Source organism: Pseudomonas sp. 22515 (assembly GCF_052044625.1).
Classification (GTDB): Bacteria; Pseudomonadota; Gammaproteobacteria; order Pseudomonadales; family Pseudomonadaceae; genus Aquipseudomonas; species Aquipseudomonas alloputida.
Genome location: NZ_JBQENN010000012.1, coordinates 85,080 through 140,689, shown reverse-complemented (window position 1 = coordinate 140,689; position 55,610 = coordinate 85,080). Strand labels below are relative to the sequence as shown.

Genomic DNA, 55,610 nt, shown 5'->3' with positions numbered 1-55,610 from the left:
CGGCAGCCGGGCCATTTCTTCCGCCGAGGTGGTGACCGGGCCGCAGCAGTCGTGGCAGCCGGGCTCGCACTCGAAAGAGGGGATGAGTTCGCGCAGGAAGTGGATCTTGTGGCGGTTACAGGACATGACGGGATACAAGCTGACAAAAGTGATTGGATTATAGGCTTATTCGCGGGTTCACCCGCGAACGAGCATGAAGCCCTCGCTGGTTGCCCGGCCGCGATGGCACAGCTTATCCTCGTCCCCCCTCCATTTTTCAGGGCCGCCCCAATGATCCACAGCGCGCAGCACGCCGCCTCCTATTACGCCGCCAGCAGCGCGCCACACCCCGACCACGCCTACCTGCAAGGCGAACACAACGCCGACGTGTGCATCATCGGCGGCGGCTACTCCGGCCTGAACACCGCCATCGAGCTGGCCGAGCGTGGTTTCTCGGTCATCCTGCTGGAAGCGCGCAAACTTGGCTGGGGCGCCAGTGGGCGCAATGGCGGGCAACTGATCCGAGGGGTCGGTCATGGTCTGGAGCAGTTCCTCCCGGTCATCGGAGAAGAAGGCGTGCGCACCATGAAACTGATGGGCCTGGAGGCCGTACAGATCGTGCGCGAGCGGGTAGAAAAGCATGCCATCGCCTGCGACCTGGCCTGGGGCTACTGCGACCTGGCCAACAAACCCGCCGAGCTGCTGGGCTTTGCCCAAGACGCCGAGGAACTGCGCAGCCTGGGCTATGCACATGAGCTGCGGCTGGTCGGCAAGAACGATATCCACAGCGTGGTCGGTGCCGATTGCTACGTGGGCGGGTTGGTCGACATGGGCTCCGGGCATCTGCATCCGCTCAATCTGGCACTGGGTGAAGCCGCCGCAGCCGCCCGCCTGGGCGTGAAGTTGTTCGAGCAATCCGAAGTCACCCGCATCGACTACGGCACTGAAGTGCAGGTGCATACTGCCCAAGGCCGGGTACGCGCCAAGACCCTGGTACTGTGCTGCAACGCCTACCACAACGACCTCAATCGCGAGCTGGGCGGCAAGGTGCTGCCGGCCGGCAGCTACATCATCGCCACCGAGCCGCTGGGCGAAGAACGCGCACGCGCCTTGCTGCCGCAGAATATGGCGGTGTGTGACCAGCGCGTGGCGCTGGACTACTACCGCCTGTCCGCCGACCACCGCCTGCTGTTTGGCGGTGCCTGCCACTATTCAGGCCGCGACCCGAAGGACATCGCCGCCTACATGCGGCCAAAGATGCTCAAGGTGTTCCCGCAGCTTGCCGACGTGCGCATCGACTACCAGTGGGGTGGCATGATCGGCATTGGTGCCAATCGCCTGCCGCAGGTTGGCCGCCTGGCCAGCCAGCCGAACGTGTATTACGCCCAGGCCTACTCGGGCCATGGGCTCAACGCCACCCACCTGGCCGCACGCCTGCTGGGTGAAGCCATCAGCGGCCAGGAAAGCGGGCGCTTCGACCTTTTCAACAAGGTGCCGCACATCACCTTCCCTGGCGGCAAGCACCTGCGCTCGCCACTGCTGGCGCTGGGGATGCTGTGGCATCGCCTGAAAGAGCTGGCCTGAAAGTCCCCATCCTTGTGGCAACTGTCTTGCTTAAAATCTATTAGCTGACTAGCCCCCTTGTGGGAGCGGGCGTGCCCGCGAACACGGGCGAAGNCATGCCCGCTCCCACAGGGTCGGTGCAAGTTTCAAGTCTGGGGCACAACAGGCCCTCCAGCGACCACCGTGTCAGTCCTTCCAGAAGGGTTTCTGCCCTTCGATCCGGGCCTGCTCCCAGCTCAGCCCAACATCGCGCAACTCGTCATCGGTCAGCTGCAGCAACGCCCTGCGGGTATGCCAGCGATGCAGCATCAGCCCCCAACGCCCCAAACCCTCTGGCGCGTTGAACACCTTGGCCTGCTGCCCGGCTTCCAGTTCCTTGGCCAACAGTTGCAAGCGCACATCGCTCATGCCACCCATCACCGCATCCTCCCGTTCAGTGGTTACCGTGGAGAAAGCATGCGCGTCGGCACCCTCGACAATACAGATCCAATACAGCCTTAATATTCCCATACAGAATTGGCCGCTGGCCGACTGAATGCTGTATTTTCAGCCCAACTGTACCGGTCGCTATGCCAATGCAGCGCAGGAGTATGCCGTGACCCTCTACCTGAATCTCGCCGAAATACTCGGCGCCCGCATCGAGCAGGGCCTCTATCGCCCTGGCCAGCGCCTGCCGTCTGTACGCGCACTGAGTGAGGAGCACGGGGTCAGCCTGAGCACCGTGCAGCAGGCCTATCGCATGCTCGAAGACAGCGGCATGGTCTCGCCGCGGCCCAAGTCCGGCTACTTCGTCAGCGACCAACGGCAGTTGCCGGCACTGCCCGCAGTCAGCCGCCCGGCCCAGCGCCCGGTGGACATCTCGCAGTGGGAACAGGTGCTGGAGCTGGTGCGCAGTACGCCGCGCCATGATGTGGTGCAACTCGGCCGCGGCATGCCCGACATCGACAGCCCTACCCTGAAGCCGCTGCTGCGCAGCCTTGCCCAGTTGAGCCGGCGCCAGGACATGCCTGGCCTGTACTACGACAACATCCATGGTAACCTGGCCCTGCGCGAACAGGTGGCCCGGCTGATGCTCGACTCCGGCTGCCGCCTGGGGCCGGCCGACCTGGTGATCACCACCGGCTGCCATGAGGCGCTGTCATGCAGCATCCGCGCGGTCTGCGAGCCAGGCGACATCGTCGCGGTCGACTCGCCCAGCTTCCACGGCGCCATGCAAACCCTCAAAGGCTTGGGCATGAAAGCGCTGGAAATCCCCACCGACCCGGTCACCGGCATCAGCCTGGAGGCGCTGGAACTGGCCCTGGAGCAGTGGCCGATCAAGCTCATCCAGATCACACCCAGCTGCAACAACCCGCTGGGTTACATCATGCCCGAGGCACGCAAGAAGGCCCTGCTGAGCCTCGCCCAACGCTATGACGTGGCAATTCTGGAAGACGATGTGTACGGCGACCTGGCCTATACCTACCCACGCCCACGCACCCTGAAGTCGTTCGACGACGATGGCCGCGTGCTGCTCTGCAGTTCGTTCTCCAAAACCCTGGCGCCCGGCCTGCGGATCGGCTGGGTGGCGCCCGGGCGCTACCTGGAGCGCGTGCTGCACATGAAATACATCAGCACCGGCAGCACCGCCAGCCAGCCTCAGCTGGCCATCGCTGATTTCATCGCCGCCGGGCACTACCAGCCCCATGTACGGCGCATGCGCAGCCAGTACCAGCGTGGCCGCGACCTGATGAGCGACTGGGTGACCCGCTACTTCCCGGCGGGCACCCGGGTCAGCCGGCCCCAGGGCGGCTTCATGCTGTGGGTGGAATTACCCGAACATCTCGATACGCTTCGGCTGAACCGCGCTTTACTGGAGCAGGGCGTGCAGGTTGCCGTGGGCAGCATCTTTTCGGCCTCGGGCAAGTTCCGCCACTGCCTGCGCATGAACTTCGCCGCCAGGCCAACGCCGCAAATCGAAGCCTCCGTGCGTAAGGTAGGTGAAACCGCCCTTCGTCTACTGGATGACGAAAGCGCCGACGCGTAACTTTGCGCCGCCCGTCACGGTCAAACCCCTAAAGCCCTTGCTGCACAGGACGGTCCACCCTTGAGACTCCAGCGAGCCTTGCCTCTGCTGCTGGTGTTGTTGCTCGGCCTTGCCGGTTGCACAAGCATCAGCGCGCCCCGCGAAACCAGTCAGGCGTTGCCTGCCCACGACTCGGCCTTTGGCCGCTCGGTGCTGCGCCAAGCCGCGCCCTATGGCGGCCGCTCGGGCTTTCGCCTGCTGCCCAACAGCAACGAGGCATTTCGCGCCCGCGCCGAACTGATACGCAACGCCCAGGCGAGCATCGACCTGCAGTACTACATCGTCCACGACGGCCTCAGTACCCGCGCCCTTGTGCATGAACTGCTGCGCGCTGCCGACCGTGGCGTGCGCGTGCGCATCCTGCTCGACGACACCACCAGCGACGGCCTGGACACCGTCATGGGCACCCTTAATGCCCACCCGAACATCCAGATTCGAGTGTTCAACCCACTGCATCTGGGGCGCAGTACCGGCGTTACGCGCGCCGTGGGCCGGCTGTTCAACTTGTCGCGCCAGCACCGGCGCATGCACAACAAGCTGTTCCTGGTGGACAACAGCATGGCCATCGTCGGCGGGCGCAACTTGGGCGACGAGTATTTCGATGCCGAGCCCAACCTCAACTTCACCGACATCGACCTGCTGGGCGTGGGCCCGGTAGCCGAGCAGTTGGGGCACAGCTTCGACCAATACTGGAACAGCGCCCTCAGCCGGCCGATCACCGACTTCCTCTGGCATGACCCGGATGCCAACGACCTGCGGGCCAGCCGCCAGCGCCTGGAAGTGTCGCTGGCCAAAGCCAGGACCCAGCGCAAGGCCCTGTACGACCGCTTGATGGCCTACCAGTCGCAGCCGCGCCTGGATGTGTGGCGCAACGAGCTGATCTGGGCTCACGCCCAGGCGCTATGGGATGCGCCCAGCAAGGTGTTGGCCGAAGACGAACCGGACCCGCAATTACTGCTGAGCCAGCAACTGGCACCGGACCTGGCTAACGTGCACCGCGAGTTGGTCCTGGCATCGGCCTACTTTGTACCGGGCGAACCGGGGCTGCTGTACCTGACCGGCCGCGCCGACGCTGGCGTTTCGGTGAAGCTGCTGACCAACTCGCTGGAAGCCACCGACGTGCCGGCAGTGCATGGAGGCTATGCACCCTATCGTCGTGCCTTGCTTGAGCACGGGGTGCAGCTTTACGAGCTTCGCCGCCAGCCAGGCGACCCCAGCGCGGGGCGACTGAGTTTCCGTGGCAGCTCGGATTCGAGCCTGCACACCAAGGCGATCGTGTTCGACCGGCGCAAGACCTTCATCGGCTCGTTCAACTTCGACCCGCGCTCAGTATTGTGGAACACCGAGGTCGGGGTAATGGTGGACAGCCCAGAGCTGGCCGAATACACCCGCGAGCTGGCCCAGCAGGGTATGGCGCCTGCGCTGAGCTATCAGGTGAAACTGATAGGTAACAAGCTGGTATGGGCGACCGAGGACAATGGCCAACGGCACGTGCTGACGTCTGAGCCGGGTGGGGTCTGGCGGCGGCTCAATGCCTGGATCAGCAAGGCGGTTGGCTTGGAGAAGATGCTGTAGCTGCGATTCCGGGGGCCTTGCGGCCCCCAACAATCATCAGGCAGAAACCGGCTCAAAGGCTCCGCGCCGCCGGGTCAATACCACCAACCCCGCAGCCCCGGCCGCCATCAGGAACAGCAACGCATGCCCGCTGATCCACTGGCTCCCCGCCCCCGCCAACAATGGCCCGAGCAAACAGCCAATACCCCACAGCTGAGCCACGTGGGCATTGGCCCGTACCAACTCATCATCGCGGTAGCGCTCACCGATCAGCACCAGCGACAAGGTGAACAGGCCGCCGGCACTGGCGCCGAACAACACCCACAATGGCCAGATAACCGGTGTGTGCAACAGCAGCGGGATCGCCAGGCTGGACACCAGCAGGGTCACCGCACAGCCAGTAAACAAGGTACGTCGCGACATATGGTCGGCCAGCGCGCCGATGGGCAACTGCAGCACCGCATCACCCACCACCACGGTACTCACCATGAACAAGGCGATTTCGGTGCTGAAACCCTGCTGCAGGCAATACACCGGCAGCAACGTGAGGATCATCGCCTCGAACGAGGCGAACAGGGCAATGGCCCAGGCAATTACCGGCAAGCGTCGGCAGAAAGCGAACAGGTCGCCAAAGGTGACACTGCAGGCTTCCGTGCTCGGCGCCCCACCACGCCCCAGCAGAACCAGCGGCGCGGCCAGCAGCAGGCCGGTCGCCGCCCAGAAGCCGAAGTCGTCATCAGAGCCGAGGAAACCCAGCACCAACGGCCCGGCCAACTGGCTCAGGGCGTAGCTGCTGCCATACAGCGCCACCAACCGGCCACGCCACTGTTCGACCACCAGTTGGTTGATCCAGCTTTCGCCAAGGATGAACACCACGGTCAGGGACATGCCGATCATCAGCCGCAGCAGCAGCCATAACGGGTAACTGGGCAGCAGCGCGAGCAGGCCAATCGACAGCGCCCCGCCCCACAGGCACAGGCGCATCGCCGACGGTACGCCAACCCACCCTGCCAGGCGGCTGGCCAGGCTGGCGCCGGCCAGTACGCCCAACGCCGGCATTGCCGCCATCACGCCGATGGCGAAGCTGCCGTAGCCCCAGGCCTCCAGGCGCAGGGACACCAGCGGCATGCTCACGCCGAGCGCCAGCCCGACACTGAGCACCGATGCCAGTACGGCGAAGTAGGTACCCCAACGCATTGCAGCCTCCCAGCCAATATTTCCAGGGGCCCATTTGCGGGCAAGCCCGCTCCTGCATCGGTCGCGAAGACCTGCAGGAGCGGGCTTGCCCGCGAAAAGGACCTACCGGGTTACAGCTTGATCCAGGTCGCCTTCAGCTCGGTGTACTTCTCCAGTGCGTGCAGCGACTTGTCACGGCCGTTGCCCGACTGTTTGAAGCCACCGAACGGCGCGGTCATGTCGCCACCATCGTACTGGTTGACCCAGACGCTGCCCGCACGCACGGCACGGGCGGTTTTGTGGGCCTTGGAAATGTCCGAGGTCCAGATACCCGCTGCCAGGCCATACGGGGTGTCGTTGGCAATGGCCACGGCTTCTTCGGCGGTGTCGAAGGCAATCACCGACAGCACCGGGCCGAAGATTTCTTCCTGGGCAATGCGCATGGCATTAGTCACGCCGTCGAAGATGGTCGGCTCGACGTAGGTGCCGCCGGTCTCTTCCAGGGTGCGCTTGCCGCCGGCCAGCAGCTTGGCGCCGTCCTTGTGGCCAGCCTCGATGTACGACAGTACGGTGTTCATCTGCTGGGTATCGACCAAGGCACCGACAGTGGTCTGCGGGTCCAGCGGGTTGCCTGGCTTCCAGCCTTTCAGGGCTTCTACCACCATCGGCAGGAACTTGTCCTTGATCGAACGCTCGACCAGCAGTCGGGAACCTGCAGTGCACACTTCGCCCTGGTTGAAGGCGATGGCGCTGGCGGCGGCTTCGGCGGCAGCTTGCAGGTCCGGGGCGTCGGCAAAGACGATGTTCGGGCTCTTGCCACCGGCTTCCAGCCAGATGCGCTTCATGTTCGACTCGCCCGCGTAAACCATCAGCTGCTTGGCGATCTTGGTCGAACCGGTGAACACCAGGGTATCGACGTCCATGTGCAGGGCCAGTGCCTTGCCCACGGTGTGGCCATAGCCTGGCAGCACGTTCAGCACGCCAGCCGGGATACCGGCTTCGATCGCCAGTTGGGCGATGCGGATGGCAGTCAGCGGCGATTTTTCGGACGGCTTGAGCACGACCGAGTTACCGGTGGCCAACGCCGGGCCGAGCTTCCAGCAGGCCATCAGCAGCGGGAAGTTCCAAGGTACGATGGCACCGACCACACCTACCGGCTCGCGGGTAACCAGGCCAAGCTGATCATGCGGGGTCGGGGCAACTTCGTCGTAGACCTTGTCGATGGCTTCGGCAGTCCAGTGGATGGCTTGGGCCGCACCTGGGATGTCGATACTGGAGGAGTCGCCAATCGGCTTGCCCATGTCCAGCGTTTCCAGCAGCGCCAGCTCTTCGACGTTCTTGCGCAGCAGGTCGGCGAAACGGATCAGCTTGGCCTTGCGCTTGGCCGGGGCCAGCTGCGACCACACGCCGGAGTTGAAGGTGGCACGGGCGTTTTCAACAGCGCGGTTGGCATCGGCCAGGTCGCAGCTGGCAACCTTGGCCAGGAAGCGTCCGTCGACCGGGCTCAGGCACTCGAAGGTTTCACCGGATGCGGCATCGGTGTATTCGCCGTTGATGAAGGCACGGCCTTCGATCTTCAGTTGCTGGGCACGTTGTTCCCAGTCCGCACGGGTCAGGGTGGTCATACGAAACTCCTCCTCTTGTTTAGGTGCAACGCCGCACTGAGGACTCACAGGCGTTGTCAGAATTCTGGCCGGGCGCCAAGCGCACACTGGCAAGCGATACCCTAAACCAGCCGGTGTAAACTATCAATATATTTGACACGAGAGGCTCAAAAGCCTACTGATGTTCATTTTATTAAACAACAACAGGAGCCGAACCATGAGTATCGATAGCATCATCGACTTCGCGCAGGTCCTCACCGAAGCCGAACGCTACCGCCCGGCTGCAGAGAAAGTTCTCAAGGGCGAACCGGACCAGGCGGTCTACAACCATTATTCCAGCCCGTGTGGGCAGTTTGCCGCTGGCGTATGGGAAGGTGAGGTGGGCCAGTGGACAGTGAACTACACGGAGCACGAATACTGCGAGATCGTCCAGGGCGTTTCGGTGCTGCGCGATCAGGACGGCGGGGCTAAAACCCTGCGTGCCGGCGATCGGTTTGTCATCCCCGCCGGCTTCAAAGGCACTTGGGAGGTGCTGGAGCCGTGCCGCAAGATCTATGTGATGTTCGAGCAGAAATAATTATGTAGCGCAGGGATTTTGCAGGCATGCGTGAGGATGACCCTGCCCGTTTCGGGCCATTCAGCCTCACAAGGAAAATCAGCATGACCAACGAAGAAGTTCTGCAAACCCTCGCTCACCTGGTCGGCACCCGCTACGTGCCGGAGCTGAAAGGCACCATTTGCGCCCTCACCGGGCGCACTCGCGTGGTTGGCCCCAACGAGATGTCCACCCGCGACTACGACGCCGCGCGCATCCAGATCAAGGCCGACGCCGACCTGATGATCCAGAGTTTCGCCTTCAACTGACCCTGCTGCAGCCCAAAAAAAACCCGCGTCCTTTCGGATGCGGGTTTTTTTTCAGGTCGCCGATCAATTACTTGATCTTGGCTTCCTTGTACACCACGTGCTTGCGAACAACCGGATCATATTTCTTGATCTCGATTTTGTCCGGGGTGGTGCGCTTGTTCTTGTCGGTGGTGTAGAAGTGGCCGGTACCGGCACTCGAAACCAGACGGATCAATTCACGCATGATGCTCTCCCTTAAACCTTGGCGCCAGCTTTACGGATGTCAACCAGAACGGCGTCGATGCCGCGCTTGTCGATGATACGCATGCCTTTGGCGGAAACGCGCAGACGCACGAAACGCTTCTCGGATTCAACCCAGAAACGGTGGTGCTGCAGGTTCGGCAGGAAACGACGACGGGTTTTGTTGTTTGCGTGGGAAATGTTGTTCCCGGTTACTGGACCCTTACCAGTAACTTGACAGACTCTCGACATGACTCAGCCCTCTAAAACCACATGCCCAACCCGGCATGGGTTGGCCGCTTAATCTCTCAGTCTTTGGCGCCTGGGCGCCGTGATTCTGGAGGCCTTATCGACCGGATCCGCTGATGCGACAGGCCGAGCCCCTAGAAAAGAGCGCTGCTTTATACCAGAAAGACTTGGCTGCAACAACAGTAGATGCACATTACCGCTAGCCAGAACGCGCCGGGCCAGCATAGCGGCAGGCCCCGCCAGTCGTCGACCGCTCGTCGCAAGATTTGCAAAAAAGGGTGTGGTCATTTGCCGGCGGGCGCACTAGGGTAGGCCTTTTACAGACTGCACTGGCAGATGGGCCACTGACAGCCAAGGAGCCACCATGCGTGCCGCCGCACTTTCCTTATTGTTCACCTCCCTGTTCGCCGCCGGCGTTGCCCAGGCCGCTCCGCTGAGCGTTTGCAGCGAGGCCAGCCCCGAAGGTTTCGACGTGGTGCAGTACAATTCGCTCACCACCACCAACGCCACCGCCGACGTGCTGATGAACCGCCTGGTGGAGTTCGATGCGGCGCAAGGCAAGGTGGTGCCGAGCCTGGCGACCAGCTGGACGGTATCGGCCGACGGCCTGGTGTATGACTTCACCCTGCGCGATGACGTCAAGTTTCACAGCACCCCCTACTTCAAGCCAAGCCGCAAGCTGAATGCCGACGACGTGCTGTTCAGCTTCCAGCGCATGCTCTACCCGGCCCATGCCTGGCACAAGACTGCGCCGGGCGGCTACCCGCATGCCCAATCGCTGCAGCTGGGCAGCCTGATCAAAGCGATCGAGGCACCGTCGCCGAACACCGTGCGCTTCACCCTCAGCCACCCGGACGCCACCTTCCTGGCCACCCTGAGCATGGGCTTCGCCTCGATCTACTCCGCCGAATACGCCGACAAGCTGCTCAAGGCAGGTACGCCGGAGAAGCTCAACAACCAACCGATCGGCACCGGGCCGTTCGTGTTCCAGCGTTTCCAGAAAGACGCCGTGGTGCGCTACCGCGCCAACCCGGACTACTTCGCCGGCAAGCCGGCGGTCGACCCGCTGATCTTCGCCATCACCACCGATGCCAACGTGCGCCTGCAGAAGCTCAAGCGTGGCGAGTGCCAGGTTGCCCTGTCGCCCAAGCCGTTGGACATTGCCGAAGCGGGCAAGGACGGTAACCTCAAGGTGGCCACCACCCCGGCATTCATGACTGCCTTCGTCGCCATCAACAGCCAGCACCCGCCGCTGGACAAGCCGGAAGTGCGCCAGGCGATCAACCTGGCCTTCGACAGGCAGGCCTACCTCAAGGCCGTGTTCGAAGACTCTGCGGTGGCTGCCAACGGCCCCTACCCCCCTAACACCTGGAGCTACGCCAAGGACCTGCCCGGCTACCCGCTGGACCTGAAGAAAGCCAAAGCCCTGCTGGCCAAGGCCGGGCTGGCCGAAGGCTTCAGTACCACCATCTGGACCCGGCCCTCGGGTAGCCTGCTCAACCCCAACCCCAGCCTTGGCGCGCAGATGCTGCAAGCCGACCTGGCGAAGATTGGCGTGAAAGCGGAGATCCGCGTGATCGAGTGGGGCGAACTGATACGCCGCGCCAAGGCCGGCGAGCATGACTTGCTGTTCATGGGCTGGGCGGGCGACAACGGCGACCCGGACAACTTCCTCAGCCCGCAGTTTTCCTGTGCGGCGGTAGAGTCAGGGACCAACTTCGCACGCTTCTGCGACAGCCGCCTCGACCAGCTGATCAGCGCCGGGCGCACCACCAATGACCAGAGCGTGCGCAGCCGGCTGTACCAACAGGCGCAGACACTGATCCAGCAGCAGGCGCTGTGGGTGCCACTGGCGCACCCGACGGCGGCGACCTTGCTGCGCCAAGGCGTCGAGGGGTACCAGGTGAGCCCGTTCGGGCGGCTGGATTTCAGCAAGGTGACGGTGACCAAGTAAGCCTGTACCGGCCTCTTCGCGGGTTTACCCGCGAAAGGGCCCGTACTGACCCTATAAGGCTCTCAGTAGTCCCTCAGGCCACAATCCACCCATGCTCGACCATCGACAACGGCTCCCCATCACCAATGATGATGTGATCCAGCACCCGCACATCAATCAACGCCAGCCCCCGCTTCAACGACAGGGTCAAATGCACATCGTCCTGACTCGGTTCACTGATCCCTGAAGGATGGTTGTGGCACAGGATCAATGCCGCAGCGTTGTGCACCAACGCCCGCCGCACCACCTCTCGCGGATAGACACTCGCCCGATCTATCGTGCCCCTGAACAGGATCTCGAATGCCAGTGGCCGGTGCTTGGTATCGAGAAACAGACACCCGAACACCTCGCTGGCCTCATGCCTGAGCATGGCTTTCAAGTAGCGTCGCACCGCTGCCGGGCTGTCCATGGCAGACTCCCGCTCAATCGACGTTGCAAGGTGCCTGCGGCCGATCTCAAGCAGTGCCTGCAGCTGGCTGTACCTCACCGGGCCCAACCCGAGCTCGCCGACGAAGGCCTCGCGGTCGGCCTCCAGCAACCGGCGCAAGCTGCCGAACTTCACCAACAAGCCTCGCGATAGCTCCACGACATTGCGCCCACGTATGCCTGAGCCGAGAAAAACGGCCAGCAGCTCCGTATCTGTCAGGCTCCCTGCCCCGCGCTGCAACAACTTCTCCCTAGGCCGTTCTTCCGCCGGCCACTCCCTGATGTTCATTCCGCCCCTGCCTTTGCTGCGGCCCATTTCGGCCCTGTGTTAATCTATTTCGCCTCGTACATGCGACGTTCCGCCGCAGGCATTTTCAAACGTCGCCGCCCGCTCTCACTGGAAAAAGGCAAGCCTATGCAGCGGCTGTATCGCAAGCGCATCGTTCTCGGCGTGGGTGGCGGCATTGCCGCCTACAAAAGCGCCGAGCTGATTCGCCGTCTCCTCGAGCACGGCGCGCAGGTGCGCGTCGTCATGACACGGGGTGGTGCCGAATTCATCACCCCGCTGACCCTGCAGGCGCTGTCGGGCCACCCCGTGCACATGGACCTGCTCGACCCGGCCGCCGAAGCAGCCATGGGCCATATCGAACTGGCCAAGTGGGCGGATCTGGTGTTGATCGCCCCTGCCACCGCCGACCTCATGGCACGCATGGCCCAAGGCATGGCAGACGACCTGCTGACCACGCTGGTGCTGGCCACTGACGCCACCGTCGCCGTGGCGCCGGCGATGAACCAGGCCATGTGGCGCGACCCGGCCACCCAGGCCAACCTCGAGCTGCTCAAGAGCCGTGGCATTCAGGTGTTCGGCCCGGCATCCGGCAGCCAGGCCTGTGGCGACGTCGGCCTGGGGCGCATGCTGGAAGCCACCGACCTGGCCTGGTGCGCCGCGGAAAGCTTCAAGCGCCAGGCACTGACCGGCAAGCACGTGCTGATCACCGCCGGGCCGACCCAGGAAAACATCGACCCGGTGCGCTACATCACCAATCATAGCTCCGGCAAGATGGGCTTCGCCCTGGCCGAAGCGGCCGCCGAAGCAGGGGCTCGGGTGACCCTCGTCACGGGCCCTGTGCACTTGCCAACCCCTGACCGGGTCAGCCGCATCGACGTCGTCAGCGCGCGAGACATGCTCGCGGCCTGTGAAGCGGCCATGCCGTGCGACCTGTTCATTGCCTCGGCAGCGGTTGCGGACTACCGCCCCGAAGTCGTTGCCACACAAAAACTGAAGAAAGATCCTACGACCGGCGACGGCATGCTGCTGCAGATGGTGCGTAATCCCGATATCCTTGCCACCATTGCTGGCCGCGCCGACCGCCCGTTCAGCGTCGGCTTTGCCGCCGAAACCGAGCACCTGCTCGATTACGCCACGCGCAAGCTCAAGGACAAGAACCTCGACCTGATCGTCGCCAATGATGTGGCCAACCCCAGCATCGGCTTCAACAGCGAAGAAAATGCCTTGACCGTGATCGACCGCCAGCAGCACCAGACCCTCTTCGCGCAGACCAGCAAGGGCAAGATTGCCCGGCAACTGGTCGCCTTCATCGCCGAACGGCTTAACCAGGTTCAATAAGTTACATGCACGCTCTTCAAGCCAAGATCCTCGACCCACGCCTGGGCAGCGAATTCCCGCTACCCGCGTACGCCACCCCCGGCTCCGCCGGCCTCGACCTGCGCGCCCTGCTCAAGGAAGACACCCTCCTCGAACCGGGCCAGACCATCCTGATTCCTACCGGCCTGTCGATCTACATCGGCGACCCGGGCCTGGCGGCAGTCATCCTGCCGCGCTCGGGCCTGGGCCATAAGCACGGCATCGTGCTGGGCAACCTGGTCGGCCTGATCGATTCGGACTACCAGGGCGAGCTGATGGTGTCGTGCTGGAACCGCGGCAACACGCCGTTCACCATCGCGGTTGGCGAGCGTATCGCCCAGCTGGTGCTGGTACCGGTGGTGCAGGCTCACTTCGACATCGTCGAAGCGTTCGACGAAAGCCAGCGTGGCGCTGGCGGCTTCGGCCACTCCGGCAGCCACTGAGCCGGCAAATGACCGTTCAGGCCAAGGATGGCGAACTCTCTGGCGAAACCACCGTCCAAGCGTTCAGTTTGCGCCTGCCCAGAAAGCCTTTGACTAATGGAGCTTCCAGAGATGAACGACATGGCCCACCTGGTCCCCGCCGCATTGCCCGACAGCATTTTCCGCGCATATGACATACGCGGCGTGGTCGGCAAGACCCTTCACGCCGAAACCGCCTACTGGATCGGCCGCGCCATCGGCGCGCAAAGCCTGGCCCAGGGCGAACCGCAGGTTTCGGTAGGGCGCGATGGCCGCCTGTCGGGCCCGATGCTGGTGGAACAGCTGATCAAGGGCCTGGTCGATGCGGGCTGCCACGTCAGCGACGTCGGCCTGGTGCCTACCCCGGCGCTGTACTACGCAGCCAACGTGCTGGCCGGCAAGTCCGGTGTGATGCTGACCGGCAGCCACAACCCTTCGGACTACAACGGTTTCAAGATCGTCATCGCCGGTGACACCTTGGCCAACGAACAGATCCAGGCCCTGCTGACCCGCCTGAAAACCAACGACCTGACCCTGGCCCAAGGCCGCGTGGAGAAGGTCGAGATCCTCGACCGCTACTTCCAGCAGATCGTCGGCGACGTAAAGCTGGCGAAAAAGCTCAAGGTGGTGGTGGACTGCGGCAACGGCGCCGCTGGCGTGGTTGCACCGCAATTGATCGAAGCCCTGGGCTGCGAAGTGATCCCGCTGTTCTGCGAGGTCGACGGCAACTTCCCCAACCACCACCCGGACCCGGGCAAGCCGGAGAACCTCGAAGACCTGATCGCCAAGGTCAAGGAAACCGGTGCCGATATCGGCCTGGCCTTCGACGGTGACGGCGACCGCGTCGGCGTGGTGACCAACACCGGCAGCATCGTCTACCCCGACCGCCTGCTGATGCTGTTTGCCCAGGACGTGCTGTCGCGCAACCCGGGCGCCGAGATCATCTTCGATGTCAAATGCACCCGCCGCCTGACCCCGCTGATCGAACAGCACGGTGGCAGCGCCTTGATGTGGAAAACCGGCCATTCGCTGATCAAGAAGAAGATGAAGCAGACCGGTTCGCTGCTGGCAGGCGAGATGAGCGGTCACATCTTCATCAAGGAACGTTGGTACGGTTTTGACGACGGTATCTACAGCGCCGCGCGCCTGTTGGAGATCCTCAGCAAGACCCAGCAGAGCGCCGAAAACCTGTTTGCCGCCTTCCCGAACGATATTTCCACGCCGGAAATCAATATTGATGTGACCGACGAGGGTAAATTCAGCATCATTGATGCACTGCAACGCGACGCCGACTGGGGCGAAGCCCACCTGACCACCATTGACGGTGTGCGGGTCGACTACGCCAATGGCTGGGGCCTGGTTCGCGCCTCCAACACCACCCCGGTGCTGGTGCTGCGCTTCGAGGCCGACAGCGACGCCGAGTTGCAACGTATCAAGGATGTTTTCCGCACCCAGTTGCTGCGGGTAGAGCCTGAGCTGCAACTGCCGTTCTGACCGACTATCTGTTCCTTACAGGAGCCCTGCATGACCCTCGATCGCGATGCCGCTTCCCATGTAGCCGAGGTTTTGTCCGAAGCACTGCCTTACATCCGCCGCTTTGTCGGCAAGACCCTGGTGATCAAGTACGGCGGCAACGCGATGGAGAGCGAGGAGCTCAAGACGGGCTTCGCCCGTGACATCGTGCTGATGAAGGCTGTGGGCATCAACCCGGTGGTGGTCCACGGCGGTGGCCCGCAGATCGGTGACCTGCTCAAGCGCCTGTCGATCGAAAGCCACTTCATCGACGGCATGCGCGTCACCGATTCGGCGACCATGGACGTTGTGGAGATGGTGCTGGGCGGCCAGGTCAACAAGGACATCGTCAACCTGATCAACCGCCACGGCGGCAGCGCCATCGGCCTGACCGGCAAGGACGCGGAGCTGATTCGCGCCCGCAAGCTAACTGTCAGCCGCCAGACGCCTGAGATGACCACTCCGGAAATCATCGACATCGGCCACGTGGGCGAAGTGGTGAGCGTGAACACCGACCTGTTGAACATGCTGGTGAAGGGCGACTTCATCCCTGTCATCGCGCCAATCGGCGTGGGTGCCAACGGCGAGTCGTACAACATCAACGCCGACCTGGTGGCGGGCAAGGTGGCCGAAGCGCTGAAGGCCGAGAAGCTGATGCTGCTGACCAACATCGCCGGCCTGATGGACAAACAGGGTCAGGTGCTGACTGGCCTGACCACCGAGCAGGTCAACGAACTGATCGCTGACGGCACCATTTATGGCGGCATGCTGCCGAAGATCAAGTGCGCGCTGGATGCGGTGCAGGGCGGCGTGAACAGCTCGCACATCATCGATGGCCGCGTGCCGAATGCAGTGCTGCTGGAGATCTTCACCGACAGCGGCGTGGGCACCCTGATTACCAACCGCAAGCCGCGCTGATTGATCGGTTAGCCTGCACTGGCCTCTTCGCGGGTAAACCCGCTCCTACAAAGGAAATCCCCATGTAGGATCGGGTTTACCCGCGAAAGGGCCAGATCAGGCGGCACAAAAAAAGGCGACCCTCTGAAGAAGGTCGCCTTTTTCATTCCTGGGCCAGGATCAGATCCCGTACTGCGCCCGGTAGGCCTCGACAGCCGGCAGATGCTGTTTCAGCTGTGGATCGTCAGCCAGGAACTCCAGCACCTGGGTCAGCGAAACAATGCTGACCACCGGGATACCGAAGTCGCGTTCCACTTCCTGGATCGCCGACAGTTCGCCATTGCCGCGCTCTTCACGGTTCAGCGCGATCAGTACACCAGCGGCCTTGGCCTGCTGGGCGTTGATGATCTGCATGACCTCACGAATGGCGGTACCGGCAGTAATCACGTCGTCGATGATCAGCACGTCACCGGCCAGCGGCGCGCCGACCAGGCTGCCACCTTCGCCATGGTCCTTGGCTTCCTTGCGGTTGAAGCACCATGGCACGTCCAGCTGATGCTGGTCGGCAAGGGCCACGGCGGTAGTCGCCGCCAAAGGGATACCCTTGTAGGCCGGGCCGAACAGCACATCGAACGGGATCTTGCTGTCGACGATGGCGGCGGCGTAGCAACGGCCCAGTTCAGCCAGGGCGGAACCGGTGTTGAACAGGCCGGCATTGAAGAAATACGGGCTGGTACGCCCCGATTTCAGGGTGAATTCACCGAAACGCAGTACCCCGCGATCGATGGCAAAACGGATAAAGTCGCGCTGATACGGCTGCATGAATAGTCCCGGACACCACGGATTTAGCTAAATGGGTTGAGCTCGGGTATCATACACGCACGAGATTTATGGGGCCATTTATGCGGATCATCAGTGTGAACGTAAATGGCATTCAGGCTGCGGCCGAGCGTGGTTTGCTCAGCTGGCTGCAAGCCCAGAATGCCGACGTCATCTGCCTTCAGGATACCCGCGCCTCGGCCTTTGAACTCGACGACCCAGCTTTCCAGCTCGATGGCTATTTCCTTTATGCCTGCGACGCGGAGGTGCCTGCCCAAGGTGGTGTGGCCCTTTACTCGCGCATGCAGCCCAAGGCAGTCATCACCGGCCTGGGCTTCGAGACAGCCGACCGCTACGGGCGTTACCTGCAAGCAGATTTCGACAAAGTCAGTATTGCCAGCCTGCTGCTGCCTTCGGGCATGAACGGCGACGAAGACTTGAACCAGAAGTTCAAGTTGATGGACGACTTCGCCAAGTACCTGGACAAGCAGCGTCGCAAGCGTCGCGAATACATCTACTGCGGCTCGTTCTACGTGGCGCAGCAGAAGCTCGACATCAAAAACTGGCGTGACAGCCAGCAGTCGCCAGGCTTCCTGGCGCCAGAACGCGCCTGGATGGATGCAATCACTGGCGAGATGGGGTATGTCGATGCCTTGCGCGAAGTCAGCCGTGAAGGCGACCAGTACAGCTGGTGGCCAGACAACGAGCAGGCCGAGATGCTCAACCTGGGCTACCGGTTCGACTACCAGATTCTCACCCCGGGCCTGCGCCGCTTCGTACGCAACGCTCGCCTGCCGCGTCAGCCACGCTTCTCCCAGCATGCGCCGCTGATCGTCGACTATGACTGGACGCTGACCATCTAAAAGGCCATTGGGGCTGCGTTGCAGCCCCAATGGCTATTTGATCGGCCGCCAGATCATCGGGTAGCGATAAGGCTTGCCCTCATTCGCCCGCACCGCCGCAATGATGATCAATATCATCACTGCCACCGTGAGCATGGCAAACAGCACCAGCCCGATAAACACGAACATCAGCAGAAAGCAGATGAACCCGGCAATGGTCACGCTGATTTGAAAGTTCAGCGCCTCTTTGCCCTGGGCGTCGATAAAAGGGTCTTGCTCGCGCTTGAGGTGCCATAGCACCAGCGGGCCCAGCAGGTGCCCGAGCGGCACTACCAGGCCCAACAGCGCGGAGAGGTGGCAGAACATCGCCCATTGCCGGATTTCGGCATTGGGCGGGGTGATCGACAGGTTCGAATCGCTCATGCCCCGCACCTCCGTGGCTGGCTTCAGTCAGCCAGTGCTGCCTGCTGCAGCTCGAAAATCTCGTTCATGCCCTTCTGCGCCAGAGCGAGCATGGCGTTGAAATCTTCCGGCTGGAACGGTGCGCCTTCGGCAGTACCCTGCACTTCGATGAAGCCACCAGCGCTGGTCATGACCACATTCAGGTCGGTTTCGGCTGCGGAGTCTTCCAGGTAGTCCAGATCAAGCACGGCTTCGCCCTGGTACATGCCTACCGACACGGCAGCGATCATGTGCTTGAGCGGGTTGCCGCCCTTGAGGCCGCCGCGCTTCTTGATCACTGCCAAAGCGTCGCACAAGGCAACCATGGCGCCGGTGATGGACGCGGTACGGGTACCGCCATCGGCCTGGATCACGTCGCAATCGACGTACAGGGTGATGTCACCGAGCTTGCTCATGTCCAGCGCGGCGCGCAGCGAACGGCCGATCAGGCGCTGGATTTCCAGGGTGCGGCCACCCTGCTTGCCACGGCTGGCCTCACGCTGGTTACGTTCGCCGGTGGAGCGCGGCAGCATGCCATACTCGGCGGTCAGCCAGCCTTGGCCCTGGCCTTTGAGGAAGCGCGGTACACCGTTTTCAACGCTGACCGTGCAGATGACTTTGGTGTCACCGAACTCGACCAGTACCGACCCTTCGGCGTGCTTGGTGTAGTTGCGGGTGATGCGGATCGAGCGGAGCTGATCGGCAACGCGACCACTTGGACGTTTCATCTGGGATACCTGTACTGGGACTTTGAATCTGCCGAGCATTATAGAGCCCGCAGCCCGGGGAAGACATGCCTATTGTCGCGCCCGGCACAGCCCGTCGCCTTTTCCTACCGCAGTAGCCACCCGTCGGTAACATAGGCGGATTGGGCGCCACGGCGACACTGCGCTACAATCCTGCGCCTTGCAGCCGAGAGGCTCCCACCGTTCATTCATCTACGCGAGGTACTCCCCATGGTGCACAGCATGACCGCTTTTGCTCGTGTCGAGCGCGCCGGCAGCCAAGGCACCCTGGTCTGGGAGCTGCGTTCGGTCAACCACCGTTACCTGGAGCCGCACCTGCGCCTGCCCGAGGCCCTGCGCGACCTCGAAGGCGGTGTACGTGAAGGCCTGCGCCAGGGCCTGTCACGCGGCAAGGTGGAATGCACCTTGCGCCTCAACGAAGACAGTAATGGCAAACCGCTGAAAGTGGACCATGAGCGCGCCAAGCAACTGGTTGCCGCCGCCGAAGAAGTGGCGGGCCTGATCAAGCAGCCTGCCCCCCTGAACCCGCTGGAAGTGCTGTCATGGCCAGGCGTGCTGGTGGCCGACACCAGCGACCCACAGGCACTGAACGCCGAAGCCATGGCGCTGTTCGACGAAGCGTTGGCCGAACTCAAGGCCGGGCGCCAGCGCGAAGGCCAGGAACTGGCGCGGCTGATCAACGAACGCCTGGACAACATGGCCAGCGAAGTCACGACCCTGCGCGCCCTGGTGCCGCAGATGCTGGCGGCGCAGCGGCAGAAGATTCTCGACCGCTTCGGCGACATGCAAGCCGAGCTGGACCCACAGCGCCTGGAGCAAGAGATGGTACTGCTGGCCCAGAAAAGCGACGTGGCAGAGGAGCTCGACCGCCTCAGCACCCACGTCACCGAAGTGCGCCGCGTGCTCAAGGGTGGCGGCGCCGCTGGCCGGCGCCTGGACTTCCTGATGCAGGAGCTCAACCGCGAGGCCAACACCCTTGGCTCCAAGGCCTTCGACCCACGCAGCACGCAAGCGGCGGTCAACCTGAAGGTACTGATCGAACAGATGCGTGAACAAGTACAGAACATCGAGTAAGGCCACCCCGACCATGAACCACAGCAGCGGCACCCTCTACATCGTTTCGGCCCCCTCGGGTGCCGGCAAGACCAGCCTGGTCACCGCCCTGACCAAAGACGACCAGCAGATTCGCGTCTCGGTCTCGCACACTACCCGCGCCATGCGCCCGGGCGAGCAGCACGGGGTGAACTATCACTTCGTCGTCCACGAGGAGTTCAAGACGCTGATCGCGCAAGGAGACTTTCTGGAGCATGCCGAAGTGTTCGGCAACTTCTACGGTACTTCGCGCAGCGCGCTGCAGCACACCCTGGACCAAGGCTACGACCTGATCCTGGAAATCGACTGGCAAGGTGCCCAGCAGGTGCGCAAGCTGATGCCAGAGGCGCTGTCGGTGTTCATCCTGCCTCCAAGTCAGGAGGCGCTTCGCCACCGCCTGGACGGACGCGGGCAGGACAGCGAAGAGATCATTGCCGGGCGCATGAAGGAAGCGGTCAGCGAGATGGTGCACTACGACGAGTATGACTACGTGATCATCAATGATGATTTCGACGCGGCGCTGGCAGACTTGAAAGCGGTGTTCCGCTCGAATCGGCTGCTGTTGAAGAAGCAGCAGCAGCGTCATGCGGCGCTGCTGAAGCAAATGATCGGCTAAAGATCGATGGGGGCTGCATTGCAGCCCTTCGCGGGCACGCCCGCTCCCACGGGTTAATCACTGCCTTGAGGCTTGTGCCGCACCTTTGGGAGCAACTGTCTTGCTCAATTTCTAAAAGCTGGCGCGATCCGAGTGGGAGCGGCCTTGTGTCGCGAAAGGGCCGCGAANATCCCGGGGCTGCTGTGCAGCCTTTTCGCGACACAAGGCCGCTCCCGCAAGGACTGCGCCAGGCTTTAGATGTGGACGGCGACTTTTAGGGCTTCCAGCGCCGGTTCGACCTTGATGCCCAGCACTGCCGCCAGTCCATTACCCGTGCCAGGTCCTGCTGCCCCACCATGACCATCTGCAGTTCATACCTGTAGGACACAACGTCGATCCTAGGGTTGATGGGTGGGTTTGCGGTGATGATGTTTCTCGATACCGCGCTGGGCTGAGGCTGAGCACCGGCCTGTGGGAGCGGGCGTGCCCGCGAAGGGCCGCAGAGCGGCCCCATTGGTTTATTCCTGCAGTGGCAAGGTAGCCTGCTGACGCAGGGTAGCCCCGAGGAAGTACGCCGGCGCACGCATGCGCGACAGCATCATCAGGCCGATACCAAGCACCGAGATGATCGCGGCAATCACGAACACCAGCCCCAGACCGCCCACATGCGAGCCGCTGCCAAAGTCCGGCGACGCACTGTCGATGGCGGTACGCACGAAGATCACCGACAAGATCACCCCACCCACCAGCGGGCACAGGCCGCGCATGATGAAGTGGCGCAGGCTGTCGAACAGGCTGCCGCGGAAATACCAGACGCAGGCAAACGCGGTCAGCGAATAGTAGAAGCAGATCATCATGCCCAATGCCGTGATGGTATCTGCCAGCACGTTCTCGCTCAGCGTACGCATGGTCACGTAGAACAGGCCTGCGGCCAGGCCGGCGCAGATGGTGGCATAGCGCGGCGTTTGCGAGCGCGGGCAGACGCTGGCGAACTTCTGCGGCACCGCGCCGTAATAACCCATGGCCAACAGGGTGCGCGCCGGCGCCACGAAGGTGGACTGCAGCGACGCCGCCGTACTGGCCAGCACAGCGATGGACATCAGGATCGCCAGCGGCCCCATGACCGGGCCGGCCAGGTGGGCAAAGACGTTCTCCTGGATGCGCGGGTTGTTCAGGCCCAGACCCGTTTCACTGATACCGGCAAACTGCAGGGTCGCGATGGCGGTGAACAGGTACAGGCCGAGAATCAACATCACGGTCCAGGTAGCGGCCTTGCCCGGCACCTCTTCGCTACCCACCGATTCTTCACTGACGGTCAAGCAAGTGTCCCAGCCCCAGAAGATGAAGATCGACAGTGACAGGCCAGCGGCAAAGGCCGAGAACGACTCGACACCGAACGGGTTGAACCAGGCGAAATCGAACGCCAGCGGTGGCGGCGCGGTGGTGCCGCCGAAAGCGGCGAAAGCAAAGCCGATCAACACCAGCAACTGCAGGGCCACCAAGCCGTACTGCACAGTCATTGTGGTGGCGATACCCCGACAGCAGATCCACACTGCCAAACCAATGAACACGCAACAGGTAACGATGTTGATCAACAGGTTGTCGGCCAACGCTGCCAGCTCATGCTTGCCGGTGATCTGGCCAAGGAACAGGTAGAAGAAGTCCACCGCCACACCTGCCAGGTTCGACAGCACGATCGTGGTGGCAACCACCAGTCCCCAGCCGCCGATCCAGCCGATCATCGGGCCGAATGCACGCGCCGACCAGGTAAACGAAGTCCCGCTGTCCGGCTCCGCCGAGTTCAGCTCGCGATAGCCCAGGGCAACCAGCAGCATCGGCAGGAAGCCCACGATGAACACGGCCGGCAGGTGGGCGCCCACCTCACGCACGGTCGGGCCAAGGGCCCCGGTCAGGGTATAGACCGGGGCGATGGTGGAAATGCCCAGCACCACGCTGGCCAGCAGGCCCAAGCGGCCCTTGGCCAGGCCTTTGCTGCGCTGAGTGTTGCCCGCGTCGGCCGCCACATCGGGTGGGCGGCCGGCTTCTGTGTAATTGCTCATGAGTATTTGCCGTAAATTTTGGAATTGTTTTAACAAGCCTTGGGTACAAGGCTCGCTTTCACTCATTGAAAGCTTGCTATCGGGGACGAGTCATCCGAGACCTTCGGCTGACGCCAGAATCATTCCTGCCGTGAGCCCTCCCGTGCTGCGTAGGCATTGCAGGCCTCGCGAAACGCCTGAAACAGACGCAGCGAAACCGGGTTTTCGTTGAAGCGCCACTCCGGGTGCCACTGCACCCCGAGCACAAAGCCCGGTGCCGCAGGCATGGACACCGCCTCGATCAGGCCATCCGGGGCCCGTGCCTCGACGCGCAGGCCTGGGGCCAGACGGTCGATGCCCTGGCTGTGCAGCGAATTGACCTCGAACTGCGCCGCCAGGCCCAGGCGCTCGAACAACCCGCCAGGCTCGATACTGACCGAGTGACGAGGGCTGTATTGCACCTCCAGGGGGGCATCCTCGGGTTCGCGGTGGTCAAGGTAGCCTGGCAGCTCCTGCACACGCTGGTGCAGGCTGCCGCCAAGGGCCACGTTCAGCTCCTGGTAGCCTCGGCAGATGCAGAATACGGGCACACCGACGGCAATGGCTGCCTGCAGCAGCGGCAGGGTCAGGCGATCACGCGCCAGATCATGCCGGGTACCCGCCACACTGGGGGCGCCATTGTAATGATGCGGCTCGATATTTGAAGGCGAGCCGGTAAAAACAATGCCGTGCAAGCGGGCCAGCAGCGCTTGCGTGTCGCTGCCGCCATCACGGGCCGGCAAGATCAGTGGCAAGCCGGCAAAGCCGGCGGCCTCGACATACTTGTCGCCGACCGTGTGCGAGGAGTTTTTCCCTACCTGCTGACGGCAGGCGCTGACACCGATCAAAGGGACCGCATTTGCGCTCATGGGCTTACACCGTGTGCAGGTACCAGTTGTACTCGAGGTCGGAAATCGACACTTCGAACTCGGCCAGTTCGCTTTCCTTGCAGGCCACGAAGATATCGATGTAGTCCGGGCTGATGTATTGGTTGAGGACTTCGCTGTCATCCAGCGCGCGCAGGGCATCGCGCAGGTTGTTCGGCAGGCTTTGCTCCAGCTGCTCGTAGGAGTTGCCTTCGATCGGCGCCTCGGGCTCGACCTTGTTGGTCAGGCCATGGTGAACGCCGGCAAGGATCGCCGCGAGCATCAGGTACGGGTTGGCATCGGCGCCGGCTACACGGTGCTCAAGGCGCACATTGTCGCTGCTGTCGGTGGGCACGCGTACGGCCACGGTGCGGTTGTCCAAGCCCCAGCTCGGCGCATTGGGCACGTAGAACTGCGCACCGAAGCGGCGGTAGGAGTTGATGTTGGGGCACAGGAAGGCCATCGACGCCGGCATGGTTTCCAGCACGCCACCAATGGCGTGGCGCAGCGTATCGCTTTGCAGCGGATCGTCACTGGCGAAGATGTTCTTGCCGGTTTTCTTGTCCAGCAATGAAATGTGCACATGCAGGCCGTTGCCTGCCTGGCCCGGGTAGGGCTTGGCCATGAAGGTGGTGTCCATTTCATGGTCGTAGGCGACGTTCTTGATCAGGCGCTTGAGCAGGATCGCATAGTCGCAGGCCTTCAGCGGATCCGCCACGTGGTGCAAGTTGACCTCGAACTGCGCTGGGGCGCTTTCCTTGACGATGGCGTCGGCAGGCAGGCCCTGTTCCTTGGCTGCTTCGAGCATGTCCTGCAAGCAGTCGGCGTACTCGTCGAGGTCGTCGATCAGGTACACCTGGGTCGACTGCGGGCGCTTGCCGGAGATCGGCGAGCGCGGCGGCTGCGGGCGGCCGTTGAGGTTGTCCTGGTCGATCAGGTAGAACTCCAGCTCGAACGCGGCGCAAATATCCAGGCCCAGGTCGTCGAACTTGCTCACCACCTGGCGCAGCACTTCACGCGGGTCGGCGAAGAACGGCTGGCCATCCAGCTCGTGCATGGTCATCAGCAGCTGGGCGGTGGGGCGCTTCTGCCACGGCTCGTCCGACAGCGTGCCGGGGATCGGGAAGCAGATACGGTCGGCGTCGCCGATGTCCAGGCCAAGGCCGGTGCTTTCGACAGTGGAACCGTTGATATCAAGGGCGAACAGCGATGCGGGCAGGTTGATGCCCTTCTCGTACACCTTGTGCAGGCTGGCCCGCTCGATGCGCTTGCCACGTACCACGCCATTCATGTCGGAGATCAGCAGGTCTACGTACTGCGTGTCCGGATGGGCCTGGAGGAAGTCATTCATCTCGCTGGAAGAACTGGCGCACGGGGTTACCGACGTCATGGTGTACATCCTTTGATGTGCTGCGGCGATGTGGGGATACGGCTGGCGCCTCACGGGCGACGATGGTTGCAGCTGTTGTTCTTTTCACTTTCCCATCGTGGGGACTGGTTACCCGACCGGGCGCATTGATTCCGGGGGGCCGTTTCACTATAAAATGGCCCAGACGCAACAGACATTGGCAATTTGGCAAGCAGAGCGTGCATCAATGCAATATCAGATAACCCACGCAGACCTCTCTCTGGTCCTGGCACTGGAACGTGGCCGCTCGCTGGCCAAAGCCGCCGAACTGCTCAAAGTCGACGTTTCGACCGTATTCCGCTCGATCCGCCGATTGGAGTCAGCGCTGGGCACTGCTTTGTTCGTCAAGAGCCGAAAGGGCTATCTGCCGACTGACACCGCACAGGCCTTGGCCGAGCAGGCCGAACGTGCCGAGCAGGCGCTGGAAGCGGCGCGCATTGCCATGACCAGTGGCGAGCAGGTGGTCAGCGGCACGGTGCGCCTGACCTGCACAGAGGCGGTGATGCACAGCCTGTTGCTGCCGGCGCTGGCCGAGTTCATGTCCAACTACCCGGCTTTGTCGCTGGAGATGGGCACCTCCAATACCTTCGCCAACCTCAGCCGGCGCGACGCCGACATCGCCCTGCGCCTGACCAACACACCTCCGGAGCACCTGGTTGGCCGCAACCTGGGTTCGACCTCCTATGTAGTCTGCGGCCAGCCACAGTGGCGCGAGCGCCTGAGCGAGTCCCCCGCCAGCGTGCCGTGGATCGCACCAGACGACTCGATGCAGGACCACCCTACGGTGGTCTGGCGCAACCAACAACACCCGGGCCTGAGCCCGCGCTACCAGTGCAGCAGCATGTCGACCATCGCCCAGTTGGTAATGGCCGGCCTGGGCGTGGCAGCACTGCCGGACTACATGGTGCATGCGCTGCCTGGGGTGGATGCTCTCAGCGGTCCCCTGCCCGGCTGCGACACTCAGCTGTGGTTGCTGACCCGGCCGGATTGCCGGGCGTTGCGCTCGGTGCAGACCTTGTTCGAAGAGCTGACCCCGCGGTTGCGTGACGCGATGCTCTGAGGTTATCGTCAAGCTCATGCACTGAGGGTGTCTGTTCCGGCCCTTTCGCGGGTAAACCCGCCGCGACAAGCTACGCGGTCCCTGTAGGAGCGGGTTCACCCGCGAAGAAGGCATCGCAGGGTTTGCAGGTACCGCCCGGCAAAACAGCGCTTCCCTATTGGCTGGTGAATTTTTATACTATCGAGTCCGCCTGCCCATTAATGGGCTGCACGCCCACCGCAATTGCTACTGAGGAAGACCATGGCCCGCGTAACTGTTGAAGACTGCCTGGAACACGTGGATAACCGCTTTGAGCTGGTCATGCTCTCGACCAAGCGCGCTCGCCAGCTGGCGACCGGCGGCAAAGAGCCACGCGTTGCGTGGGAAAACGACAAGCCAACCGTTGTTGCCCTGCGTGAAATTGCCGAAGGCATCGTCACCAACGAGTTCATCGCCGCTGAAGAGATCGTCACCGAGGATCCGGTGTTCGCCGCGTTCGAGGACGAGAACAACGAGGCTGTCTGATTGATGCCAGGTCGACGTCGTACGGCGCAAGGCCCTCTTCCTCGGCAGGAGGTGAACCCATGCCGGGTATAGAAGCCTTGGCCGAACGGCTGTCGACCTATCTTGGCCCCGAACAGGTCAACCTGGTTCGGCGTGCCTATTTCTACGCCGAACAGGCTCACGATGGGCAACGCCGCCGCAGTGGCGAGCCCTACGTGACCCACCCGCTGGCCGTGGCCAGCATCCTCGCCGACATGCACATGGACCATCAGAGCCTGATGGCGGCCATGCTGCACGATGTGATCGAAGACACCGGCATCGCCAAGGAAGCCCTCAGCCAGCAGTTTGGCGAGACCGTGGCCGAACTGGTCGATGGGGTCAGCAAGCTGACCCAGATGAATTTCGAGACCAAGGCCGAGGCACAGGCGGAAAACTTCCAGAAGATGGCCATGGCCATGGCCCGCGATATCCGCGTGATCCTGGTCAAGTTGGCCGACCGCCTGCACAACATGCGCACCCTGGAAGTGCTGTCTGGCGAAAAACGCCGGCGCATCGCCAAGGAAACCCTCGAGATCTACGCCCCCATCGCCAACCGCCTGGGGATGCACACCGTGCGCGTGGAGTTCGAAGACCTTGGCTTCAAGGCCATGCACCCGATGCGCTCGTCGCTGATTCATCGAGCAGTGAAGAGCGCACGCGGCAACCGCAAAGAAATCGTCGCCAAGATCGAGCACTCGCTGGCCAACTGCCTGTCCGCCGACGGCATCGAGGGCGAGGTCAGCGGTCGGCAGAAACACCTCTATGGCATCTACAAGAAGATGCGCGGCAAGCGCCGTGCCTTCAACGAGATCATGGACGTGTATGCCTTCCGCATCATTGTCGACAAGGTTGACACCTGCTACCGCGTGCTCGGCGCCGTGCACAACCTGTACAAGCCGCTGCCCGGACGCTTCAAGGATTACATCGCGATCCCCAAGGCCAATGGCTACCAGTCGTTGCACACGACCCTGTTCGGCATGCACGGCGTGCCCATCGAAATCCAGATCCGCACCCGCGAAATGGAAGAGATGGCCAACAACGGCATCGCCGCGCACTGGCTGTACAAGTCAAACGACGACGAGCAGCCCAAGGGCAGCCACGCGCGTGCCCGCCAGTGGGTCAAGGGTATCCTCGAACTGCAGCAACGTGCCGGCAACTCCCTGGAATTCATCGAGAGCGTGAAGATCGACCTGTTCCCGGACGAGGTCTACGTGTTCACGCCCAAAGGCCGGATCATGGAGTTGCCCAAAGGCTCCACGGCCGTCGACTTCGCCTACGCGGTGCACACCGACGTTGGCAACAGTTGCATCGCGTGCCGCATCAACCGCCGCCTGGCGCCGCTGTCCGAACCGCTGCAAAGCGGCTCGACAGTGGAAATCGTCAGCGCCCCGGGCGCTCGGCCCAACCCGGCCTGGCTCAACTTTGTGGTCTCAGGCAAGGCACGCACGAATATCCGCCACGCGCTCAAGCAACAGCGCCGTTCCGAATCCATCAGCCTGGGCGAGCGCCTGCTGAACAAGGTGCTCACTGGCTTTGACAGCAGCCTGGAGAAAATCCCCCAGGAACGCATCGAGTCTATTCTCGCCGAGTACCGCCTGGAGCTGATAGAAGACCTGCTCGAAGACATCGGCCTGGGCAACCGCATGGCCTACGTGGTCGCGCGCCGCCTGCTGTCGGCCGAAGGGGAACAGTTGCCGGCGCCAGAAGGCCCGCTGGCGATCCGCGGTACCGAAGGCCTGGTGCTGAGCTACGCCAAGTGCTGCACGCCGATCCCGGGTGACCCGATTGTCGGCCACCTGTCGGCCGGCAAAGGCATGGTCGTGCACCTGGAAAACTGCCGCAACATCAGTGAAATCCGCCACAACCCCGAAAAGTGCGTGCAACTCTCCTGGGCCAAGGACATCACTGGCGAGTTCAATGTCGAACTGCGTGTCGAACTGGAACACCAGCGGGGGCTGATCGCCCTGCTGGCCAGCAGCGTCAACGCCGCCGACGGCAACATTGAGAAGATCAGCATGGACGAACGCGACGGCCGTATCAGCGTGGTCCAACTGGTGGTCAGCGTGCACGACCGCGTGCACCTGGCGCGTGTGATCAAGAAGCTGCGTACCCTGACCGGTGTGGTCCGCATCACCCGCATGCGTACGTAGTCCGCCAACCGCAAGGAGTCATCATGAGCAAAACCGTCATCAACAGCGACAAGGCCCCTGCCGCCATCGGCACCTACTCGCAGGCGATCAAGGCCGGCAACACCGTGTACATGTCGGGCCAAATCCCTCTGGACCCGAAGACCATGGAACTGGTCGAAGGCTTCGAAGCCCAGACCGTGCAGGTGTTCGAGAACCTCAAGGCCGTGGCTGAAGCTGCTGGCGGTTCGTTCAAGGACATCGTGAAACTGAACATCTTCCTCACAGACCTGAGCCACTTCGCCAAGGTAAATGAGGTGATGGGCCGCTACTTCGAACAGCCCTACCCGGCCCGCGCCGCCATCGGCGTTGCCGCGCTGCCGAAAGGCGCCCAGGTCGAAATGGACGCCATCCTGGTCATCGAATGATGCCCTGGTGACGGGCCCTGCCCGTCACCCTCCTTCCTCTGCAAGGTTACCCCGTCATGCGTCAAGCACTGCCCTTCGCGCTGGCAGCCCTGCTACTGGGCGGCTGCACCAGCCACAAACCCGAAGATTTCAACGGCATCTGGATCAACCAGGAAGCCATCACTGCGGCGGTCAAAGCCGGCAGCCTGCGCCAGGCGCTGAATGAGCACGGCCCAGTGTTCGAGTGGAAGCTCGACGTGGCCAATCAGCAAGCTAGCTATAGCAATGGTTTCGAGGCCGCTGACGGCCAGCTGAGCGCCAATGAAAAGCAATGGCAGGCCCGTTTCCAAGGCGGCCAGACCGAGCAGCTTTCGCTCGATGGCGACGAGCTGCTGGCCGTCGACCAGAACGGCACCAAGCAAACCTTCGTGCGCGCCAAGACACCGGCGGCAGCCAATGCACCACTGGGCAGCAGCTTCGAGAAGGCGCTTTACCAGGCCTACCTGGGTGGTGACTGGAAGATCGTCGACGGCCAAGGCAAAGGTGCCAGTGTACGCTTCAGCGATACCGGCAACGTCACCGGCCTACCGGGGCCGGACCGCTTCGCCCTGTGCCTGGCAGGTGATTGCGCGACCATGGGTGGCAACAATGACAGCCTGTGGCTGGAGCGCAACCAGCGTGGCGCACCGTTCATCATCAAGCGCGATGGTGACAAGCTGGAGATTTTCCAGGCAGTGAACCGTGCCCAGCCGGATGAAATGCCAGAGCTGGCAGCGGGCAAGCGTCAATGGGCGCTGGAGCGCAGCTGAGATGATGCGCGGTTCCTGTAGGAGCGGGGTTACCCGCGAAGAAGACACCGCGGTGGATGGCACGGGCTTCGCCCGTGTTCGCGGGCAAGCCCGCTCCCACAGGGATCGCGCCAGCTTTTAGAAATTGAGCAAGACAGTTGCTCCCACAAGGCATCGCGCCACTTGCCAGCTAGGCTTTTCCTGCCAGGATCGCGGCGTAGCCTTCCTTGTAGCTCGGATACTCAGGCGCCCAGCCGAGCGCCCGCGCCCGGGCATTGCTGCAGCGCTTGCTGCCAGTACGCCGCACCCGCTGCTCATCGGACCATTCGGTAACCCCCATGTACGCCCGTAGCCAGGCCACCACATCGGCCAGCGGCGCCGGGTCGTCATCGACGCCAATGTAGCAGTCGTCCAGAGCCTTGCCATCAGCATCGGCCTGCAGCAGAAACGCCAGCAGGCTGGCGGCATCTTCGGCATGAATGCGATTGCCATACAGCGGTGGCTCCTCGGCAACGCGGTAACCCTGACGCACCTGGCTCAGCAACCACTCACGCCCTGGGCCATAGATACCGGTCAGGCGGACCACGCTCGCCGGGATCCCGCTGGCCAGTGCCAACCGTTCAGCCTCCAGCATCACACGCCCGGAATAGCCCTCAGGCTCGGTGGCAGCGCCCTCCTCTATCCACTCGCCGCCTTTCTGCGCATACACACTGCTGCTTGAGATGAACAGCAGCCGACGCGGGCGCTGGCCACGCTCGGCCAACCAGGCCAACACATGGCGCAAACCATCGACATAGGCTGCTTGGTAACCCGCCTCATCGTGCTGGCTGGCCGCCACGCAGTACACCAGGTAGTCCAGCGGGCCCTGTGGCCAGGACTGCGGTATCGACGGTTCGGCCAAATCTGCGGCAACCGGCTGAACCCCTGCGGGCAGCTGACCAACAGAACGGCGCAGGCCGCTCACCTGCCAGCCTTTAGCCAACATCTGCTTGGCCAGACGCCCACCCACATCACCACAACCCACCACCATCACGGAAAGGTCTGACATCTCTAAACTCCCTAGACCAATTGATCAGCCTGGCCACGCTACACGATGGGCGGCTAGACCATAGGCGAAAAAAGCTACAATATTACTTTTGTTAACAAGAATTACTTGCAATAATGGCCGCCAAATTGTTCTCGGCCTACATCGAGGCCTTGGAGAACGTTCACTTTTTCTTCATCAGGTCCGGCCAGCATGACACGTACTCAACCTTCCGCTTCGCCAACCCCGTCGCGCGCCTGGCGCGCCATCGCCGCGCTGACACTCAGCCTGGTGCTGGCCCCGGTGGCCATGGCCGATGAGCCAACCACCAACAGCGCCACACCTGCCGCTGCTACTGCCCCGGCCGCACCCGCTGCTGCCCCGGTCGATGCGCCGGCGCCTGGTGCCACTGCCACCAACCCGGCAGATACAACGGCCGCAGCAGACCCAAGCGTTCAAGCCCTGGTCGAAGACACCTCGCTGGGCATGGCCCATGACCTGTCCCCATGGGGCATGTACAAGAACGCCGACATCGTGGTGAAGATCGTCATGATCGGCCTGGCCATCGCCTCCATCATCACCTGGACCATCTGGATTGCCAAAGGCTTCGAGCTGATGGGCGCCAAGCGCCGCCTGCGGGGTGAAATCGCCCAGCTGAAGAAGTCCACCACCCTGAAGGAAGCCAGCGAGGTTTCCAACAAGGAAGGCACCCTGGCCCATACCCTGGTCCACGATGCCCTCGAAGAGATGCGCCTTTCGACTAACGCCCGCGAAAAAGAAGGCATCAAGGAGCGCGTCAGCTTCCGTCTGGAGCGCCTGGTGCATGCCAGCGGCCGTACCATGAGCAGCGGCACCGGCGTCCTCGCAACCATCGGCTCCACTGCGCCGTTCGTTGGCCTGTTCGGTACCGTATGGGGCATCATGAACAGCTTCATCGGCATCGCCAAGACCCAGACCACCAACCTGGCCGTCGTTGCCCCAGGTATCGCCGAAGCGCTGCTGGCCACTGCTCTGGGCCTGGTCGCGGCAATCCCGGCCGTGGTCATCTACAACGTCTTCGCCCGCTCCATTGCCGGTTACAAGGCGCAGGTGTCCGATGCCTCCGCCCAGGTACTGCTGCTGGTCAGCCGTGATCTGGACCACCAGGGTAGCGAGCGCGCCGCCCCGCACATGGTGAAAGTGGGGTAAGCCATGGGCCTGCATCTCAACGAAGGTGGCGACGACCTCGCCGAAAACCACGAAATCAACGTTACGCCGTTCATCGACGTGATGCTGGTGCTGCTGATCATCTTCATGGTCGCCGCCCCCTTGGCCACGGTCGACATCAAGGTCGACCTGCCGGCCTCCACCGCCAAACCGGCGCCAAGGCCGGAGAAACCGGTGTTCGTCAGCGTCAAGGCCGACCAGAAGCTGTATGTCGGCGACGATCAGGTTGCTGCACCCGACCAGCTTGGCCCGATGCTCGACGCCAAGACCAAGGGTGACAAGGAAACCACCATCTTCTTCCAGGCTGACAAAGGCGTGGATTACGGCGACCTGATGGAGGTGATGAACAACATGCGCGCGGCCGGCTACCTGAAAGTCGGTCTGGTAGGTCTCGAGACGGCAGCCAAGAAATGATGAAAACGCGCTCTAACATGGCGCGCTACGGTGGCAGCCTGGCGATCGTGCTGGGTGTGCACGTGGTCGCCGTGCTGCTGACGCTCAACTGGTCGGTACCACAGGCCATCGAACTGCCCCCGGCAGCGATGATGGTCGAACTGGCACCGTTGCCGGAGCCTGCGCCACCACCCCCCCCAAAGGCAGCTCCGCAGCCACCGGCACCGGTCGAGGAACCACCGTTGCCGAAGCTGGCAGAAGCGCCCAAGCCCAAGATCGCCATCCCCAAGCCGCCCAAGCCAAAGGCCAAGCCCCAGCCGCCCAAGCCCGAGAAAAAGCCTGAGCCGCCGAAGGAAGCACCACCTACCGAGCAAACGGTGGACGCACCGCCCAGCAACTCGCCACCGCAGAAGTCCGCGGCACCGGCACCGAGCATTGCGTCCAACAGCAACGCCCTGCCAACCTGGCAGAGCGACCTGCTGCGCCACCTTGCCAAGTACAAGCGTTACCCGGAAGACGCGCGCCGTCGTGGCCTGCAAGGCATGAACCGCCTGCGCTTCGTGGTCGACGCCGAAGGCAAGGTCGTGTCGTACTCGATGGCCGGTGGCTCGGGCAGTGCCGCACTGGACCGGGCGACCCTGGAAATGATCCGTCGGGCCGGCACGGTACCCAAGCCGCCGCCCGAGTTGCTGAACAATGGCACGATTGAAGTCGTGGCACCGTTCGTCTACTCACTGGACCGCCGCTAAGACTTTTGTTTCTGTCACAATTCGGCAAGTCTGATAACGTGCGTCTATCGATTGCAGCCGCTATGCTGGGCTCGCAACTTCATGGACGCACGTTATGACCCTCACAGAATTACGCTACATCGTCACACTCGCCCAGGAACAGCACTTCGGCCATGCCGCCGAGCGCTGTCACGTGAGCCAACCCACCCTGTCGGTCGGTGTGAAGAAGCTCGAGGACGAGCTTGGCGTTCTGATCTTCGAGCGCAGCAAAAGCGCAGTACGTCTGACCCCGGTCGGCGAAAACATCGTCGCCCAAGCGCAGAAGGTACTGGAGCAGGCCCAAGGCATTCGCGAGCTGGCCCAGGCCGGCAAAAATCAGCTGACCGCTCCGCTCAAGGTTGGCGCTATCTACACCGTCGGCCCCTACCTGTTCCCGCACCTGATCCCGCAGCTGCACCGCGTAGCGCCGCAAATGCCGCTGTACATCGAAGAAAACTTCACCCACGTACTGCGCGAAAAGCTGCGCAACGGCGAACTGGACGCGGTGATCATCGCCCTGCCGTTCAACGAAGCCGACGTGCTGACGCTACCGCTATACGACGAACCGTTCTGCGCCCTGATGCCTGCCGACCACCCATGGACGGCGAAGAAGACCATCGACACCGCCATGCTCAACGACAAGAGCCTGCTGCTGCTTGGTGAGGGCCACTGCTTCCGTGACCAGGTACTGGAAGCCTGCCCTACCCTGAACAAAGGGGGTGAAGGCTCAAGGCACACCACGGTCGAGTCCAGCTCGCTGGAAACCATCCGTCACATGGTGGCTTCCGGCCTTGGCGTATCGATCCTGCCGCTGTCGGCAGTGCACAGCCATCACTATGCCCCCGGCGTCATCGAAGTGCGCCCGCTGACGGCACCGGCACCGTTCCGCACGGTCGCCATCGCCTGGCGCGCCAGCTTCCCGCGGCCAAAGGCCATCGAGATCCTCGCCGATTCGATCCGCCTGTGCTCGGTCGCCAAAAACCCTGCGGAACAACCGGCCTGAGTCATGAGTGAGTTGTCGAAGGTCCCGGTCACAGTACTGAAAGGCGTGGGCGAGGCGATGGCGGAGAAACTCGCCAAGGTCGGCCTGGAAAACCTGCAGGACGTGTTGTTCCACCTGCCCCTGCGCTACCAGGACCGTACGCGCGTGGTGCCAATCGGCCAACTGCGTCCCGGCCAGGATGCGGTTATCGAGGGTGTGGTCAGTGGTGCCGATGTGACCATGGGCAAGCGCCGCAGCCTGGTGGTGCGCCTGGGCGACGGCAGCGGTGTGCTGACATTGCGCTTCTACCACTTCAGCAACGCGCAGAAGGAGAGCCTGAAGCGGGGCACCCACCTGCGCTGCTACGGAGAAGCCCGCCCCGGCGCTTCGGGCCTGGAAATCTACCATCCGGAGTACCGTGCGCTGAACGGCAACGAGCCACCACCGCCGGTGGAGCAGACCCTGACGCCGATCTACCCGTCCACCGAAGGCCTTACCCAGCAACGCCTGCGCCTGTTGTGCCAGCAGAGCCTTGCGCTGCTTGGCCCGCGTAGCCTGCCCGACTGGCTGCCTGACGAACTTGCCCGGGACTACCAGCTGGCACCCTTGGACGAAGCCATCCGCTACCTGCACAACCCGCCGGCCGACGCTGACCTCGATGAGCTCGCCGAAGGCCAGCACTGGGCTCAACACCGCCTGGCCTTCGAAGAGTTGCTGACCCATCAGCTGTCGCAGCAACGCCTGCGCGAAAGCCTGCGCAGCCTGCGTGCGCCGGTACTGCCCAAGGCCACGCGCCTGCAGGCGCAATACCTGGCTAACCTGGGCTTCCAGCCGACCGGCGCGCAGCAGCGGGTAGCCAACGAAATTGCCTACGACCTTAGCCAACACGAACCGATGATGCGCCTGGTGCAGGGCGACGTGGGTGCCGGCAAGACCGTGGTCGCTGCACTGGCGGCGCTGCAGGCGCTGGAGGCTGGCTACCAGGTGGCATTGATGGCACCCACCGAGATCCTCGCCGAGCAGCACTACATTACCTTCAAGCGCTGGCTGGAACCGCTGGGCATCGAAGTCGCCTGGCTAGCCGGCAAACTCAAGGGCAAGGCCCGGGCCGCCTCCCTGGAGCAGATCGCCAACGGCGCACCCATGGTGGTCGGCACCCACGCGCTGTTCCAGGAAGAGGTAAGGTTCAAGCACCTGGCCCTTGCGATCATCGACGAACAGCACCGGTTCGGCGTGCAGCAGCGCCTGGCCCTGCGCAAGAAGGGTGTGGCCGGCGAACTGTGCCCGCACCAGTTGATCATGACCGCCACACCTATTCCGCGCACGCTGGCCATGAGCGCCTACGCCGACCTGGACACCTCGGTGCTCGACGAATTGCCGCCAGGCCGTACGCCGGTGAACACCGTGCTGGTGGCCGACAGCCGCCGCTTCGAAGTGGTCGAGCGGGTACGCGCCGCCTGCGCCGAGGGGCGCCAGGCCTATTGGGTATGCACGCTGATCGAAGAGTCCGAAGAACTCACCTGCCAGGCCGCCGAAAGCACCTACGAGGAGCTTGGCAGCGCGCTAGGCGAGCTGAGGGTGGGGTTGATCCACGGGCGCATGAAACCGGCGGAAAAAGCCGAGATCATGGCCGAGTTCAAGGCTGGCAACCTGCAGCTTCTGGTCGCGACCACGGTCATCGAGGTGGGCGTGGACGTGCCCAACGCCAGCCTGATGATCATCGAGAACCCTGAGCGCCTGGGCCTTGCACAGTTGCACCAGCTGCGCGGCCGGGTAGGCCGAGGCAGTGCCGTGAGCCATTGCGTGCTGCTGTACCACCCGCCGCTGTCGCAGATCGGCCGCGAGCGCTTGGGGATCATGCGCGAGACCAACGACGGCTTCATCATCGCCGAAAAAGACCTTGAACTGCGTGGCCCGGGCGAGATGCTCGGCACCCGCCAGACCGGTCTACTGCAGTTCAAGGTCGCCGACCTGATGCGCGACGCCGACCTGCTGCCGGCCGTGCGCGACGCGGCCCAAGCCTTGGTATCACGCTGGCCGGAACACGTCAGCCCGCTGCTGGACCGCTGGCTGCGCCACGGCCAACAATATGGCCAAGTGTGACGCCAGTCCCAGAATGGATCCAGATTTGCTCGCAGGCTGGTTATACTTCGCGTTTAAAAGAAACAGTGGATACGGACCATGACTGAAGTTGCCCTGGACACCGCAACCCCACACGCCCCCTCCGTCATCAGGCTGCTGCTCGACAAGCTCGGCGTGCCCTACCGCCAGGTGGTCGAGCACTCGCACCTGCCTGCGGCTTCGCGGGTGCAGGCTGTCCTTCTCGACGACGAGGTCGGCGCCCTCATGGTGCTGTTCCCGCAGAGCCACCTGCTGGACCTCAACCGCCTGGCCGAGCTGACCGGGCGCAAGCTGACCGCGGTGTCGGTGCCGCGCCTGAAGCAGATGCTCGACAAGCACCACCTCAAGGCCCTGCCGGGCATCCCGGCACTGACCAGCTCGCCATGTCAGTACGAAAAGAGCCTGCTCGACGCCGAAACTGTCTTTATCCAGTCAGGCGAAGCCGGCCTGTTGCTGGAAATCGAACGCGCACACTTCAAGCGCATGCTGGCCAAGGCCAGCGCCAGCAGCTTTGGCCAGCAAGTCGAAGCGATCAGCCCCAATCTCGACCGCCCCGATGACGACACCCGGGAAATCACCGATGCGGTCCAGGCCTTCACTGCCCGACGCATTCAGAAACGCCTGGAAGAAACCATCGAAATTCCACCGCTCGCCGACACCGCGCAGAAGATCATCAAGCTGCGGGTAGATCCCAACGCCAGCATCGACGACATCACCGGCGTGGTCGAAACCGACCCGGCGCTGGCGGCGCAGGTGGTGAGCTGGGCTGCATCGCCCTACTATGGATCACCGGGCAAGATCCGCTCGGTGGAAGACGCCATCGTGCGTGTGCTGGGTTTCGACCTGGTGATCAACCTGGCCTTGGGCCTGGCGCTGGGCAAGACCTTGAGCCTGCCCAAAGACCACCCGCAGCAGGCCACGCCCTACTGGCAACAATCGATCTACACCGCCGCGATCATCGAAGGCCTGACCCGCGCCATGCCGCGCGCAGAACGCCCCGAGGCCGGGCTGACTTACCTGGCCGGGCTACTGCACAACTTTGGCTACCTGCTGCTGGCGCACGTGTTCCCACCGCATTTTTCGCTGATTTGCCGCCACCTTGAGGTCAACCCGCATTTGAACCACACCTATGTGGAACAACACTTGCTGGGCATCAGCCGCGAACAGATCGGTGCCTGGCTGATGAAGCTGTGGGACATGCCAGAAGAGCTGTCGACTGCCTTGCGCTTTCAGCACGACCCAGCCTACGACGGCGAATATTTCGCGTTCCCCAACTTGGTGTGCCTGGCCACCCGCCTGCTGCGCTCGCGAGGTATAGGCTCAGGGCCGCAGGAAGAGATTCCTGACGAGCTGTTGGAACGCCTGAGCATTACCCGGGACAAGGCTGAGGATGTGGTGAACAAGGTGCTCGAAGCCGAGAACCTGTTGCGTGAGCTGGCTTCGCAGTTCCACGCACCGCATTAAGCATTAACACATAGTCTGTGGCAGCAACTGTCTTGCTCAATTTCTAAGAGCTGGCGCGATTGGACTGTGGGAGCGGGCTTGCCCGCGAACACCGGCGAAGCCGGTGCCATGCACCGCGTCGCTTGTTTCGCGGGCACGCCCGCTCCCACAGGTAAAGCATGGGCATCCCCGTCGGGTTTCAGCCTTTCTTCTTGGGTTTCAGGTATTTCATCAACCCTTGGAACCACATCACCAGCGCCGGATTGCCCTTGATCTGGATGTGCTTTTCCTGAATCCCCTGCATGAACGCCAGCTGCTTGTTACCCGCCTGCATGGTGGCGAAGCCATAAGCGGCGTCCCTGAAGGCAATGGCGAACGCCGGCTGTGGGTGCGCGCCGCCCTTGCTGCTGATGCGCTCGTTGTTGACGATGAAGTGTCGGGCGACCTTGCCGTCCAGGGTCTGCATCTGGAACACCAGGTCCTTGCCCTTGAGCTGCTGCTGGAATGCGGGGTTATTACGGCTGGCCCTGGCCATCAACAGCCCCATGGCCCAGAGAAGAAAGCGGAACTTCATCAACGCGCCTCGAATGAAAAGTGACTAAGGCGCGCAGTTTATCCTTTTCCAGAACTATTTATGCAAATTCGAAACATTTTGCCTGCAGAAAGCACAACGGGCGCCTTGAGGCGCCCGCTTGGCCGACACTGGGGTTGTCAGGGAGCGATCACTTGCCTTTCTTGGCTGGCTTGGCGGGGGCGTTAACGCTGTCGCGCAGGTTCTTGCCAGGCTTGAAGGCCACGGTATTGCTGGCCTTGATCTTGACCGGTTCCCCAGTTTGCGGGTTCTTGCCGGTACGCGCGCCGCGATGACGTTTTTCGAAGGTGCCGAAACCGACCAGGGTCACGGTGTCCTTGTCCAGGGCACCGGTGATGCTGTCGAGAATCGCGTTCAAAACCTGATTGGCCTTTTCCTTGGTCAGATCAGCCTTATCGGCGATGACGGCGGCGAGTTCTGGTTTGCGCATAGTGAAGCCTCTTTGACGGAATTCTTGTTGTTATGCCGTGCTGCCTCTGGGAGCAGCGCTCAAGGCACCGCAGGCTCTAATCTGCGGCAGACGGGAGTGAGAATGGCACGAGCTCAGGGGCCGCGCCAGTATCTGGGCGGCCATTGTGCAGGCAACAACAGGATAAATCCGACAGAACAGCCGCTATTTACGCCATAACCGCTGGTAACTGACGATTCAGCGCCAGCTTATCCATCACCGCCGCTCCGGTCAGGGCGTAGCCCAGCAACTTGCCGTCGGCATCAAGGCAAAGCACCTTGAGGTCACTGCCCTGCCCCTCTACCTGCCAGGTGCCTTCGCAACCCTGTGGCGCTGGCGAGACGACCAGCGGACAGGCCGGGGTTTTCACGGTGATAGGCATCGGCCCGTAGGAAACTACCGTCGGCTTGCCGGCCAGGGTTTGCGCCAACGCCCGGGCACAGCTCATCAGCGGCATCACGTACAGCAGGTTGATGCCATCGACTTCGGCACAGTCGCCAAGGGCGAAGATGTTGGCGTGTGATGTACGTAGCTCGCGGTCTACGCTTACACCTCGATTGGTCTGCAGCCCAGCTGCGGCAGCCAGGTCGGTACGTGGGCGCAGGCCGATGGCCGAAACCACCAGGTCGCAGGCAATCACGCTGCCATCCGACAGGTGCGCCTCCAGGCCTTGGGTCACCTGCTGCAGGCGGGTCAGCACCGGCCCCAAGTGAAAGCGTACTCCCAGCCCCTCCAGCCCACCCTGTACAGCCGCCGCGGCGGCCGGGTGCAGCAGGGTCGGCATGACCTGTTCACACGGCGCCACAACGTCGACCTTGAAACCACCCAGGCTCATGTCGTTTGCGAATTCGCAGCCGATCAGGCCGGCGCCGAGGATCAGGACACGCTGCTTGCCCGCGGCGGCAGCACGGAAGCGCGCGTAGTCCTCCAGATCGTTGATCGGGAATACCAGATGGCCGCCATCACCCTCGATCGGCACCTGCACGGTCTGCGCCCCCCAGGCCAGCACCAGATCGCGGTATTCCACGGCTTCTTCGCCGATCCACAGCCGCTTGTGGCCCGGGTCGATGCCGCTGATGCGGGTATGGGTGCGGACCTCGGCGTTCAATTGCTCGGCCATGGCACCCGCCTCAGCCATGCACAGGCCGTCGGCGTCCTTCTGCTTGGCAAAGCCCATGGAAAGCATCGGCTTGGAGTACGAACGACCATCGTCGGCGGTGATCAGCAACAGCGGCGTCTGCGTATCGAGCTTGCGAAATTCACGGGCCAGGTTGTAGCCCGCAAGGCCGGTACCGATGATTACCACAGGGGACGTCATGTCGTGCTTTCCTCGATTAACCGATGGAGATCATTTCAAAGTCGCTTTTGCCGACGCCACAGTCGGGGCACAGCCAGTCCTCAGGCACATCCTCCCAACGGGTGCCGGGGGCGATGCCGTCGTCGGGCCAGCCTTCGGCTTCGTCGTAGATCAGGCCACAGACAATACATTGCCACTTTTTCATCAGGTCTATTTCCTCGGTTCGGGCTGGGGCTTGTGTTGCGGCTGATGGCCTCTTGGCGGGCAAGCCCGCGCCTACAGTGACCGCGCAGGCCGGGCGGGCTTGCCCGCGAATGGGGCCAGCGCGCAATGCGTGGGGGCTTTGTAGCGGCCCTGCCGGCAGTATGCAAGCAGTTGGGGCAATCATGCTAAGCTCGCCGCCTCTCTGGCTGTAACAAAGCATACCGACGTGTCGTACGAATCCCCGCAAGCAGCCGCTGTCGCGTGGCTGCCGTATTCACAGCTGGCGACCGACATCGACCAGCCTACCCTTGACTGGCTGTTCGACGAGGGCTCGCTGACCCGCCGCCTGACCCGTCTGTCCATCGATCACTTTTCCGTCACCCCGCTGTTCGAGGGCTGGCAGCCGCTGCGCGATGACGAATGCCAAGCGCTGGGCATCGCTGCTGGCGCCGAAGGCTGGGTGCGCGAAGTGTACCTGCGCGGCCATGGCCAACCTTGGGTATTCGCCCGCAGCGTGGCCAGCCGCAGCGCCCTGGAACGTGGCGGTCTGGACCTGGAATCCTTGGGCAGCCGCTCGCTGGGCGAGCTGCTGTTCTGCGACCAGGCGTTCATCCGTCATCCACTCGAAGTGTGCACTTATCCACAGGCCTGGCTGCCGTCCGAAGCTGCACATGCGGCGCTGTGGGGCCGCCGCTCGCGCTTCGAGCGCAACGGCCTGGACCTGCTGGTGGCAGAAGTGTTTCTGCCGGCATTGTGGCAAGCGGCCAAGGAGGAAAACCGCTGATGTACCTGCAACTGCTCAAGTCGCTCAACCGCCTGCATCCACGGGCCTGGGACTTCGTCCAGCTCAGCCGCATGGACCGGCCGATAGGCATCTACCTGCTGTTGTGGCCGACCCTGTCGGCAGTGTGGATTGCCGGCAATGGGTCACCCACCCTGGCCAATGTGCTCATCTTCGGCCTTGGTGTGGTGCTGATGCGCGCCGCCGGCTGCTGCATCAACGACTTTGCCGACCGCAAGGTTGACGGCCATGTCAAGCGGACCGCCGACCGCCCCCTGGCCAGTGGCCGGGTGCGGCCACGCGAGGCGCTGACACTGTTCGCGATTCTGGTCGGGGTGAGTTTCCTGCTGGTGCTGTGCACCAACAGCCGCACCGTCTGGCTGTCGTTCGGGGCGGTGGCCTTGGCGTTCTGCTACCCGTTCATGAAGCGCTACACCTACTACCCGCAGGTGGTGCTGGGGGCGGCGTATTCGTGGGGCATTCCCATGGCTTTCACAGCCGCTGGCGGTGAATTGCCGGCCGGCGCCTGGCTGCTGTATATCGCCAACCTGCTGTGGACGGTGGGTTATGACACCTATTACGCCATGGTCGACCGCGATGACGACCTGAAAATTGGTGTGAAATCCACTGCGATCCTGTTCGGCGACGCTGATCGCAGCATCATCCTGACCCTGCAGTTGCTGTCGCTGGGCTGCCTGTTGCTGGCCGGTAGTCGCTTCGACCTGGGTGGCTGGTTCCACCTTGGGTTGCTGGGTGCGGCGGCGTGCTTTGCCTGGGAATACTGGTCAACGCGCAAGCTGGACCGGGAATCGTGCTTCAAGGCATTTCTGCACAACCACTGGGCGGGGATGCTGGTGTTTATCGGAGTTGTACTGGATTACGCGTTGCGCTGAGTAGTTTGGGGCTGCTGCGCAGCCCATCGCGATACAAGGCCCCACACATTGCTCGGCGTACGTCGAACCATGTGGGAGCGGCCTTGTGTCGCGATGGGCCGCACAGCGGCCCCGGCTATCTCAAGGCTTGGCAACGTGCCAGACGTCTTTCATGCCGTCACCGGTCATGTCACCGGCCTTCTTGTCCTTGATGAACGTATACAGCGGCTTGCCGTCGTAAGCCCACTGCATCGAACCGTCGTCACGCTCTACATGGGTCCATTTATCCTTCGGTGCTTCGTCTTCTTTCTTGACCATCAACGGTGGCCAGTTCTTGGCGCACTCGCCATTGCACATCGACTTGCCACCCGCATCCTTGTCAAAGGTGTACAGGGTCATGCCGGCCTCATCGACCCACTTGCCATCCTTCTCCATGGCATGGTGGGCCAACGCCACCCCCGGGAGCGCCAACACAGTGAAAAGGGCCATCCAGCTCAGCGTATGTCGTGTCATTGGATTCACCATTGTTTCGGGGGGAAATGAGTTCGGGTTGCCATTAAAGCGGCCCTCTGTAGCCTAGTTCAGTCACGGAATGTCGCCAGAACGGCCAACACCCTGTCACACAGCTGCAATAATTCCGTTATCTAATGCGGGCCAAGACACCGAATCCAGGAGAGGTTTTGAGCATGGTAGGCAGGAACATTCTGATCGTCGACGACGAAGCGCCCATTCGCGAGATGATCGCCGTTGCCCTGGAAATGGCCGGCTATGACTGCCTGGAAGCGGAAAACTCCCAACAGGCACACGCGATCATCGTCGACCGCAAACCGGACCTGATCCTGCTCGACTGGATGCTGCCGGGCACCTCCGGCATCGAGCTGGCCCGCCGCCTGAAGCGCGACGAGCTGACCGGTGATATTCCGATCATCATGCTCACCGCCAAGGGTGAAGAGGACAACAAGATCCAGGGCCTGGAAGTGGGCGCCGACGACTACATCACCAAGCCGTTCTCGCCGCGTGAACTGGTAGCGCGACTGAAAGCCGTGCTGCGCCGCACGGGTCCGAGCGACAGCGAGGCGCCGATCGAGGTCGGCGGCCTGCTGCTCGACCCGATCAGCCACCGTGTGACCATCGACGGCAAGCCGGCCGAGATGGGCCCTACCGAATACCGCCTGCTGCAGTTTTTCATGACCCACCAGGAGCGCGCCTACACCCGAGGCCAATTGCTGGACCAGGTGTGGGGCGGCAACGTCTACGTCGAGGAACGTACCGTCGACGTGCACATCCGTCGCCTGCGCAAGGCGCTGGGTGAAGCTTACGAGAATCTGGTACAAACCGTCCGGGGCACTGGCTACCGCTTCTCGACCAAGAGCTGATCGAGCTCTGGAGCGCCAAGCTGCACATCGTTGTACAAGGATCGTCAATTGAACCAGAACTGGCATGCAACCCTGATTCGCCATCTGCTGTTGCTGATTACCGTCTGCCTGATCGGCGGGCTGGTCAGCGGCTACTATGGCTGGAGCCTGGCCATTGGCCTGGCGCTCTATCTGGGCTGGACCCTCAAGCAACTGCTGCGCTTGCACGACTGGCTGCGCAATCACCAACCCGACGAAGCACCGCCCGATGGCTACGGCCTGTGGGGCGAGGTATTCGATAGCATCTACCACCTGCAACGCCGCGACCAGCGCGTACGGGGCCGCCTGCAGGCAGTGATCGACCGGGTGCAGGAGTCCACTGCTGCGCTGCGTGACGCGGTGATCATGCTCGACAGCGACGGCAACCTGGAATGGTGGAACCGCGCCGCCGAGACCCTCCTGGGCTTCAAGACCCCACAGGACGGCGGCCAGCAAGTGACCAATCTGGTGCGCCATCCGCTCTTCAAAGAGTACTTCGAGGCAGAAAACTACCTCGAACCGCTGGAAATCCCGTCGCCAATCAATGACCGCATGCGTGTGCAGTTGCACATCACCCGCTACGGCAACAATGAACACCTGATGCTGGTGCGCGATGTCACCCGTATTCACCAGCTGGAACAGATGCGCAAGGACTTCGTCGCCAACGTGTCTCACGAGCTGCGCACGCCGCTGACGGTAATCACCGGCTACCTGGAAACCCTGCTGGACAACGTCGAGGACGTGAACCCGCGGTGGAGCCGCGCCCTGCAGCAAATGAGCCAGCAAGGCTCGCGCATGCAAACCCTGCTCAACGATTTGTTGCTACTGGCCAAACTGGAAGCCACCGATTACCCATCGGACAACCAGCCGGTGGCGGTCGATGCCCTGCTCGCCGCCATCAAGAACGACGCCCAGGCCCTGTCCGGGCCGCGCAACCAGCGCATCAGCCTGGAAGCTGCGCCTGGCGTCAAGCTGAAGGGCAGCGAGTCGGAATTGCGCAGTGCCTTTTCCAATCTGGTGTTCAATGCAGTCAAGTACACCCAGGACGAAGGCAGCATCCGCATCCGCTGGTGGGCCGATGCCCAGGGCGCACACCTGTCGGTGCAGGACTCGGGGGTGGGCATCGATGCCAAGCACTTGCCACGCCTGACCGAGCGCTTCTACCGGGTAGACTCCAGCCGTGCATCGAATACCGGCGGTACCGGGCTGGGGCTCGCAATCGTCAAGCATGTGCTGATGCGCCACCGGGGCAAGCTGGAAATCAGCAGTGTACCGGGGCATGGCAGCACCTTTACCTGTCACTTTGCGCCAGCACAATTGGCCAACGAAAAGGCTTGAGATTGAGGCTGCTGCGCGGGCCTTCGCGGGCATGCCTGCTCCCACAGGGACTGCAATGAGTCCGCTGCCCTTTGCTTTTACGGCCCCAGCCGCTACATTGGATCCCCTGTGCCAGCAAAAGCTGGCACTTTTTTTCTCTCTATCTCAAAGACGGACCCCGTAAAAACTCCATCATGGACCCTTCCTCTGGCATTAGCCTCACCTCGTTATTCGCCGACTTCGGCATGATCATCTTTGCCTTCCTGCTGGTGCTGCTCAACGGCTTCTTCGTTGCCGCGGAGTTCGCCATGGTCAAGCTGCGCGCTACACGCGTAGAGGCCATCGCCGAAAAGCACGGCTGGCGTGGCAACATCCTGCGCAAGGTTCACAACCAGCTCGACGCCTACCTGTCGGCCTGCCAATTGGGCATCACCCTCGCCTCGCTGGGCCTGGGCTGGGTGGGTGAGCCCGCCTTCGCCCACCTGCTGGAACCATTGCTGGCCTATTTCGGCGTGGACAGCGCCGAGCTGGTCAAGGCGATCTCGTTCTTCGTCGCCTTCTTCGTCATCTCGTACCTGCACATCGTGGTCGGCGAGCTGGCCCCCAAGTCCTGGGCTATCCGCAAGCCAGAGCTGCTGTCGCTGTGGACCGCCGTGCCGCTTTACCTGTTCTACTGGGCGATGTACCCGGCCATTTACCTGCTCAATGCCAGCGCCAACACCATCCTGCGCATTGCCGGCCAGGGCGAGCCTGGCCCGCACCACGAGCACCACTACAGCCGCGAAGAACTTAAGCTGATCCTGCACTCCAGCCGTGGCCAGGACCCAAGCGACCAAGGCATGCGCGTGCTGGCCTCGGCCGTGGAAATGGGCGAGCTGGAAGTGGTCGACTGGGCCAACTCGCGTGAGGACATGATCAGCATCGACGCCCATGCGCCTCTGAAGCAAATCCTGGCCCTGGTGCGCCGCCACAAGTTCAGCCGCTACCCGGTGTACGACGCCGAGCGCGAAGAATTCACCGGCCTGCTGCACATCAAGGACCTGCTGCTGGAGCTGGCTGAGCTGGAGCACTTGCCGGAGACCATCGACCTGGAGGACCTTGCCCGGCCACTCGAACGCGTGTCGCGGCACATGCCGTTGGCCCAGTTGCTGGAGCAGTTCCGTAAGGGCGGCGCGCACTTCGTGCTGGTAGAGGAAGCCGATGGCAAGGTGATCGGCTACCTGACCATGGAAGACGTGCTGGAAGTGCTGGTGGGCGACATCCAGGACGAGCACCGCAAGACCGAGCGTGGCATTCTCGCCTACCAGCCGGGCAAGCTGCTGGTGCGCGGCGACACCCCACTGTTCAAGGTCGAACGCCTGCTGGGTATCGACCTTGACCATATCGAGGCGGAAACCCTGGCCGGGTTGATCTACGAGACGCTCAAGCGCGTGCCTGAAGAAGAGGAAGTGCTGGAAGTCGAAGGGCTGCGCATCATCATCAAGAAGATGAAAGGGCCCAAGATCGTACTGGCCAAGGTGCTGAAGCTGGATTGATGGCCAAGGGGCTGCTGCGCAGCCCATCGCGACGCAAGGCCGCTCCCACAGCTACAGCACCTGCCTCTGGCTATGTGGGGCCTTGTGTCGCGAAAGGCCTGCGAAGCAGGCCCGGCAATCTCAAGGGTTGCCGGCAGTGAAATCCGGCATCCCGCTGATCGGCCTGTCGAAGCGGTATGGTATCGACTCCAGCGCCAACCCCACATTGCGCTGCACCACAAAATGCAGGTGCGGCCCAGTGCTGTTGCCGGTATTGCCCGACTTGGCCAGCATCTGGCCCTGCCGTACCCGTTGCCCCTCCGCCACCACCACCGAACCACGCATCAGGTGAAGGTAGACGCCCATGGTGCCATCCGGGTGCAAAATCCTGACAAAGTTACCCGAGGGGTTGGGGCCGCGCCCGCTCTGGCTGTTCTGCGTCTTCACCACCACCCCTTCCCGCGCCGCGATGATGGGTGTGCCTTCGGGCATGGCGATATCCATGGCGTAGCGCCCTCGGGGCCCAAAATGACTGACACGGCCATTGGGGCCCTGAGTGACGCGGAACGGCCCGCCAATCCACGGGAACGCATAGCGGAAGCCTAGCGGCCGTTTGCCCGGATCACCCATGGCCTGCAGCAGGGTCGAACGGTAGTTCAGCAACAGCCCGGGCCGCCCCCTGAGCACACTGAGCATCTGCGTGGTGCGCGGCGGCAGCAGCCGGCGCACGATACGCGGGGCATCACCGCCTTGTGCGTTGACCAGGTTGTCCAGCCGCAACTCTACCTCTACCGGCACATGCAGCTCGTTTCGTGCCGAAAAGCTCACGCCACCGTCGAAGGTTTTCGCGTTCAGCAGTACCTGGCCTTCGAGCGTTTCGACCATGGGCTCGAGCAACACCAAGGGCTTGGCGCCGGGGCCAGGGCGGTCGGAATAGGAGACGACACCGGAATCGTCAGTGATCTTGTAGAGCGTCACGCCCTGGCTCGACGCCGAGGCCATGAGCAATGCACAGAACAGCAGCAGGCGCGCGGGCATGATAGTGGCTTTTTGACAGTTATGATCTGTCGAAGCCTAGCAGCGGGTTTTACGGTAGGTATTGCAGTTGGTCGGATGGGGCAACTCGGGCTTGGGCAGGAGCACCCGTGTGCTGCTCCTGCCCAAAGCATGACGCGGGGCCGGGGTCAGGCACCGGGGGTGAAGTGCTTCTGCGCAGTGCCGCGGGCAATCAACCGAGACAGGTAGTCGAGCTTCTGGGCATCCTGGTCGACAAACTTGAACGTCAACTGCAACCAGTCGCTGTCAGGTTTTGGCTCCAGCGCCGCCACCGCATGCAGGTAGCCGTTCAGGCGAGCAACTTCGGCACTTTCGCCCTGCTCCAGGTCCAGCACCGCACCTTCCAGCACCTGTGGCAGCACTTCGCTGCGGCGTACCACCAGCAGTGCCTCTTTCAGGCTCAACGCCTTGATCACGCATGGCTGCATGCCACTGGCCAGGCGCAGCTGGCCCTGGCCACGGCCGCTCGGCGCGGGGGCAGCAGGTGCGGGTGCGGCGACCAAAGGCTTGGCCGGTGCCGGCGCCGCCACCTTGACCGCTTCGGGCTTGCCCGCCGTCAGCGCGTTCAACGAATCGTTGGCAAACGCCGGGTTGGCTCGCGCCGGGCCGATGGCCATCAGGCTGTCGAGCTTACCGATCTTGGTCAGGGCTTTTTTTACCTTGGTCAGCAGTTGCTCGTTGGTGAACGGCTTGCCTACAAAATCGGAAACGCCCGCCTGGATCGCCTGAATGACGTTTTCCTTGTCGCCACGGCTGGTCACCATGATGAACTGCAGGTTCTTCAGTGCAGGCTGCTGACGGCACCAGGTCAGCAGTTCCAGGCCTGACATTTCCGGCATTTCCCAGTCGCAGAGGACCAGATCGAACGCTTCCTTGCCGAGCATGGCCATGGCCTTGCGACCGTTGATCGCGTCGTCGATGGCCATACCCGGGAAGGCATTACGCAGACACTTGCGGACCAGATCACGGATAAACGGGGCGTCATCCACGACCAGCACATTCACTTTACTCATCGATACTCCTTATGAATCCCGACTAGCCTACTGCCAAATGATGGCCATTTGCTACAACCTGGTCACGCCGGGACTTCTTCACATCGTTCGCGGGTGCCTGCCGGCTCTCGACCGCAAACGAAAACGCCCGGCCAAGGCCGGGCGTCGATGCTCGGGAGCAACCTTACTTATCGTCAGATTCACCCGGAACATTAGCCTTTTCGCCGTTGGCGACAGCAGTGCCCTGCACTTCTGCCGTCATGCGCTTGAGGCCCATGTGGCGCACGTCGGTACCGCGCACCAGGTAGATCACCAGTTCGGAGATGTTGCGCGCATGGTCGCCAATACGCTCCAGCGAGCGCAGCACCCAGATCACGCTCAGCACCCGCGAGATAGAGCGCGGGTCTTCCATCATGTAGGTCACCAGCTCACGCAGCGCGGTCTTGTATTCGCGGTCGATGGTCTTGTCGTACTGGGCCACCGACAGCGCCAGGTCGGCGTCGAAGCGGGCAAAGGCGTCCAGCGCATCCCGGACCATGTTGCGCACCTGGTCGCCAATGTGGCGCACCTCGACATAACCACGCGGCGACTCGCCCTCTTCGCACAGCTGGATGGCGCGGCGGGCGATCTTGGTCGACTCGTCACCGATGCGTTCCAGGTCGATCACCGACTTGGAAATGCTGATGATCAGGCGCAGGTCCGAGGCCGCTGGCTGACGGCGGGCGAGGATGCGCAAGCACTCCTCGTCGATGTTGCGCTCCATCTGGTTGATCTGCTCGTCAACCTCGCGCACCTGCTGGGCCAAACCAGAGTCGGCTTCGATCAGCGCGGTAACCGCGTCGTTGACCTGCTTTTCCACCAGCCCGCCCATGGCCAGCAGGTGGCTGCGCACCTCTTCCAGCTCGGCGTTGAACTGCTGGGAAATGTGATGGGTAAGGCTTTCTTTGTTGATCATCGTTTTGTCCTTTGGTAGCGCGGCCCTGTAGGAGCGGGTTCACCCGCAAACACCGGCAACGCCGGTGCCAGACACCGAGGTGCCTGTTTCGCGAGCGGCGCTTAGCCGTAGCGACCGGTGATGTAGTCTTCGGTCTGCTTCTTCGCCGGGTTGGTGAACAGGGTATCGGTATCCCCGAATTCGACCAGTTTGCCCATGTACATGAACGCGGTGTAATCCGAAACACGCGCCGCTTGCTGCATGTTGTGGGTCACGATGACGATGGTGTACTTGGATTTCAATTCATAGATCAGTTCTTCGACCTTCAAGGTCGAGATCGGGTCCAGCGCCGAGCACGGTTCGTCAAGCAGCAGCACCTCTGGCTCCACGGCAATGGTGCGGGCGATGACCAGACGCTGCTGCTGGCCACCGGACAGGCCCAGCGCCGACTCGTGCAGGCGGTCCTTGACCTCGTCCCACAAGGCCGCGCCCTTCAACGCCCACTCGACGGCTTCATCAAGCACGCGCTTCTTGTTGATGCCCTGGATGCGCAGGCCGTAGACCACATTCTCGTAGATGGTCTTGGGGAACGGGTTCGGCTTCTGGAACACCATGCCCACACGCCGGCGCAGTTCGGCAACGTCTTCACCCTTGCGGTAGATGTTGTTGCCGTACAGGTTGATGGCACCTTCCACACGGCAACCGTCAACCAGGTCGTTCATCCGGTTGAAAGTGCGCAGCAGGGTCGACTTGCCGCAGCCGGATGGGCCGATGAAGGCGGTCACACGCTGCTTCGGGATGTTCATCTGCACGTCGAACAGCGCTTGCTTGTCGCCATAGAACAGGCTCAGGCCCGGCACTTCGATGGCCACGGTTTCTTCAGCCATTCGCAGGCTTTGCTTGTTGCGGCCCAGGGCAGACATGTCGATGCCATGGGTGTGGGAATCTTGCTGCATGGTCAACTCCATACGCTATCAAGTCGTTTCAAAGGGCCGCCCGGCTTAAGGGCGGCACGCTTGCAATCAGGGTCAGCCGTCCAGTGCCTTGTACTTCTCGCGCAGGTGGTTGCGAATCCACACGGCAGAGAGGTTGAGGGTCGCGATCACCAGCACCAGCAGCAGCGCAGTGGCATAAACCAGCGGCCGCGCAGCTTCGACGTTCGGGCTCTGGAAGCCGACGTCATAGATGTGGAAGCCCAGGTGCATGATCTTCTGGTCCAGGTGCAGGTACGGGTAGTTACCATCCACCGGCAGTGACGGCGCCAGCTTCACCACACCTACCAGCATCAGCGGCGCCACTTCGCCGGCGGCACGGGCCACGGCGAGGATCATGCCAGTCATCATGGCCGGGCTGGCCATGGGCAGGACGATTTTCCACAGGGTCTCGGCCTTGGTTGCGCCCAACGCCAGCGAGCCCTCACGCACGGTGCGCGGAATTCGCGCCAGGCCTTCTTCGGTGGCCACGATCACCACCGGCACCGCCAGCAATGCCAGGGTCAGCGATGCCCACAGCAGGCCCGGGGTGCCCAGGGTCGGCGCCGGCAGCGCTTCGGGGAAGAACAGGCGGTCGATCGAGCCGCCCAGCACATAGACGAAGAAGCCCAGACCGAACACACCGTAGACGATCGCAGGAACACCGGCCAGGTTGTTCACCGCAATGCGGATAAGCCGGGTGACCGGGCCCTGCCTGGCGTATTCACGCAAGTACACGGCAGCCAGCACGCCAAACGGGGTAACGATCACGGCCATGATCAGGGTCATCATCACGGTACCGAAGATGGCCGGGAAGATACCGCCCTCGGTGTTGGCTTCACGCGGGTCGTCGCTGAGGAACTCCCAGACCTTGCCGAAGTAGGTGCCCAACTTGGTGAACGCCGACATGCCGTTCGGCTGGACAGCATGCACTACCTTGCTCAGGTTGATTTCCACTTCACGGCCGTTGCCATCCCGGGCCACCAGGCTGTCGCGGGAAAAAGCCTGGTGCAGGCCGGTCAGGCGGTCTTCGATGGCCTTGTAGCGGCTGTTCAGTTCGGCACGGTCGGCGTCCATGTCGGCCTGGGCGGCGGCGTCCAGCTTGCCGTCCAGCTCCAGCTTGCGTGCTTGCAGGCGCAGGCGCTCAAGGCCATGGTTGATGGCACCGATGTCCTTCTTCTCCAACTGCTGCAGCTCGCTGTTGAGCTGGTTGGCACGCTTGAGGCGGGCCTGCAGTTCGCTCCAGGCAGTGGGGCCTTCAGCAACCACGCGGCCTTGTTCCTTGACGCTGACCAGGTAGCCATAGAAGTTGCCCCACTCGCGGCGCTCAAGGGCCATCAAGTCAGCCGGGCGCTGTTCGTCGACCAGCCAGTCGCCGACCACCCAGGTAAAGTCGCTGCCATTGAGGTCGCGGTTACCCACCTTGATCAGCTCGCGGGTCATGAACTCCGGCCCCTGGTCAGGCACTGGCAGGCCAGCCCCCTTCAGACGAGCACGGGGTACTTCCTCCTTCTGCACCACTTCGCCAATGACAACGTGATCGGCCTGGCCCGGCACCTTGTAGGTGGCCTGGACAAGATCGGCTGGCCAGAAGTGGCCCAGGCCGCGCACGGCGATCACCGCCAGCAGGCCGACGGTCATGATCACGGCCATGGCCACCGCGCCGCCGCTCATCCAGACGCCTGGGGCGCCGCTCTTGAACCAGCCTTTGAGGGAATCCTTTTTCACGGATCGCTACCTTTCTATCAAAGCGACGAGTATTTCTTGCGCAGACGCTGGCGAATCAGCTCGGCCAAGGTGTTCATGATGAAGGTGAACATCAGCAGCACCAGGGCGGCCAGGAACAGCACGCGATAGTGGCTGCCACCGACTTCCGATTCCGGCATTTCCACAGCCACGTTGGCGGCCAGGGTGCGCATGCCCTCGAACAGGTTCATCTCCATCACCGGCGTGTTGCCGGTAGCCATCAGCACGATCATGGTCTCGCCTACCGCACGGCCCAAGCCGATCATCAACGCCGAGAAGATGCCCGGGCTGGCGGTGAGGATGACCACGCGAGTCAGGGTCTGCCAAGGCGTCGCGCCCAGTGCCAGCGAGCCCAGGGTCAGACTGCGCGGCACACTGAACACGGCATCTTCGGCAATCGAGTAGATGTTCGGGATGACCGCGAAGCCCATGGCGATACCGACTACCAGGGCGTTGCGCTGGTCGTAGGTGATGCCTAAATCGTTGGTGATCCACAGGCGCATGTCGCCGCCGAAGAACCAGCTTTCCAGGTGCGGGCTCATGGTCAGGGCGAACCAGCCGGTGAACAGGATGACCGGAATCAGGATCGCCGCTTCCCAACCATCCGGTACACGCAGGCGGATCGACTCCGGCAGCCGGCTCCAGAAGAAGCCGGCCAGCAGGATACCGATCGGCATCAGCAGGAACAGGCTGAACACACCGGGCAGGTGGCCTTCCAGGTACGGGGCCAGGAACAGGCCGGCGAAGAAGCCGAGGATCACCGTCGGCATCGCTTCCATCAGCTCGATCACCGGTTTGACCTTGCGGCGCATGCGCGGGGCCATGAAGTAGGCGGTGTAGATGGCTGCGGCAATGGCCAGCGGGGCGGCCAGGATCATGGCGTAGAACGCGGCCTTCAGGGTTCCGAAGGTCAGCGGCGACAGGCTCAGTTTGGGCTCGAAGTCAGTGTTCGACGCGGTCGATTGCCAGACGTATTTCGGCTCGTCGTAGTTCTCGTACCACACCTTGCCCCACAGCGCGCTGAACGAAATTTCCGGGTGCGGGTTGCGCAGGCTCAACGGCAACAACTTGCCGCCTTCTTCGATGATGATGCGGTTGGCGCGTGGCGACAGGGCCAGCGTGCCAGGGCCTTCGGCAGCCGGCTCTACCAGCAGGGTTCGGTGTGCAGTGCTGTGGAACACGCCCAGTTTGCCTTCGGCGTCGAGGGCGATGAAGCCCTTGCGGCGCTCTTCGGCGTCGATTTGCACGATCGGCGCATTGCCCAATTGGAAGGTACGGATCTGCTTGAAGCGCGATTCGCCATCCGGGTCACGGGCCATGAACCACTGGGCCACCCCGCCCTTGGAGTCACCGATGATCAGCGAAATGCCGCCAACCAGCTGGGCCGTGGCAGTAATTTCGGTGTCGGCGCTATCAGACAACTTGTAACGGCCGTTGAGGCTCTTGTCGCGCAGGCTGAACACGTCGGCCGTGGCGCGGCCGTTGATCACGTACAGCCAGTGCTGGCGTGGGTCGATGAAGATATTCTTCACCGTCTCGGTCATTTGCGGCAGTTCGATGCGGTTCTGCTCGGTGGTGACCTCTTCGGTCATCATGTTTTCCGTGCGCGTCAGCTCGACCACCTGCAGCTGAGCACCGGTAGAGCCGGCCAGCAGCAGGGTGTCACCATTGACGTTGACGCTGACGTGGTCCAGCGCGCGCCCCTGCTCGTCGAGCACGAACGATTGCTCGCCATACGGATAGTCGATGCCAGGGGTGATGGTTTTCTTGTTGTCCGGGTAGGTGATCTTGTAGGTGTGGTGGAACACCAGGGCCTGACCATTGGACAAGCCCAGCACCACCAGCGCGCTACCCGGCTGGTCAGTACTGATGGACGTGACCTGGGTGTCCGCCGGCACTGCCAGATCGACACGCTTGAGTTCGTTACCGGTCTTGGTATCGAAGAACAATGCCTGGCCCTTGTCCGAAACACGCATCCCCACCTGATTCTGCTCTTCAAGCGCGATCATCAGTGGCTTACCGGCATCCTGCTGCAGCCATGTCGGCTCCAGGGCTTTCTTGCTGGTCAGCTCGGCGCCCTGGAACAGTGGCAACACCACATAAGCCAGGTAGAAGAAGATCAACGTGATTGCCGCCAATACGGCAAGCCCGCCTACCAGCACATACCAGCGGGTCAGGCGGTCCTTGAGCGCGCGCATGCGGCGCTTGCGTTGCAACTCGGGCGTATTGAAATCAATGCGCACGGGCTGGGAGTTTTGGGTCATGTTGGAATTGGCCAGATCATTCATGCGCACACCCTAGCGGTCCCGTGTGACAAAAACATTACAAAGTGGTGACGCGCGAAAGCCCGCCGCACAGGGGACCTGGCTTCGGACTGGAAATTCGTGGAAGAGGCCGGGCTGTGGCACCGGCCTCCTCTTAATTACTTACTTCTTTGCAACGTTACCGGCGTGCGACAGGCCCAGGTCAGCCAGAGTCTTGTCGACGACTTTGGCCGGCAGCGGGATGTAGCCATCCTTCACCACCACCTGCTGGCCCGCTTGCGACAGCACCAGCTTGACGAACTCGGCTTCCAGCGGGGCCAGAGGCTTGTTCGGCGCCTTGTTGACGTAGACGTACAGGAAGCGCGACAGCGGGTAGGTGCCGTTCAGGGCGTTGGCTTCATTGTCTTCAATAAACTCACCGCCGTCTTTCTTGGCCAGGGCTACGGTCTTCACGCTGGCGGTCTTGTAACCGATGCCCGAGTAGCCGATGCCGTTCAGCGAGGAGCTGATCGACTGCACGACCGAAGCCGAGCCAGGCTGTTCGTTGACGTTAGGCTTGAAGTCGCCTTTGCACAGGGCTTCTTCCTTGAAGTAGCCGTAGGTGCCCGATACCGAGTTGCGGCCGAACAGCTGGATTGGCTTGTTGGCCAGGTCGCCGGTCACACCGACGTCGCCCCAGGTCTTGATCTCGGCCTTGCCACCGCACAGGCGAGTGGAAGAGAAGATGGCGTCAACCTGAGCCATGGTCAGGCCCTTGATTGGGTTGTCCTTGTGCACGAACACGGCCAGGGCGTCGACGGCGACCGGGATGGCGGTCGGCTTGTAGCCGTACTTCTGCTCGAAGGCTTGCAGCTCGACGTCCTTCATCTTGCGGCTCATCGGGCCGAGGTTGGCGGTGCCTTCGGTCAGCGCGGGTGGCGCGGTAGAGGAGCCGGCAGCCTGGATCTGGATGTTTACGTTCGGATATTCCTTCTTATAGGCCTCGGCCCACAGAGTCATGAGGTTCGCGAGGGTGTCGGAACCGACGCTGGAGAGGTTGCCCGAAACACCCGTGGTCTTGGTGTAGGTCGGGATCGCAGGATCGACAGCGGCTACCGCGTTGGCGGTTGCAACGCCAGCGGCGGCAAAGGTAAGGGCCGCCATCAAACGCTTCAGTTTCATGCCTTGCTCCTAGCAGGAATATTGGGGTGTTGGATGGAACGGACCCAAGTATCGGCAGGCCGCATGAACACGATATGACTTCATTATGACAATTGGATGAAAGGCCATCACTGAAAGCAGGTGTGGCCTCTTCG

General features: G+C 62.5%; 54 protein-coding genes and 1 pseudogene (1 of these 55 only partly in view). 29 read left to right on the top strand and 26 right to left on the bottom strand.

What is annotated here, in order from left to right; all coding sequences use genetic code 11:
- Positions 1-126, bottom strand: partial view of a YkgJ family cysteine cluster protein gene (locus tag ACTJJN_RS13580; protein ID WP_012054091.1) — the start only. The gene continues 228 nt to the left of window position 1, outside the view; only the first 126 of its 354 coding nucleotides appear in the window; the start codon lies at positions 124-126; the stop codon falls past the left edge of the window.
- 144 nt (positions 127-270) lie between these two features.
- Here ACTJJN_RS13580 and ACTJJN_RS13575 point away from each other — a divergent pair, with 144 nt between their 5' ends.
- On the top strand, positions 271-1,563 hold the full coding sequence (locus tag ACTJJN_RS13575; RefSeq protein ID WP_440781330.1) for an NAD(P)/FAD-dependent oxidoreductase: 1,293 nt from the start codon (positions 271-273) through the stop codon (positions 1,561-1,563).
- Between the two features lie 165 nt (positions 1,564-1,728).
- Here ACTJJN_RS13575 and ACTJJN_RS13570 read toward each other — a convergent pair whose 3' ends face one another.
- Entirely contained in the window at positions 1,729-1,959 is a 231-nt protein-coding gene (locus ACTJJN_RS13570; protein WP_012054093.1) for a DUF1127 domain-containing protein, read from the bottom strand.
- 178 nt (positions 1,960-2,137) lie between these two features.
- Here ACTJJN_RS13570 and ACTJJN_RS13565 point away from each other — a divergent pair, with 178 nt between their 5' ends.
- Positions 2,138-3,568: an aminotransferase-like domain-containing protein gene (locus ACTJJN_RS13565; protein ID WP_162493566.1), complete on the top strand. Its 1,431-nt coding sequence runs from the start codon at positions 2,138-2,140 to the stop codon at positions 3,566-3,568.
- A 60-nt stretch (positions 3,569-3,628) separates the two neighbouring features.
- Complete coding sequence (locus tag ACTJJN_RS13560) at positions 3,629-5,182, top strand: phospholipase D family protein (protein ID WP_017148027.1); 1,554 nt, start codon at positions 3,629-3,631, stop codon at positions 5,180-5,182.
- Positions 5,183-5,218: 36 nt separating this feature from the next.
- On the opposite strand, the gene ACTJJN_RS13555 is transcribed toward ACTJJN_RS13560, so the two are convergent.
- Together ACTJJN_RS13555 and ACTJJN_RS13550 are read right to left on the bottom strand one after the other, a co-directional pair.
- The gene (locus ACTJJN_RS13555) at positions 5,219-6,358 is read right to left on the bottom strand and encodes an MFS transporter (RefSeq protein ID WP_003253511.1); all 1,140 of its coding nucleotides are present in this window, start codon (positions 6,356-6,358) and stop codon (positions 5,219-5,221) included.
- A gap of 110 nt (positions 6,359-6,468) precedes the next feature.
- On the bottom strand, positions 6,469-7,962 hold the full coding sequence (locus tag ACTJJN_RS13550; protein ID WP_003253510.1) for an aldehyde dehydrogenase: 1,494 nt from the start codon (positions 7,960-7,962) through the stop codon (positions 6,469-6,471).
- A gap of 196 nt (positions 7,963-8,158) precedes the next feature.
- Here ACTJJN_RS13550 and ACTJJN_RS13545 point away from each other — a divergent pair, with 196 nt between their 5' ends.
- A complete protein-coding gene (locus ACTJJN_RS13545) occupies positions 8,159-8,518 on the top strand; it encodes a cupin domain-containing protein (RefSeq protein WP_088512615.1) in 360 nt (119 codons plus the stop codon).
- Between the two features lie 83 nt (positions 8,519-8,601).
- Positions 8,602-8,805: a hypothetical protein gene (locus tag ACTJJN_RS13540; RefSeq protein ID WP_004575219.1), complete on the top strand. Its 204-nt coding sequence runs from the start codon at positions 8,602-8,604 to the stop codon at positions 8,803-8,805.
- A gap of 67 nt (positions 8,806-8,872) precedes the next feature.
- Here the strand turns inward: ACTJJN_RS13540 and rpmG are convergent, their stop codons facing one another.
- Positions 8,873-9,028, bottom strand: a complete 156-nt coding sequence (gene rpmG, locus ACTJJN_RS13535; protein ID WP_003253507.1) for a 50S ribosomal protein L33 — start codon at positions 9,026-9,028, stop codon at positions 8,873-8,875.
- Between the two features lie 11 nt (positions 9,029-9,039).
- Entirely contained in the window at positions 9,040-9,276 is a 237-nt protein-coding gene (gene rpmB / locus ACTJJN_RS13530) for a 50S ribosomal protein L28 (protein WP_003253504.1), read from the bottom strand.
- 361 nt (positions 9,277-9,637) lie between these two features.
- Here rpmB and ACTJJN_RS13525 point away from each other — a divergent pair, with 361 nt between their 5' ends.
- Positions 9,638-11,227 (top strand): ABC transporter substrate-binding protein, encoded by a 1,590-nt coding sequence (locus ACTJJN_RS13525; RefSeq protein ID WP_088512616.1) that lies wholly within the window; start codon positions 9,638-9,640, stop codon positions 11,225-11,227.
- Between the two features lie 73 nt (positions 11,228-11,300).
- On the opposite strand, the gene radC is transcribed toward ACTJJN_RS13525, so the two are convergent.
- Positions 11,301-11,981, bottom strand: coding sequence for a RadC family protein (gene radC, locus ACTJJN_RS13520; protein ID WP_088512617.1), 681 nt, complete (start codon positions 11,979-11,981; stop codon positions 11,301-11,303).
- A gap of 126 nt (positions 11,982-12,107) precedes the next feature.
- Between radC and coaBC the strand changes: the two genes are divergently transcribed.
- From coaBC to argB, 4 genes and pseudogenes are all read left to right on the top strand, one after another.
- Positions 12,108-13,319: a bifunctional phosphopantothenoylcysteine decarboxylase/phosphopantothenate--cysteine ligase CoaBC gene (coaBC, locus tag ACTJJN_RS13515; protein WP_003253409.1), complete on the top strand. Its 1,212-nt coding sequence runs from the start codon at positions 12,108-12,110 to the stop codon at positions 13,317-13,319.
- Between the two features lie 5 nt (positions 13,320-13,324).
- Positions 13,325-13,780 carry a dUTP diphosphatase gene (gene dut / locus ACTJJN_RS13510; RefSeq protein ID WP_003253408.1) on the top strand — a complete coding sequence of 152 codons (456 nt, stop codon included), beginning with the start codon at positions 13,325-13,327 and terminating at the stop codon, positions 13,778-13,780.
- Between the two features lie 144 nt (positions 13,781-13,924).
- Positions 13,925-15,292: pseudogene (locus ACTJJN_RS13505) on the top strand (phosphomannomutase/phosphoglucomutase); the annotation flags it as partial.
- Between the two features lie 30 nt (positions 15,293-15,322).
- Positions 15,323-16,228, top strand: a complete 906-nt coding sequence (argB, locus tag ACTJJN_RS13500; RefSeq protein ID WP_004575216.1) for an acetylglutamate kinase — start codon at positions 15,323-15,325, stop codon at positions 16,226-16,228.
- 159 nt (positions 16,229-16,387) lie between these two features.
- Here the strand turns inward: argB and pyrE are convergent, their stop codons facing one another.
- Positions 16,388-17,029 carry an orotate phosphoribosyltransferase gene (gene pyrE / locus ACTJJN_RS13495; RefSeq protein WP_003253405.1) on the bottom strand — a complete coding sequence of 214 codons (642 nt, stop codon included), beginning with the start codon at positions 17,027-17,029 and terminating at the stop codon, positions 16,388-16,390.
- Positions 17,030-17,109: 80 nt separating this feature from the next.
- Between pyrE and ACTJJN_RS13490 the strand changes: the two genes are divergently transcribed.
- The gene (locus ACTJJN_RS13490) at positions 17,110-17,889 is read left to right on the top strand and encodes an exodeoxyribonuclease III (RefSeq protein WP_003253401.1); all 780 of its coding nucleotides are present in this window, start codon (positions 17,110-17,112) and stop codon (positions 17,887-17,889) included.
- 33 nt (positions 17,890-17,922) lie between these two features.
- On the opposite strand, the gene ACTJJN_RS13485 is transcribed toward ACTJJN_RS13490, so the two are convergent.
- Both ACTJJN_RS13485 and rph read right to left on the bottom strand, forming a co-directional pair.
- Positions 17,923-18,291 (bottom strand): DUF4870 domain-containing protein, encoded by a 369-nt coding sequence (locus ACTJJN_RS13485; protein ID WP_003253399.1) that lies wholly within the window; start codon positions 18,289-18,291, stop codon positions 17,923-17,925.
- A 23-nt stretch (positions 18,292-18,314) separates the two neighbouring features.
- A complete protein-coding gene (rph, locus tag ACTJJN_RS13480) occupies positions 18,315-19,037 on the bottom strand; it encodes a ribonuclease PH (RefSeq protein ID WP_003253397.1) in 723 nt (240 codons plus the stop codon).
- A gap of 228 nt (positions 19,038-19,265) precedes the next feature.
- Here rph and ACTJJN_RS13475 point away from each other — a divergent pair, with 228 nt between their 5' ends.
- Together ACTJJN_RS13475 and gmk are read left to right on the top strand one after the other, a co-directional pair.
- Positions 19,266-20,129, top strand: a complete 864-nt coding sequence (locus ACTJJN_RS13475; protein ID WP_003253395.1) for a YicC/YloC family endoribonuclease — start codon at positions 19,266-19,268, stop codon at positions 20,127-20,129.
- Positions 20,130-20,142: 13 nt separating this feature from the next.
- Complete coding sequence (gene gmk, locus ACTJJN_RS13470) at positions 20,143-20,763, top strand: guanylate kinase (RefSeq protein WP_004575215.1); 621 nt, start codon at positions 20,143-20,145, stop codon at positions 20,761-20,763.
- Between the two features lie 497 nt (positions 20,764-21,260).
- Here the strand turns inward: gmk and ACTJJN_RS13465 are convergent, their stop codons facing one another.
- The 3 genes from ACTJJN_RS13465 to ACTJJN_RS13455 form a co-directional block, all read right to left on the bottom strand.
- On the bottom strand, positions 21,261-22,802 hold the full coding sequence (locus tag ACTJJN_RS13465) for an APC family permease (RefSeq protein WP_003253391.1): 1,542 nt from the start codon (positions 22,800-22,802) through the stop codon (positions 21,261-21,263).
- Positions 22,803-22,921: 119 nt separating this feature from the next.
- Entirely contained in the window at positions 22,922-23,689 is a 768-nt protein-coding gene (locus tag ACTJJN_RS13460; RefSeq protein ID WP_012054103.1) for a gamma-glutamyl-gamma-aminobutyrate hydrolase family protein, read from the bottom strand.
- Between the two features lie 4 nt (positions 23,690-23,693).
- Entirely contained in the window at positions 23,694-25,076 is a 1,383-nt protein-coding gene (locus ACTJJN_RS13455; RefSeq protein ID WP_003253387.1) for a glutamine synthetase family protein, read from the bottom strand.
- Between the two features lie 205 nt (positions 25,077-25,281).
- On the opposite strand from ACTJJN_RS13455, the gene ACTJJN_RS13450 reads away from it, so the two are divergent.
- The 5 genes from ACTJJN_RS13450 to ACTJJN_RS13430 all read left to right on the top strand — a co-directional run bounded on the left by ACTJJN_RS13450 (position 25,282) and on the right by ACTJJN_RS13430 (position 30,018).
- Positions 25,282-26,154: a LysR family transcriptional regulator gene (locus ACTJJN_RS13450; protein WP_003253385.1), complete on the top strand. Its 873-nt coding sequence runs from the start codon at positions 25,282-25,284 to the stop codon at positions 26,152-26,154.
- 240 nt (positions 26,155-26,394) lie between these two features.
- Entirely contained in the window at positions 26,395-26,658 is a 264-nt protein-coding gene (gene rpoZ / locus ACTJJN_RS13445; RefSeq protein ID WP_003253383.1) for a DNA-directed RNA polymerase subunit omega, read from the top strand.
- 59 nt (positions 26,659-26,717) lie between these two features.
- Positions 26,718-28,826, top strand: coding sequence for a bifunctional GTP diphosphokinase/guanosine-3',5'-bis pyrophosphate 3'-pyrophosphohydrolase (gene spoT / locus ACTJJN_RS13440; protein WP_003253381.1), 2,109 nt, complete (start codon positions 26,718-26,720; stop codon positions 28,824-28,826).
- A 23-nt stretch (positions 28,827-28,849) separates the two neighbouring features.
- Positions 28,850-29,230, top strand: a complete 381-nt coding sequence (locus ACTJJN_RS13435; protein WP_009684531.1) for a RidA family protein — start codon at positions 28,850-28,852, stop codon at positions 29,228-29,230.
- 56 nt (positions 29,231-29,286) lie between these two features.
- Entirely contained in the window at positions 29,287-30,018 is a 732-nt protein-coding gene (locus ACTJJN_RS13430; RefSeq protein WP_012054105.1) for a hypothetical protein, read from the top strand.
- A gap of 169 nt (positions 30,019-30,187) precedes the next feature.
- On the opposite strand, the gene ACTJJN_RS13425 is transcribed toward ACTJJN_RS13430, so the two are convergent.
- Positions 30,188-31,045, bottom strand: coding sequence for an SDR family oxidoreductase (locus ACTJJN_RS13425; protein ID WP_012054106.1), 858 nt, complete (start codon positions 31,043-31,045; stop codon positions 30,188-30,190).
- Positions 31,046-31,234: 189 nt separating this feature from the next.
- On the opposite strand from ACTJJN_RS13425, the gene exbB reads away from it, so the two are divergent.
- The 6 genes from exbB (at position 31,235) to ACTJJN_RS13395 (ending at position 37,954) form a co-directional block, all read left to right on the top strand.
- Positions 31,235-32,209, top strand: a complete 975-nt coding sequence (exbB, locus tag ACTJJN_RS13420; protein ID WP_012054107.1) for a tonB-system energizer ExbB — start codon at positions 31,235-31,237, stop codon at positions 32,207-32,209.
- 3 nt (positions 32,210-32,212) lie between these two features.
- Positions 32,213-32,641: a TonB system transport protein ExbD gene (exbD, locus tag ACTJJN_RS13415; protein WP_003253367.1), complete on the top strand. Its 429-nt coding sequence runs from the start codon at positions 32,213-32,215 to the stop codon at positions 32,639-32,641.
- Positions 32,638-33,369 carry an energy transducer TonB gene (locus ACTJJN_RS13410; RefSeq protein WP_010955804.1) on the top strand — a complete coding sequence of 244 codons (732 nt, stop codon included), beginning with the start codon at positions 32,638-32,640 and terminating at the stop codon, positions 33,367-33,369. The genes exbD and ACTJJN_RS13410 overlap by 4 nt, the downstream gene beginning before the upstream one ends.
- 94 nt (positions 33,370-33,463) lie before the next feature.
- The gene (locus ACTJJN_RS13405) at positions 33,464-34,390 is read left to right on the top strand and encodes a hydrogen peroxide-inducible genes activator (protein ID WP_003253362.1); all 927 of its coding nucleotides are present in this window, start codon (positions 33,464-33,466) and stop codon (positions 34,388-34,390) included.
- Positions 34,391-34,393: 3 nt separating this feature from the next.
- Positions 34,394-36,472, top strand: coding sequence for an ATP-dependent DNA helicase RecG (gene recG, locus ACTJJN_RS13400; RefSeq protein WP_012054108.1), 2,079 nt, complete (start codon positions 34,394-34,396; stop codon positions 36,470-36,472).
- Positions 36,473-36,550: 78 nt separating this feature from the next.
- Positions 36,551-37,954: an aminoacyl-tRNA deacylase and HDOD domain-containing protein gene (locus ACTJJN_RS13395; protein ID WP_012054109.1), complete on the top strand. Its 1,404-nt coding sequence runs from the start codon at positions 36,551-36,553 to the stop codon at positions 37,952-37,954.
- A gap of 178 nt (positions 37,955-38,132) precedes the next feature.
- Here the strand turns inward: ACTJJN_RS13395 and ACTJJN_RS13390 are convergent, their stop codons facing one another.
- The 4 genes from ACTJJN_RS13390 to ACTJJN_RS13375 form a co-directional block, all read right to left on the bottom strand.
- Positions 38,133-38,507, bottom strand: coding sequence for a helicase (locus ACTJJN_RS13390; protein WP_161773576.1), 375 nt, complete (start codon positions 38,505-38,507; stop codon positions 38,133-38,135).
- Positions 38,508-38,655: 148 nt separating this feature from the next.
- The gene (locus tag ACTJJN_RS13385) at positions 38,656-38,955 is read right to left on the bottom strand and encodes an HU family DNA-binding protein (RefSeq protein WP_003253355.1); all 300 of its coding nucleotides are present in this window, start codon (positions 38,953-38,955) and stop codon (positions 38,656-38,658) included.
- Between the two features lie 187 nt (positions 38,956-39,142).
- Entirely contained in the window at positions 39,143-40,291 is a 1,149-nt protein-coding gene (locus ACTJJN_RS13380) for an NAD(P)/FAD-dependent oxidoreductase (protein ID WP_088512619.1), read from the bottom strand.
- A 16-nt stretch (positions 40,292-40,307) separates the two neighbouring features.
- Positions 40,308-40,475: a rubredoxin gene (locus ACTJJN_RS13375; protein WP_003253349.1), complete on the bottom strand. Its 168-nt coding sequence runs from the start codon at positions 40,473-40,475 to the stop codon at positions 40,308-40,310.
- Positions 40,476-40,700: 225 nt separating this feature from the next.
- On the opposite strand from ACTJJN_RS13375, the gene ACTJJN_RS13370 reads away from it, so the two are divergent.
- Positions 40,701-41,258: a chorismate--pyruvate lyase family protein gene (locus tag ACTJJN_RS13370; RefSeq protein WP_012054112.1), complete on the top strand. Its 558-nt coding sequence runs from the start codon at positions 40,701-40,703 to the stop codon at positions 41,256-41,258.
- Entirely contained in the window at positions 41,258-42,148 is an 891-nt protein-coding gene (ubiA, locus tag ACTJJN_RS13365) for a 4-hydroxybenzoate octaprenyltransferase (protein ID WP_004575206.1), read from the top strand. Before ACTJJN_RS13370 ends, ubiA begins: the two co-directional genes overlap by 1 nt.
- A 120-nt stretch (positions 42,149-42,268) precedes the next feature.
- On the opposite strand, the gene ACTJJN_RS13360 is transcribed toward ubiA, so the two are convergent.
- Positions 42,269-42,640 carry a COG4315 family predicted lipoprotein gene (locus ACTJJN_RS13360; protein ID WP_440781327.1) on the bottom strand — a complete coding sequence of 124 codons (372 nt, stop codon included), beginning with the start codon at positions 42,638-42,640 and terminating at the stop codon, positions 42,269-42,271.
- A 173-nt stretch (positions 42,641-42,813) separates the two neighbouring features.
- Between ACTJJN_RS13360 and phoB the strand changes: the two genes are divergently transcribed.
- From phoB to ACTJJN_RS13345, 3 genes are all read left to right on the top strand, one after another.
- The gene (gene phoB, locus ACTJJN_RS13355) at positions 42,814-43,503 is read left to right on the top strand and encodes a phosphate regulon transcriptional regulator PhoB (protein WP_003253341.1); all 690 of its coding nucleotides are present in this window, start codon (positions 42,814-42,816) and stop codon (positions 43,501-43,503) included.
- 48 nt (positions 43,504-43,551) lie between these two features.
- Entirely contained in the window at positions 43,552-44,859 is a 1,308-nt protein-coding gene (gene phoR, locus ACTJJN_RS13350) for a phosphate regulon sensor histidine kinase PhoR (protein ID WP_003253338.1), read from the top strand.
- A 173-nt stretch (positions 44,860-45,032) separates the two neighbouring features.
- Complete coding sequence (locus ACTJJN_RS13345; protein ID WP_003253336.1) at positions 45,033-46,373, top strand: hemolysin family protein; 1,341 nt, start codon at positions 45,033-45,035, stop codon at positions 46,371-46,373.
- A gap of 120 nt (positions 46,374-46,493) precedes the next feature.
- Here ACTJJN_RS13345 and ACTJJN_RS13340 read toward each other — a convergent pair whose 3' ends face one another.
- The 7 genes from ACTJJN_RS13340 to ACTJJN_RS13310 form a co-directional block, all read right to left on the bottom strand.
- Positions 46,494-47,390, bottom strand: a complete 897-nt coding sequence (locus ACTJJN_RS13340) for a peptidoglycan DD-metalloendopeptidase family protein (RefSeq protein ID WP_012054114.1) — start codon at positions 47,388-47,390, stop codon at positions 46,494-46,496.
- Between the two features lie 146 nt (positions 47,391-47,536).
- Entirely contained in the window at positions 47,537-48,421 is an 885-nt protein-coding gene (locus ACTJJN_RS13335) for a response regulator (RefSeq protein ID WP_440781326.1), read from the bottom strand.
- A 163-nt stretch (positions 48,422-48,584) separates the two neighbouring features.
- Positions 48,585-49,355 carry a phosphate signaling complex protein PhoU gene (gene phoU / locus ACTJJN_RS13330; protein ID WP_003253329.1) on the bottom strand — a complete coding sequence of 257 codons (771 nt, stop codon included), beginning with the start codon at positions 49,353-49,355 and terminating at the stop codon, positions 48,585-48,587.
- Between the two features lie 101 nt (positions 49,356-49,456).
- Complete coding sequence (gene pstB / locus ACTJJN_RS13325; RefSeq protein WP_003253327.1) at positions 49,457-50,290, bottom strand: phosphate ABC transporter ATP-binding protein PstB; 834 nt, start codon at positions 50,288-50,290, stop codon at positions 49,457-49,459.
- A 72-nt stretch (positions 50,291-50,362) separates the two neighbouring features.
- Positions 50,363-51,979, bottom strand: coding sequence for a phosphate ABC transporter permease PstA (gene pstA / locus ACTJJN_RS13320; protein WP_178085893.1), 1,617 nt, complete (start codon positions 51,977-51,979; stop codon positions 50,363-50,365).
- Between the two features lie 71 nt (positions 51,980-52,050).
- Positions 52,051-54,339: an ABC transporter permease subunit gene (locus tag ACTJJN_RS13315; protein ID WP_440781325.1), complete on the bottom strand. Its 2,289-nt coding sequence runs from the start codon at positions 54,337-54,339 to the stop codon at positions 52,051-52,053.
- A 138-nt stretch (positions 54,340-54,477) separates the two neighbouring features.
- Positions 54,478-55,476, bottom strand: a complete 999-nt coding sequence (locus tag ACTJJN_RS13310) for a phosphate ABC transporter substrate-binding protein PstS (protein WP_014861173.1) — start codon at positions 55,474-55,476, stop codon at positions 54,478-54,480.
- Between the last annotated feature and the right edge of the window lie 134 nt (positions 55,477-55,610).

Excerpts from the sequence above, each read along its gene's own strand:
- rpmG (WP_003253507.1), bottom strand. The coding sequence starts at position 9,028 with ATGCGTGAATTGATCCGTCTGGTTTCGAGTGCCGGTACCGGCCACTTC.
- argB (WP_004575216.1), top strand. The coding sequence starts at position 15,323 with ATGACCCTCGATCGCGATGCCGCTTCCCATGTAGCCGAGGTTTTGTCC.
- ACTJJN_RS13490 (WP_003253401.1), top strand. The coding sequence starts at position 17,110 with ATGCGGATCATCAGTGTGAACGTAAATGGCATTCAGGCTGCGGCCGAG.
- ACTJJN_RS13575 (WP_440781330.1), top strand. The coding sequence starts at position 271 with ATGATCCACAGCGCGCAGCACGCCGCCTCCTATTACGCCGCCAGCAGC.
- phoU (WP_003253329.1), bottom strand. The coding sequence starts at position 49,355 with ATGATCAACAAAGAAAGCCTTACCCATCACATTTCCCAGCAGTTCAAC.
- ACTJJN_RS13430 (WP_012054105.1), top strand. The coding sequence starts at position 29,287 with ATGCGTCAAGCACTGCCCTTCGCGCTGGCAGCCCTGCTACTGGGCGGC.
- ACTJJN_RS13460 (WP_012054103.1), bottom strand. The coding sequence starts at position 23,689 with ATGAGCGCAAATGCGGTCCCTTTGATCGGTGTCAGCGCCTGCCGTCAG.
- rpoZ (WP_003253383.1), top strand. The coding sequence starts at position 26,395 with ATGGCCCGCGTAACTGTTGAAGACTGCCTGGAACACGTGGATAACCGC.
- ACTJJN_RS13315 (WP_440781325.1), bottom strand. The coding sequence starts at position 54,339 with ATGAATGATCTGGCCAATTCCAACATGACCCAAAACTCCCAGCCCGTG.
- rpmB (WP_003253504.1), bottom strand. The coding sequence starts at position 9,276 with ATGTCGAGAGTCTGTCAAGTTACTGGTAAGGGTCCAGTAACCGGGAAC.
- ACTJJN_RS13550 (WP_003253510.1), bottom strand. The coding sequence starts at position 7,962 with ATGACCACCCTGACCCGTGCGGACTGGGAACAACGTGCCCAGCAACTG.
- ACTJJN_RS13435 (WP_009684531.1), top strand. The coding sequence starts at position 28,850 with ATGAGCAAAACCGTCATCAACAGCGACAAGGCCCCTGCCGCCATCGGC.
- ACTJJN_RS13375 (WP_003253349.1), bottom strand. The coding sequence starts at position 40,475 with ATGAAAAAGTGGCAATGTATTGTCTGTGGCCTGATCTACGACGAAGCC.
- ACTJJN_RS13405 (WP_003253362.1), top strand. The coding sequence starts at position 33,464 with ATGACCCTCACAGAATTACGCTACATCGTCACACTCGCCCAGGAACAG.
- ACTJJN_RS13345 (WP_003253336.1), top strand. The coding sequence starts at position 45,033 with ATGGACCCTTCCTCTGGCATTAGCCTCACCTCGTTATTCGCCGACTTC.
- ACTJJN_RS13475 (WP_003253395.1), top strand. The coding sequence starts at position 19,266 with ATGGTGCACAGCATGACCGCTTTTGCTCGTGTCGAGCGCGCCGGCAGC.
- ACTJJN_RS13455 (WP_003253387.1), bottom strand. The coding sequence starts at position 25,076 with ATGACGTCGGTAACCCCGTGCGCCAGTTCTTCCAGCGAGATGAATGAC.
- spoT (WP_003253381.1), top strand. The coding sequence starts at position 26,718 with ATGCCGGGTATAGAAGCCTTGGCCGAACGGCTGTCGACCTATCTTGGC.
- radC (WP_088512617.1), bottom strand. The coding sequence starts at position 11,981 with ATGAACATCAGGGAGTGGCCGGCGGAAGAACGGCCTAGGGAGAAGTTG.
- ACTJJN_RS13465 (WP_003253391.1), bottom strand. The coding sequence starts at position 22,802 with ATGAGCAATTACACAGAAGCCGGCCGCCCACCCGATGTGGCGGCCGAC.
- ACTJJN_RS13360 (WP_440781327.1), bottom strand. The coding sequence starts at position 42,640 with ATGACACGACATACGCTGAGCTGGATGGCCCTTTTCACTGTGTTGGCG.
- ACTJJN_RS13335 (WP_440781326.1), bottom strand. The coding sequence starts at position 48,421 with ATGAGTAAAGTGAATGTGCTGGTCGTGGATGACGCCCCGTTTATCCGT.
- recG (WP_012054108.1), top strand. The coding sequence starts at position 34,394 with ATGAGTGAGTTGTCGAAGGTCCCGGTCACAGTACTGAAAGGCGTGGGC.
- ACTJJN_RS13540 (WP_004575219.1), top strand. The coding sequence starts at position 8,602 with ATGACCAACGAAGAAGTTCTGCAAACCCTCGCTCACCTGGTCGGCACC.
- ACTJJN_RS13385 (WP_003253355.1), bottom strand. The coding sequence starts at position 38,955 with ATGCGCAAACCAGAACTCGCCGCCGTCATCGCCGATAAGGCTGATCTG.
- coaBC (WP_003253409.1), top strand. The coding sequence starts at position 12,108 with ATGCAGCGGCTGTATCGCAAGCGCATCGTTCTCGGCGTGGGTGGCGGC.
- ACTJJN_RS13380 (WP_088512619.1), bottom strand. The coding sequence starts at position 40,291 with ATGACGTCCCCTGTGGTAATCATCGGTACCGGCCTTGCGGGCTACAAC.
- phoB (WP_003253341.1), top strand. The coding sequence starts at position 42,814 with ATGGTAGGCAGGAACATTCTGATCGTCGACGACGAAGCGCCCATTCGC.
- exbB (WP_012054107.1), top strand. The coding sequence starts at position 31,235 with ATGACACGTACTCAACCTTCCGCTTCGCCAACCCCGTCGCGCGCCTGG.
- ACTJJN_RS13450 (WP_003253385.1), top strand. The coding sequence starts at position 25,282 with ATGCAATATCAGATAACCCACGCAGACCTCTCTCTGGTCCTGGCACTG.
- pstB (WP_003253327.1), bottom strand. The coding sequence starts at position 50,290 with ATGCAGCAAGATTCCCACACCCATGGCATCGACATGTCTGCCCTGGGC.
- ACTJJN_RS13555 (WP_003253511.1), bottom strand. The coding sequence starts at position 6,358 with ATGCGTTGGGGTACCTACTTCGCCGTACTGGCATCGGTGCTCAGTGTC.
- ACTJJN_RS13545 (WP_088512615.1), top strand. The coding sequence starts at position 8,159 with ATGAGTATCGATAGCATCATCGACTTCGCGCAGGTCCTCACCGAAGCC.
- rph (WP_003253397.1), bottom strand. The coding sequence starts at position 19,037 with ATGAAACGTCCAAGTGGTCGCGTTGCCGATCAGCTCCGCTCGATCCGC.
- ACTJJN_RS13390 (WP_161773576.1), bottom strand. The coding sequence starts at position 38,507 with ATGAAGTTCCGCTTTCTTCTCTGGGCCATGGGGCTGTTGATGGCCAGG.
- ACTJJN_RS13410 (WP_010955804.1), top strand. The coding sequence starts at position 32,638 with ATGATGAAAACGCGCTCTAACATGGCGCGCTACGGTGGCAGCCTGGCG.
- ACTJJN_RS13340 (WP_012054114.1), bottom strand. The coding sequence starts at position 47,390 with ATGCCCGCGCGCCTGCTGCTGTTCTGTGCATTGCTCATGGCCTCGGCG.
- pstA (WP_178085893.1), bottom strand. The coding sequence starts at position 51,979 with ATGAGCGGCGGCGCGGTGGCCATGGCCGTGATCATGACCGTCGGCCTG.
- ACTJJN_RS13525 (WP_088512616.1), top strand. The coding sequence starts at position 9,638 with ATGCGTGCCGCCGCACTTTCCTTATTGTTCACCTCCCTGTTCGCCGCC.
- ACTJJN_RS13570 (WP_012054093.1), bottom strand. The coding sequence starts at position 1,959 with ATGGGTGGCATGAGCGATGTGCGCTTGCAACTGTTGGCCAAGGAACTG.
- dut (WP_003253408.1), top strand. The coding sequence starts at position 13,325 with ATGCACGCTCTTCAAGCCAAGATCCTCGACCCACGCCTGGGCAGCGAA.
- exbD (WP_003253367.1), top strand. The coding sequence starts at position 32,213 with ATGGGCCTGCATCTCAACGAAGGTGGCGACGACCTCGCCGAAAACCAC.
- ACTJJN_RS13425 (WP_012054106.1), bottom strand. The coding sequence starts at position 31,045 with ATGTCAGACCTTTCCGTGATGGTGGTGGGTTGTGGTGATGTGGGTGGG.
- ACTJJN_RS13485 (WP_003253399.1), bottom strand. The coding sequence starts at position 18,291 with ATGAGCGATTCGAACCTGTCGATCACCCCGCCCAATGCCGAAATCCGG.
- ACTJJN_RS13395 (WP_012054109.1), top strand. The coding sequence starts at position 36,551 with ATGACTGAAGTTGCCCTGGACACCGCAACCCCACACGCCCCCTCCGTC.
- gmk (WP_004575215.1), top strand. The coding sequence starts at position 20,143 with ATGAACCACAGCAGCGGCACCCTCTACATCGTTTCGGCCCCCTCGGGT.
- ACTJJN_RS13310 (WP_014861173.1), bottom strand. The coding sequence starts at position 55,476 with ATGAAACTGAAGCGTTTGATGGCGGCCCTTACCTTTGCCGCCGCTGGC.
- pyrE (WP_003253405.1), bottom strand. The coding sequence starts at position 17,029 with ATGCAGCCGTATCAGCGCGACTTTATCCGTTTTGCCATCGATCGCGGG.
- ubiA (WP_004575206.1), top strand. The coding sequence starts at position 41,258 with ATGTACCTGCAACTGCTCAAGTCGCTCAACCGCCTGCATCCACGGGCC.